Origin of the sequence: Pseudomonas sp. BIGb0164 (genome assembly GCF_024810135.1) — a bacterium.
Classification (GTDB): domain Bacteria; phylum Pseudomonadota; class Gammaproteobacteria; order Pseudomonadales; family Pseudomonadaceae; genus Aquipseudomonas.
The window spans coordinates 631,273-687,374 of sequence record NZ_JANUEA010000001.1 but is presented as its reverse complement, the minus strand read 5'-3'; the positions used below and the strand labels follow the sequence as shown (position 1 = coordinate 687,374).

The window sequence follows — 56,102 nt, the reverse complement described above, 5'->3', positions numbered from 1 at the left end:
GGCCGATCAGTACCGTGTCGGCCAGGTGTTTCTGGTCGGGGACGCCGCGCACATCCATCCGCCGACCGGTGGCCAGGGGCTCAACACCAGCGTGCAGGATGCCTACAACCTCGGCTGGAAACTGGCGGCGGTGGCCAACGGCGCACCTGAAGCGTTGCTCGACAGCTACGAAGAAGAACGCCGGCCGGTAGCGGCCTCGGTACTGGGTTTATCCACCCAACTGCTCGATAACCTGCAACGTGGCGACGTGCGCCGGGGCCGGGAAGTGCATCAACTGGACATTGGTTACCCCCATTCCTCGCTGGCGGCGGGTCGGGCGGACCGCGCCGGTGCGCGTGCGCCGGATGCACGGCTGCGCGGCGCGGCAGGCCAATCGCTACGCCTGTTTGACCTCTACGCTGGCCCGCATTGGACGCTGCTGTGTGTGGCCGGCACGTCGGCCGACGTGGCACCAAGGCCAGGGTTGCGAATCCACCACGTTGGCCTGCAAGGGGAAGTGATTGATGACCAAGGGCAGATGCAACACGCCTACGGGCTGGCCGCAGGGGATCGGGTGCTGGTGCGCCCGGATGGCTATATCGGCGCGATCTTTTCGTCCGATGAGGGGGCGCGGTTGGAAGGCTACTTGTTGCAAGTCGGCCTGCCGAGTGTGATCAGTCCTGAGTCGTCGCGTTGACGGCTTGAGCGGGTAGCGCCCCCGGCGTCTTGATGGTCTTGGTCACGATGTAGGTGAAGTAGCGCTCGATGGCCAGGTCTTCCAGCAGCAATTGGTCGATGAAACGCTGGTACGCGTCGATGTCGGCGGCGCGAATCATCGCGATGTAGTCCACGCCGCCGCCGGTGGCGTAGCAGAACTCCACCTCCGGCGCGTCGCCCATGCGGTGTTCGAAGCGGCGCATGTCCTGGGCGGTGTGGCGGGCCAGGGTGATTTCCACCAGCAACTGCTGGCTCTTGAACACCTGGTTCCAATCGATCACCGCGCGGTAGCCTTTGACCAGGCCCGCGTTCTCCAGCTTGCGCACCCGCTCCCAGGCCGGGGTGACCGACAGGTTGATCGCCTCGGCCAGGCTGGACTTGGTGATGCGCCCATCCTCGGAAAGGATGCGCAGAATGTTCAGGTCATAACGGTCAAGCTTGTGCATCAAGGAAAAACTCCACAGGCCATAGTAAGGCGGCGCCCTCACGGCCATCGCCGGCAAGCCGGCTCCTACACGGGTTCCGCGTTTCGCCAGCCCCCTGTAGGAGCTGGCTTGCCAGCGATGGTCGTCAACGATAACGCACATCCGTCGAGCGTACGCCGTGTTCAGCCGAGGATTTCCCCCGCCACCTGGTCAATCGCACCCTGGGTGATGTCGACGATCAGGTCCGCGTCTTCCCGTGTGAGGATCAACGGCGGAGCAAAGCCAAGGATGTCGCCATGGGGCATGGCCCGGGCGATCATGCCGCGCTCCAGGCAGGCCGCCGAGACTTTCGGGCCGACTTTCAACCCGGCATCGAACGGCGTGCGTTGCTCGCGATCGGCCATGAACTCCACGGCGGCGAGCATGCCGTCGCCACGCACTTCGCCCACCAGCGGGTGGCCTTCGAGGGTTTCGCGCAGGCGGCGGTTGAGGTACGCGCCCACCTGCTCGGCATTTTCGGTGAGGTTTTCGCGCTCCAGAATGTCGAGGTTCGCCAGCGCCGCCGCCGCGCAGATCGGGTGCCCCGAATACGTCCAGCCGTGTCCCATGGCGCCGTCGGTGGTGGAGGCTTTTTCGATCACGTCCCACACTTTCTCGCCAATGATCACCGCCGACAACGGTGCGTAGGCACTGGTCAGGCCCTTGGCCGTGGTGATCAGGTCCGGGCGCATGCCGTAACGCTGGCTGCCCATCTTCGACCCCAGGCGGCCAAATGCGCAGACCACTTCATCGGCAATCAACAGCACATCGTATTTGTGCAGCACCGCCTGGATCGCCGCCCAGTAACCGGCCGGTGGCACCACGATGCCGCCGGTGCCCATCACCGGTTCACCGATGAAGGCGGCCACGGTGTCCGGGCCTTCGGCAAGGATCATCTTTTCCAGCTCATCGGCGCAGTACCGCACGAACGTGGCTTCATCCATGCCCGCCGGGGCTTTGCGGTACCAGTGCGGGCACACGGTGTGCTGGATGCCTTGCTCCGGCAGGTCAAAGTGCTGATGAAATGCGGCAAGGCCCGTGAGGCTGCCGGTCATGATGCCCGAGCCGTGGTAGCCACGGTCGCGGGAGATGATTTTCTTCTTCTGCGGACGGCCCAGCACGTTGTTGTAGTAGCGCACCAGCTTGATCTGGGTCTCGTTGGCGTCGGAGCCCGACAGGCCGTAGTAGACCTTTTTCATGCCTTCCGGCGCCCAGTCCATGATGCGACTCGACAGCTCGATAATCGCCTCCGTCGAGTGGCCGACGTAGGTGTGGTAGTAGGCCAGCTCCTTGGCCTGCTTGTAGATCGCGTCCGCCACTTCGGTACGGCCATAGCCGATGTTCACGCAATACAGCCCGGCAAACGCGTCGATGAAGTCACGCCCTTCATGGTCACGGATGCGGATGCCCGACGCGCTCTGGATGATACGGCCCTTGAGCGCGCCGCTGGCATGGTCGTGGGCGTGGGTGGACGGGTGCATGAAGTGCGCGCGGTCCTGTGCGAACAGGTGGTCGAGTTCGTGGTTCATAGCGAGTCTCCTTTGAATTGTCCTTGGTGGTGCAAGCAAAAGTATTTGGTTTCGACAAAGGCCTCGAAGCCCTCGGTGCCGCCTTCGCGGCCCAGGCCCGAGGCTTTCATGCCGCCGAACGGAATCGGGTGGCCGGTGAACTTCACGCCGTTGACCGCGACCATGGCGTGGTCGAGGCGACGGATCAGCGGGTAGATCAGGTCCAGGCGGTTGGAGCAAATGTAGGCGGCCAGGCCGTACTCGGTGTCGTTGGCCAAGGCAATCGCCTGCTCCAGGTTGTCGAAGGGCATTACCCCGGCAATCGGCGCAAAGTTTTCTTCGCGGTAGATGCGCATCTCGGGCGTGACATCCGCCAACACCGTGGGCTGGTAGAACAAGCCGCCCAGCGCATGGGCTTCACCGCCCACCAGGCGTTGCGCGCCCAGCTGCAAGGCGTCTTCCACCCGCGCGACGGTTACATCGAACGCGGCCTGATGCATCAACGGGCCAACGTCCACGGCATGTTCTTCGCCGCCTATCAGCGCAGGGCCCACGCGCAGTTCGCGCACGGCGGCGGCAAAGCGCTTGAGGAAGGCGGGGTAGATCGCGCGGTCGACGAGGATGCGGTTGGCGGCGCAGCAGTCCTGGCCGGAGGTCTGGAATTTGGCCTCCACCGCGACCTTTACCGCCAGGCCCAGGTCGGCGTCGGCACACACAATGAACGGCGCATTGCCGCCCAGTTCCAAGGCGACCTTCTTCACGTCCTGGGCGGCCGCTTGCAGCACCAGCTTGCCCACGCGGGTCGAGCCGGTGAAGCTCACCGAACGCACGCGGCTGTCCTGCACCAGGGTTTGCATGGCCATCTGCGGCTCGCCCAGCACCACGTTGAACACCCCGGCCGGGAAGCCGGCTTCCTCGGCGAGTTGCGCCAGAGCAAAGGCCGAGTAGGGCGTTTCATGGGCCGGCTTGACCACCACCGTGCAACCGGCCGCCAGGGCAGCAGCGGCTTTGCGCGTGATCATTGCCGAAGGAAAGTTCCACGGCGTCAGCAGCGCGCAAACGCCCACCGGCTCCTTGAGCGTGCCCAGGTGCGCACCGGGAATATGGCTGGGGATGTTCTGCCCGTACAGCCGCCGGGCTTCGTCGGCAAACCAGGGAATGAAACTGGCGGCATAGGCGATTTCGCCCCGGGACTCGGCCAGGGATTTGCCTTGTTCCAGGCTCAGGATGCGCGCCAGGTCTTCCTGATGTTCCAGGATCAGACTGGCCCAACGCTTGAGGACGGTTGCGCGGGCGTCAAGGCTCTGTTCGCGCCAAGCCGGGAAGGCGCGATGCGCGGCCTCCACGGCGGCAGTTATCTGCGCTTGTTCGAGCATCGGCACATGGCCGATCACGTCCTGGGTCGCCGGGTTGTACACGGCGAGGGTGCTGGCGCTGTCACTGTGGACCCAATGGCCGTCGACATAGCACAGCGCCTTGAACAGCAGTGGGTGTTTGTAAGTCATGGTGGTGGCTCCCAATCGTCTGAGTGCAGTCATGCTAGGGCAGGGCAGCGCAAGAAAAGGCGGGTTTGGCGGGGGTGGGGCAGTGGGTTTTTTCTGATTGCAGGTGCCATTTCCGGTGATTTCTGTGGGAGCCGGGCTTGCCCGCGATGCAGGCGCCTCGGTGCAACTGCTATACCGAGGTGATGCCATCGCGGGCAAGCCCGGCTCCCACAGGAGAACGGGTTACATGCCGGGTTATTTGGCGGCTTTGGCGGTGGCGACCCAGCCGTCGAAGGTGGCTTTGTTTTCACTCATCCAGTCATCCGCCAGCTTGCGAATGTTGCGTTCGCTGGAGCCTTCCTGGCTGATGGTTTTTTCCCAGTAGCTCCAGGTCGACTGCGGGAATGTCATCTGTTCCACCAGCGCCTTCACCGCCGGGTTGGCTGCGATGAACTGCTTGTTGCCAATCGCGTACCAGTTCCACGCGGCCATCGCCATGCGGCACGGGTCGGCGCCGCCTGCACACCCTTCCACGCCTGGGGTGAGGGCGCTGGTGGTGCTCGGCACGTTGCCCGGCAAGGCATCAAACGGCGTCGGCAACCACACCACGTCCTTGCCGGGGACCATGGTGTTGGTCATCCACGACGGCGCCCAGGCATAGAAAAACACCGGCTCGCCGCGCTTGAGGCGCGCAACGTTTTCGAACATCAGCGCTTCATACTTGCCACGCACCGGGTTCACAGTGGCCTTGAGGCCGAACTTGTCGAGCTGGTAATCCACCACATCGCCACAGCCCCAACCCGGGTCGCAGCTGATCAGGTCAGCCTTGCCATTCTTGCCGAACAGCGCGGCGATCTTCGGGTCTTTCAACTGCTCAAGGCTGGTGATGTGGTACGCGTCGGCGGTTTTCTTGTCGATCATGTAGCCGTTGTAGCCGGCACCGGTGATGGAGCCGCCGCCGACCACTTCGGTGCGGTCCTTGACCTTGTCGAAGCTGGGTTGCAGCTGCGGCAGGGTCACGTCCATCGACAGGTCCAGGTCACCCTGGGCGGCGGCCGGGAAGAACAGCGTGGTGTTGACGGTACTCAGCTTGCTCCCGTAGCCGAGGCGCTTGGCGGCCTCGATGGCGATCTTGGTGATGACGTAGTTGCCACCGGTACTTTCCGACTGCACGAAACGGATGGTCTTGCCGTTGCCGGGCAGGTTTTCGGCCATGACCGAAGTGCTCCCCAGGTACAGCACGGCTGCAAATCCGAGCAAGGCGTTGAATGGACGCATCATGATTTCCTCTTTGTTTTTCTCGTTATGGTTAAGGGATGGCAGTCAAAAAACGACGTTCATGATTTCTTGTTATGCGCTGACCGCCCGCAGGGTGAACAGCCGCTTGAACAGCGATTTGCGCTTGCCCGGTGTGGGCTGCGCGAGGTTCTGGGTGATGCGGTCGAGCATCATCGCCAGCAACACAATGGCGATCCCGCCGACCGCAGCGCGGCCTACATCCATGCGTCCCAGGCCTTGCAGCACCACCAGGCCGAGGCCTTCGGCGCCGATCATGGCGACGACGACGGACATCACCATGGCGGTGAGCACCGTCTGGTTGAGGCCGCCAAGGATGGTCGGCACGGCCAGGGGCAACTGGATTTCCCAGAGCAACTGCTTGCGGTCGGCGCCGAACGCCAGGCCGGCTTCCACCAGCTCGGTTTCCACCATGCGGATGCCCAGGTAGGTAAAGCGAATCAGCGGCGGGCATGCCGAGATCACCACCGCCACTTCACCCGACACGGTGCCCACGCCAAACAGCATCACCACTGGCACCAGGTACACGAAGGTCGGCGTGGTTTGCATGATGTCGAGGATCGGTCGCATCACCGCCCACACCCGTTCACTGCGCGCGCACCAGATACCCACCGGGATGCCCACTACCATGCAGATCACAATCGCGGTAGTGATCAGCGACAGGGTGGTCATGGCTTCGTCCCACACGCCCAAGGCGGCAATCACCACCAGCGCAACGGCACTGAAAATAGCCACGCCCAGGGTGGCGGCGCGGTAGGCGATGAGGAACATCAGCACCACCATCACCGGGAACGGAATGGCGTGGATCAGCGTGTCGCTGAAGCCCAGCAAGTGTTCCACCGGCCAACGGATGGCCTGGAAGATCGGGCGCAGGTGGATGCCGATCCATTCAACGCCCCCGCTGATCCACTGGTCCACGGGAAAAACAGCGAGGTCTTCTGACTTAAGCATGGTGTGCAACCTCCGAAACGGCAGGGCGAGGGGGCGGGACGCTGGCGATGCAATCGAGGATATGGGCGCTGTTCAAGGTGCCGATAAACACCCCGTCGGCGTCGGCGACCGCCACCGGATGGCCCGGTTTGAGCAGGCGCGCCACTTCCACCAGCTTGGCACTGGCCGGCACGCTGACGAACTGCGGCGACAGGCGCTGCAAGGCATCACCGCCTGCGCCCACCGCCAGCAACGCGCCGGCATCCAGAACGCCCACGGCCTTGCCGGCCGCGTTGAGTACAAAGGCATTGGCGCTGTCATTGCCGACCACGCGAGTGTCGCCCTGTACCAGCAGGGTGCTGGCCGGCTGCATGATCGAGCGCGCATCGAACAGCCGCGAGCGGTCCACTTCCCGGGTAAACCCGGCCACATAATCGCTGCCCGGGTCGGCGACGATTTCCTGGGGCGTGCCTTCGCGCACCACTTGGCCGTCGGCCATGATCGCGATGCGCGTGCCCAGCTTCAGGGCTTCCTGGAAGTCGTGGGTGATGAACAGGATGGTTTTCTTCAGCGTGCGCTGCAGGCGCAGCAACTCGTCCTGCATCTCGGTGCGGATCAGCGGGTCGAGGGCGCTGAACGCCTCGTCCATGATCAATACGTCGGCGTCGGTGGTCAGCGCCCGCGCCAGCCCCACGCGCTGGCGCATGCCGCCCGACAGCTCATGAGGGTGGTGATCGGCCCACTTGGCCAGGCCGACCACCCCGAGCACCTCCAGGGCACGCTTGCGCCGTTCGGCAAGGGGCACGCCGCGCAGCTTGAGGCCGAACTCGGTGTTTTCGATCACGGTCTTGTTCGGCAGCAGCGCGAAGTGCTGGAACACCATGGAAATCCGCGTGCGGCGCACGTCGCGCAACTCGTTTTCGTTGAGGGTGACCAGGTCCCGGCCGTCCAGCAGGATCTTGCCCGCCGTCGGCTCGTTGAGGCGGTTGATGCACCGCGCCAGGGTGGATTTGCCCGAGCCGGACAAGCCCATGATCATGTAGATCGCGCCGCTGGGGATCGACAGCGATACGTTGTTGAGGCCGACCACCGTGGCGGTCTCCGCCAGGATCCGGTCTTTAGTGGCGCCAGCGGTCAAGAGCTGCATGGCTCGGTCGGGCGCCGAAGAGAACACCTTATACAGGTTCTCGATCTTTAGTCGTTCGCTCACCAATTGCCTCCAATTGTTGTTTTGCTATCTGCGGAAATTTCATCAAGAGAAATTTTTGGGCTACTGGCAGTCAAAGGTCCGTCGGTGGTGCAGTCGCAAGGGGCAACGCAAAAATTTCTTGTTGTTCGACAAAGCAGTTACAGCATGAGCGTGGGGCGGGTGCAAGGGGTGGGCGTCAGCCGGTAGGCGATTCCATCGGGGCCATGCCTTCCCGGGCCTTGCGCGCTACGCGGAAGGCTTCGACGCCCGCCGGAATGCCGCAATACACCGCGATTTGCACCAGGGCTGCGCGCAATTCCTCATCGGTCAAACCGTTGCGCAGGGCGCCGCAAAAATGCACCCCGAACTCCTCCATGCGCCCCAGCGCCGCGAGCATGCCCAGGTTGAGCAGGCTGCGTTGCTTGAGGTCCAGGGCGTCGTCGGTCCAGACCATGCCCCAGCAATATTCATTCAACACGTCCTGGAACGGCCGCGAGAAATCGTCGGCCCGGCCCAGGGCCTGCTCGACGTAGGCGTCTCCCAGCACGTGGCGGCGTACGCGCTCGCCACTGGCCTGCAATGACTTATCCATGGTGGGTCTCCGAATCGGTTAAAAAGTCGCGCATCAGCGCCGCCACTTGCTGCGGTGCCTCTATCAGGATGCAGTGGCGCAGCCCCGGCAGAATCCGCAGGGCCGAGCCTTGGATTTGCGCGTGCATGAACGCCGCCATGCGCGGGTTGGAGCCGAGGTCATCGGCGCCGGTGGCAATGAGTGTCGGGCAGTGGATCTGCCCCAGTTGCGCGCCGAAATCCGATTCGGCCAGCACTCGGTACGCCGCGGCGTAACACCCTGGGTCATTGGCGGCATTCAGTTGCCGCAAGCGCAGCACGGCATCCGGGTTCTGTGCCTGGAACGCCTCGGTCAACCAGCGCGCCAACGAGGCTTCGTAATGCGCCACAGGCTCACCGGCTTGCAGCGCGACCAGGCGTGCTTTGACCCGCTCACGTTCTTCGGCATTACGCCCGGCCACGGTCGACAACAGCACCAGCCGACGTACCCGCTCAGGATGGGTAAGCACCAGTTGCTGGGCGATCAGGCCCCCCAGCGAAAACCCCGCCAGGTCGAACTGCCCGAAACCCACGTGTTCGGCCAGCGCCAGGGTTTCACCGACCAGATGGTCGATCTCATAGCGCCCTGGCGTGCGCGACGACTGCCCGTGGCCGCGCAGGTCGAAGGTCAGCACCGTGAAGTCGTCCTTCAAGCCCTGCACCACCTCAGCCCAGGCGTCCAGGCTGGAACCCACGCCGTGGATGCACACCAATGGCCGAGGCCCATGCCCATCGAGGCGGTAGTTGAGCGTGACATTCGCCACGCTGAGTTGTTGTGCGTCGCCCATGGCTTACCCCGCCACCGTTTCGCGACGTTTGACGCGCTCGCGCTCGGCGAACACTGGCATCACCTCGTCGATGAACAGGCGCAGGGTCTGCTTCTGCAATTCGAACGGCAGGTTGAAGGTCAGGCCCAGGCAATATTGATCGACGCCGGCCGCTTCATAGTCGAGCAGCTTGGCGATGATTTCGTCCGGGGTGCCGAACATCAGGTTGCGGCGGATGTTGTCCGGGTTGTAGTTCTCCTTGCCGCGCACCGCCTCAAACGGCACCGGCTCGGGGAAACCGTTGTGCACGGTGCCGACGTTCTGCATCAGGTTCTCGAACGCACGGCCAAAGTCCATGCTGTGCTGCACCGGCACTTGCCAGTCTTGCGGGTTGGCGTAGACGCAGGTGCGCCGCTGCATCATGAAGCGCGGGCGCGGCACGTGGGGGTTGTCGGCCACGGCCTTGTTGAATTTCTCGCCCAGCACGGCAATTTCCGCAGCGGGCAAGGAGAGCGGGGTGGAGAGAATGTTGGCACCGATGCCCACCGCCCAGTCGAAGGTGCCCGGGTCACGCGCGGCCACCCAGATACGCGGGTGGTCCTTTTGCAAGGGTTTGGGCACCGCAGCGGTCAGCGGGAATTTCCAGTAGTGGCCGTCGTGGGCGTAGTCACCGGCCCAGAGTTTCTGCACCGCCGGCACCAGCTCCTTCATGTAGCCGACGCCTTCCTGCTGTTGCAGGCCGGGGGTCATGCGGTCGAATTCGTACTGGTAGGAACCCCGGGCGATACCGAATTCCAGGCGGCCTTTGGTCAAGTGATCGCACAGCGCCGCTTCACCGGCCAGGCGGATCGGGTGCCAGTAGGCGGCCGCGATGGTCGCGGTGCCCAGTCGGATGCGCTCGGTGTGCTGGCCGAGCCAGGTCAGGGTCTGGAACGGGTTGGGCGCGATGGTGCATTCCAGGGTGTGGTGCTCGGACGTCCACAGGGTTTCGAAGCCGCCTTCGTCGGCGATCTTCGCCAGCTCCAGCAGGTTGGCCATGACGGTCTGCATCGGCACGTCCGGGGAGAAACGTTCCATGCTCAGGGATACGGCAAATTTCATGTGAGGCTCCTTGAATAATCAGCGCAGGCGAATTACGAACGGGTCCTGCATCTCGCCGGAGTAGTCGATGATCACGTTCTTGGCGCGGGAGAACTCGCGCATCACATCAAAGCCGCCGCGTCGCCCGTAGCCGCTCTGTTTGAAGCCACCGTTGGCCGACATGTAGGCCGAACTGCGGTAGGTGTTGATCCACACCGTGCCCGCGTCGATGCGGTTGGCAAAGCGCAGGGCGCGATCGATGTTCTGGGTCCAGATGCCCGAGGCCAGGCCGTAGGAGGTGTCGTTGGCCAGGCTGATCATCTGTTCTTCGGAACTGAACGGCATCACGCCCACCACCGGCCCGAACAGCTCGTCGCGCATGAACGGCATGTCGTTGCGGGCGTTGGCCATCACCGTCGGTTCGAAGTACCAGCCTTCGCTCAGGTGTGCCGCGCTGGGGCGCTTACCACCGATCGCGGCCTGGGCGCCTTGCTGCAGGCCGCTGGCGATATAGCCCTCAATCTTTTGCAGTTGGGCTTGCAACGCCAAGGGGCCGATATCGGTATTGGCTTCCATCGGATGGCCCACGGTGATTTTTTGCGTGCGCGCCACCAGTGCTTCCACAAACTGGTCGTAGATCGACGCCTCGACAAAACAACGCGAACCGGCCACGCAGCTTTGCCCGGCTGCGGCGAAAATCCCCGAGACTACGCCGTTGACGGCTTTCTCGATGTCGACGTCGGCGAACACCACGTGAGGTGATTTGCCGCCCAACTCCATCTGGCACGGCACCAGGTTGTTCGCCGCGTTGCCAGCAATACGGCGGCCGGTGTCGGTGCTGCCGGTAAACACGTACTTGGCGATGTCCGGGTGGCGGGTCAAGGCATCGCCGGTGATCGCGCCGTTGCCGGTGACCACGTTGACCACGCCAGCCGGGAAGCCCGCCTGGATGATCAATTCGGCCAGGGCCAGGGTCGAGGCGCTGGCGTGTTCCGACGGCTTGATCACTACGGTATTGCCGATCGCCAGGCACGGCGCCAGGGTGCCGGTGAGCAGCATCAGTGGCGAGTTCCACGGGGTGATCATGCCGACCACGCCCAGAGGCTCGCGGCTGCTGTAGTTGAGCTGGTTGAGCTTGTTGACCGGGATCACCTCGCCTTGCAGCTTGTCGGCCATGCCGGCGAAGTAGGTGTAGGCGTCGGGCAGGGCGCTCATTTGCGCGCTCATCTCGCGCAGCAGCTTGCCGTTGTCACGGGTTTCCAGCAGGGCCAGTTCCTCGGCGTGTTCGGCCACCAGTTGCGCCAGGCGATAGAGCAGCTTGCCCCGTGCGGTGGGCGTGATGTCACGCCATTGCGGGTCGTGGAAGGCGCGCTTGGCCGATGCCACCGCGCGAGCGACATCGCTGGCGTCGCCCTGGGCGAACTGGTACCAGGCCTGGCCGGTGGTGGGGTCGAAGCTGTCGACATAGGTGCCGCTGGCCGGTTCGACGAAGCGGCCGTCGATAAACAGGTTGAGACGATTGCCCTCAAGGGCGCTGACCGTGGTTTTCATGCAAATGTCCTGTGTGTGCGGTTCAAAGCGGGGCGTTTTCGAGCATCGCGATGCGCCCGCTGGCGGCGGAGCCGGTGTAGATGCCGAATTGTTGGTTCTCGCGTTCGCGGGCGTAGCGCCGCACCACCGAGCGCAGTTCGTTGACCGGCATCAGGTCGATGGGCAGGTCGTCCAGCGGGAAGAAGCGCAGGGTGTCGGGCAGTTCGGCGGCCAACGCGCCAAGCTGGGCGCGGTAGATCAGGAAGCCCGGGTCGGTGTCATCCACGTCGAACACCGAATACAAGAAGGTCGATTCCAGTTCCACCGGCAAAGCGCTGCTGCCGGCATCGATAAAGCCCTTGCGCTTGCCCGCCACAGGCAGGGTCCAGCCGCCCTGGCCGTCGGCGCGGAACAGAATTGCGCCGTCGGTTTCGATCAGGTAGCCGATGATCATCTTGTGCGAGTCCAGCCAGCTGGCCGGCAGCGGGTCCTGGATATTCGCGTAGCGTCCCCGGCAGAAACACAGGGGCAACTTGGGGCTGGTGCCGAAGGCGCGCACCTGGCCGATCAGCACCAGGTGGTCGCCGGCGTCGATGCGCTGGTGCACGCTGCAGTCGAACCAGGTCAGGCTGTCGGTGAGGATGGGCGCACCGGTGTGCACGGTGTCGTGGTTGACGGTGTGGAACTTGTCCGGCGACTTGGAGGCGAAGGTGCCGGAGACATCCACTTGCCCTTCATGCAGCAGGTTGACGGCAAAGTGTTCGCTGGCCGCAAACGCGCCGTGGCTGGCGGCGGATTTCCCGACGCACACCAGCAGCAGCGGTGGGTCGAGGGAAACCGAGGTAAACGAATTGGCAGTCATGCCCCGAGGGTTGCCGTCGGCGTCATGGGTGGTGATCACGGTCACGCCAGTCACAAAGGTGCCGAAGGCCTGGCGCAAGGCACCTGGGTCGACGGCTGCAACGTTGTCGGTACTCGGCATCGGAGTGCTCCTGTTGTTGGGGTGTCAAGCAAGCCTACGGGCGGTTCCTACCCCAGGCTTGCGACGATCACGGGTAAAACGCTGGAAAGTTTTGCGCGGTTTCAGCGCAGGGCTCAGTCCTTGGGCTGTTCGGCTTCCATCTCCGCCATGTCCTGATAACGGTCGGCAATGCGCGGGTGAGCACGGGAGCCGTCGGACGCACCAATGGCGATCAGCACCTCATCCGGCCCCGGGGCATCAGCCACCTGGAAGTTGGCGGTGAGGAAGTGCGAGCGCTTGCCGGTTTCGCTCTTGTGCACCATCGGCAAGGCGAGCAGGGCGCCCGGGGCGTTGCGGGTGTTGGTGAAGCTCAGGTAGGCGGTGCCTTCCACGGCTTCGCGGAACAGGTTGCCAAAGCGCAGGGTGTGGATCAGGCCCGAGGCGTGCTCGATCTCACCGTTGACGCCCACGGCGGCGGCCTTGCCAAAGGCTTCGACTTTGCCTCCCGGCATCAGCGCAATCAGGCGGCGGGTCATTTCGTGGCCCAGGCCGGGGGCCAGGCGCAGGATCTCGGGGCGCAGGTTTTCGACGAAGCCCTGGCCGGCCCAGGGGTTTTTCAAGATGGCGGCCACCACGATCAGCGTGATGGGTTTGCCGGCGTCCTTGCCCCCTTCGATAAAGGTTTCTTCGATGAAGGTGCAGTATTTCCTGACGCCCAGATTGTCCAGATTCATGATGAGGTGTCGCCCTTGTGGCTGTTGGTTTGACCCAAGGCTATGGGCAAAGGCAAAACCCGTCTTCCGTCGTTTCGATGCATAAAAGCAGTAGACATTGCTACGAAGTGGAGCAAGTATCAGGCGGGCCGGGCAGGCATCTTGGCTGCCATGTTCCACCCGTTCAGGTGAGCGCCTTGAATCGAGAAATGCAGATACTGTCGCTGCGCGACGTGGCCAGCCAGATCAACTCCGGCGGCGACTTGCAGTCGATGCTGCACCAGCTGGTGTACGCCAGCTGCCGCCACACCCACTGGACCATGAGTTCGATCATGGCCATCGACATGGAGGCGGGGTTCGGCCATGTGATCGCCCGTCACGACCCCACCCTGGTACAGCGCCCGCTGGTGGACAGTTGGGAGCTGTCCTCCAGCCCGGTGATGACCGCGTTGCAGCGCAACGAACCGGTGTTTATCCGCGACGTGCGTGATTGCGAGTACCCGGGCTATCGCCGCGAATCGGTGGAGCGCGACTACCGCACGGTGATGGTGATGCCGATGAATTGCACCGACTTCGACGGCCGGCCCATGGTGCTCAGCGTGATTTCCCGCACCTTGATGGACGTGTCCGAAGAAGACCGGGTGTTCCTCGGCATGATCATCCACCTGGGCGCCATCGCCGTGGAACGCCAGCGCCAGCTGGAAGCCGAACGCCGCGCTGCCGAACGCATGCAGCAGGCGCTGCATGTGCACACCTCGATGCTGGAGCACGTGCTGGGTGGCGGTTCGGTGGGGTCGCTGTCGCTGATGGTGGGCAACCAGTTGCCCAACCCGGTGATCGCGGTGGACTTCACCGCCAACCAGGTGGTGGCGGGGCGCTCACCGGACACCGCGCTGTTCGACGACAGTAGCTGGCAGGCGGCTGCGGCCGGCGTGCTCAGTGTGCAGATCACCAAGACTGCCCAGGACAGCCTGCGCAGCGCCCTGCGGAACACTGTCAACCTGTTTCTCGACGACGGCCAGCGCCAGTTCACCCTGCGGGCGCAGATCGAACCGCTGATGGTCGACCATGAACTGGTGGGGGCGCTGGTGCTGTTCCCGGTGGCGGCGCCGGTCAATGAACTGGATTTGCTGATGCTCGAAAGCGCCAAGTTCGCCCTCAGCGTGCAGATGATGCGCAGCTTTATCCGCTTCCGTTTCGAGACCCGCACCCAGACCGAACTGCTGTTCGAAGTGCTCGAAGGCCGTTGGCGCGATGCCGATGACATCCAGCAACGCGCCCAGCGCCTGGGCATCCAGTTCAACCAGGCGCAACAGATGATCATCATCGACTACGGCGCCAAGGCCCGTGAAGCCAAGAACCTGCACCACAACGTTGCGCGCATCCTGGCCCGCGCAGCGATCCCGGCCACCGTCATCAGTGTCGATAACGGCCTGGTGTGCCTGGTGCCCGCCGAAGGCGAGAAGGGCCGCGAGCGCCGGGCCAAGGTCAAGCGCCAGATCGCCGAAGACCTGGCCCACTACCTGGGCGGCGAGCCGCTCTTGCTGGCCAGCGGCGTCTGCCACGCCCTGACCGATTACCCCGGCGCCTGGGAACGTTGCCGCCGCCTGATCGACATCGCCCGCTCGTTTGGCCGCAGCGGGCCGATCTCCGACCAGGACTTCGGGCCCATCCCGATCTTCGTGGCTGCGGTGGGCGGCGAAGACATCCGTACCTTCGTCAATGAGAGCGTCGGCGCCATGCTGGAACACGACCGCAAGCACCAGACGCCCTACCTGGAAACCCTCACCGCCTACCTGCGCGAAAGCTGCCGCAGCCAGGCCTGCGCCGATGCGATGGGCGTGCACGTGACCACGCTGCGCTATCGCCTGGCGCGGATCCAGGAGTTGTTCGGTATTGATGTGGAGACCCCGGAGCGCCGGTTTGCCACGGAGCTGGCGATCCACTTGCAGCGGGTGATCGACAGTTAAGGTCGTACCACCAACCCCACGCCACGGCCCCGTGGGTCCGAAGCGGTCTGCACGGTGCGGCCGTTGACCTGGATCGCCTGGATGTCGCCCATCAACCAGCCCTGGTCCTTGAGCACGTAGCCCATGCGTTGCAGTTGCTGGGCAACCTCGCCGGTCAGCGGCGCATACGCGTCATAGAAAAGCGTGTCCTTGGGCAGCAACTGGTGGTGCACGCGCTGCGCGGCCACGGCTTTGTCCAGCGGCAGGTGGAAGTCGTAGACGTTGTTCAGCACCTGGAAGATCGACGTGAAGATGCGCGAACCGCCTGGCGTGCCCAGCACCAGGCTGACCTTGCCGTCGCGGGTGACGATGCTCGGGCTCATGGAGGAGAGCATGCGCTTGCCCGGGGCGATGGCGTTGGCATCGTTGCCGACCACGCCAAAGGCATTGGCGACGCCCGGTTTGGCGCTGAAGTCGTCCATTTCGTCGTTGAGCAGGAAGCCCGCACCCTTGACCACCACGCCACTGCCGAAGTCCCAGTTCAGGGTGTAGGTGTTGCTGACGGCGTTACCCTCGGCATCGATGATCGAAAAGTGCGTGGTCTGGTGGGACTCAAGGCCGGGGCGCACCTGCTCGGTGGGCGAGAGGGCATCCGGGTTGATCTGGGCCGCGCGCTGCGCGATGTAGGCAGGGTCAGTCAGGCGCTGTGCGGGCACCTCGGAAAAGTCCGGGTCGCCGAGGTAATCGGCGCGGTCGGCAAACACGCGCTTTTCGATCTCTGCCAGCAGGTGCAGGTAACGCGCAGAGTTGAGTGGCACACCTGCAAAATCCGCTGTGCGCTGCTCCTTCATGCCCAGCAACTGGGCCAGCGCGATGCCGCCGGAACTGGGCAAAGGCGCGGTGTACAGGCGATTGCCTTGCCAGTCGATGTGCATGGGCTCGCGCCACAGGGCGTGGTAGTCCGCCAGGTCTTGATGGGTGATCAGCCCACCGTCACGCTGCATCTGTGCCACCAACAGGTTGGCGGTCTGGCCTTTATAAAATTCATCTGGGCCGTTGGCGGCGATGCGTTGCAGGGTGTTGGCCAGTTCCGGCTGCCGGAAGGTGGCCCCCGGTTTCATCGCGCCAAAATAGTCGCCAAAGTTGGTTTTGCCGCTGAACAGGGCAATCGCGTTCTGACGGTACTGGAACTGCTGGCCGGCCACCTTGAAGCCCTGGCTGGCATAGCCGATAGCCGGCGCTACGAGTTCGCGCCAGGGCAGCTTGCCGAAGCGTCGATGGGCTTCCCACAAGCCCATCACCGTGCCGGGTACGCCGGCGGCGCGGGTGCCGATCAGGCTGAGGTTTTCGATGACTTCGCCGTTGGCGTCCAGGTACAGGGTCTTGGTCGCGGCCTTGGGGGCCGTTTCCCGGTAGTCGAGGAAGTAGGGCTTGCCGTGCATGTAGAGGGTCATGAAACCGCCCCCGCCGATGTTGCCGGCCTCGGGGTAGGTGACGGCCAGGGTAAAGGCGGTGGCAATCGCGGCGTCCACCGCATTGCCTCCGGCCTTGAGCACCTGGGCTGCGACCTGTGCGCCATATTCGTCCGGTGCCGCGACGGCGCCGCCTTCCAGTGGCGCGGCCAGGGCGTGGTTGAGTGTGAGGGTCAGGGTAAAGGTGGTTGAGGCAAGAAGGCGCATGGCAGGGTCCATTTTCTTATTGTTGGAAAAGCCGGCTCCCGCACCCGGGAGCCCGGGCGGTCAAGCGAACAGGTGTTTGTTGGCGAGCAGGTAGTCACGCAAGGTCGTGGTGGCACGGCCGGTCAGTCGTTGCACGGTGTCGGTCACCGGTACGTCCTTGTAGGCCTCGACTTCGTGACGGTAATAGGTCATGACCGGCTCGAAATAATCACCGAGGATTTCGCGCAAGGTGCTGTCACTGTCGACGTAGGTCACGGGTTCGCCGATCACTTCGCTGAGCAAGGCGCTGATTTGGCGGTAGTCGAGGCGCTCGGTGCCGGTGATCAGGTAATCCTGGCCCACGTGCTCTGCGGCAGGGTCGGCGATGATGCGCGCAGCGACGGCGGCGATGTCCAGTTCCGACAGGTGCAGGCGTGGCGCGTCGCTCACGGACGGCATGATGAACTGGCGTTTGGTTTTTACGTCGTTGGCCACGAACCACGGCAGGTTGAACATGATCCAGCACGCCGCGTTGATGTAGGTCACCGGCAAGCGGCTGGCGTCGAGCAGTGGCTTGGCCAAGGTATGCAGGTTGGCGCCGCAGCGGGTCGCGAGAAACTCCGGCGCCAGGTCGTGCGCGGTGAGCCCGGGTGGAATCGCGATGAAGCGGATCACCTGGGACGTACCGCCCGCGCGCTTGATGGCGTTGATGATGTTGGGGGTGACTTGCAGTTCATCGGTGACAAAATCCGGGGTCACGATAAACACCTTGTCGGTGCCTTCGACGGCCTTGAGCAGGCTGGCCGGGTCATACCAGTCGGCCTGCACGGCCTGCGCCGCGGGGAAGGCCGCTTGCAGTTTGGCCACGCCTTCGGGGCGGCTGCTGGCCAGGCGCAAGCGCACGTCAGGGAAGTGGTCGGTGAGTGCGCGCGCCGTCGCGGTGCCCAGGTTGCCTGTGGCGCCGAGTATCAATACGTGGGTCATGTGCTGGCCTTTGCTCCGTGAGCGTTCTTCGAGGCGGGCCAATCTATCAGCGGCATTCACTCATGATTAGACGGTATGATGGGAATGGACCTATAACCCAGAGGTATCAATGGTGCTCGACGGCGTGAATGACCTGATAGCCTTCCTGACCGTCGCCCGCGAGCGCAGCTTTACCAAAGCGGCTGCGCAAATGGGCGTGTCGCAGCCAGCGCTCAGTCGCACCTTGCGCAAGCTGGAGGCGCGCCTGGGCGTGCAATTGCTCACCCGCAGCACCCGCAGTGTGGCGCCCACTGACGCGGGCGAACGCTTGCTCGAAAGCCTCGGCCCGCATTTCGACGGCATCGAAGCGGGCCTGGCCGAGCTGTCGGAACTGAGTGGGAAACCGGCCGGCAGCCTGCGCATCACCTCGCTGGAACATGCTTCTGCCACGCTGCTGACGCCCGCGGTGTGCGGCTTGATGCAGGACTACCCGCAGATCAGCGTGGAAATCAGCGACGACTACGCCATGGTGGACATCGTTGCCGAGCGCTTCGACGCCGGTGTTCGTTGGGGGGAATCAGTGGCCAAGGACATGATCAGCGTGCGTATTGGCCCGGACTTTCGTATGGCCGTGGTGGGCTCGCCGGCCTACTTCGAGCGCCGTCCCAAACCCCTGACGCCCCATGACCTGGTGGCGCATACCGGGATCAACCTGCGCCTGCCGACCTCGGGTGGGTTGTGGAGTTGGCCGTTCAGGAAAGGCAAACGTGAACTCAAGGTACGCCCGGAAGGGCAGGTGGTGGGCAACAGCGTGGCGCTGATCCTGGATTTTGCCTTGGGCGGTATCGGCTTGGCGCATCTGCCCGAAGACGTCGTCGCCGAATCCGTCGCCGAGGGCAAGTTGGTGCGGGTGCTGGAGGACTGGTGCACGACGGTCACCGGCTATCACTTGTATTACCCCAGTCGCCGACAGCCCAAGCCGGCGTTTCGTTTGCTGCTCGAACGCCTGCGTGCCCAGGCTGCGCAAACGGGGATCGCGCATACTGAGCACGTCAACGCCGCCCGGAAGCCTCGCCCATGAACACGCCCGCCGAACACCTGATCCTCGCGCCGTTCACCGATGAGTTGCCCGCACCGATCTACTTCCGTGCGGCGCGCATGCCCGCGTCGGCGGCGTACCCCTGGCATCGCCATCCGTGGGGGGAGTTCGTGTATTCGTTCAGTGGCGTCATGGAACTCAAGCTCGACGGCGTGCACTTCATCGCGCCGCCGCAATATGGCGTGTGGCTGCCGCCGAACGTGGAGCACAACGCAATGAACCACCAGGAGGCCTGCCACTGTTCGCTCTATATCGCGCCAGCCTTGTGCGAGCGCCTGCCCCGAGAGGCCTGCGCGCTGACTATCACCCCGCTGATCCGCGAATTGCTGGAGGAGTTGCACGCGGCGCCACCCGGGCCGGTGCAGACGGACGAGGAGGGCCGGTTGTTAACGGTGTTGCTCGACCGTTTGAACCGCACCTCGCGGGTGGGCAGCTACCTGCCGGGTTCCATCGACCCGGTGCTGGCGCCGATTCTTGAGGCTCTGGAGCAGAATCCGGCGGACAGCCGTTCGCTGGCGCAATGGGCGCAGTTGGTCAATGCCACCGAACGCACGCTGTTGCGGCGTTGCCAGCGGGATTTGGGCATGTCGTTGGCGCAGTGGAAGCAGCGGTTGAAGGTCACGGCGTCGCTGGTCAGGCTCAAGGCGGGCGACTCGGTAGAGGCGGTGGCTTTTGACCTGGGCTATAGCAGTTCATCGGCGTTTATCAGTATGTTCCGTAAGCTCACCGGGGAAACGCCGGATGAGTATCGGCGTAAGCGGTTGAGTTGAAGGCTCAGCCCCTTATCGCGTTCAACGCAGCCTTCAGGCCGGCCGATGCGCTGGCAAGCGCTGGCGGCCCGGAGCTGACAAGCCGCGCGGCGCCCCCCATGGAGGCCTGGCCCAGCGCGACGATGGAGGCCCCGTCCAGATAGGCGCGGTCGGCGGCCTTTGCGATCGAGCAAAGGTAGCCCTGCAGATCGCCTGCTTTGAACAGGTCCCAAGCCCCCGCGACCAGTTGCACGTCGACCGTCGCGCCCGTTCGTTGCGCGACCCTGTGAAACAGGGTCGAGGTCGGTTCCAGGGTAGTCGCGACGGCACACAGCACCACGACCCTCGCGCCGGCCCGGGCCGCTTCGACCGCCAATGCCTCATCTGCTCTGAGGATGGGCGCCGGGGTAGGGTGAGGGATGGTGTCTAGCGAAGGGCCGAGGGTGGAGCATGTGAGCACCACGGCATCGGCGTGTCGGGCCAGCGCAAGCAGTACCTCGGCCGTGGTGCCAGCAACGTCGTCACTCAAGTAACCGAGGTGTTCTGCGGCTGCCAACAGGTCCGGGCGTACTTCGTGGTGCAGCACTCCCGGCGCAATCCCCAGGGCGGTTGCGGCCGCTTCAAAGACATCGATGTTACTGGCAGCGGTATGAAGGCAAGTGATTCGCATGGGACGCTCGCGGCGTGGGCGGGTAAGATGCCGTCCACATTACTTCATCAGGGACGATGCATGCCGCTCATCATGGAACGCGTAGAACTGGCCCGCAACGGCGCCAACGATAAAGTCATCTGCCGCATGGCCTCCGGCTGGGCGGTGATGGGGGATGTGCAGTTCCTGCCGGGTTACTGCCTGCTGCTGCCCGACCCGGTGGTGGCCAGCCTGAATGACCTGGACCCTGAAGCCCGTGCCGTCTACCTGCTCGACATGGCCCGCCTGGGCGACGCGGTGCTGCAAGCCACCGGCGCGCTGCGCATGAACTACGAGATCCTGGGCAATTCCGAACCGGAGTTGCACTGCCACCTCTTTCCTCGCTACGCCGATGAGCCGGATGACAAGCGCAAGATGCCCGTGTGGTTCTACGACTGGAAAACCGCCACGCCCTATGCAGAAGACCACCACGGTGAGTTGCGCGAGAAGATCGCGCAGTTGTTGAGCTTCACGGGTGCGCCTGGAGCCCATGCATGATGCAAAGAAACAGATTGGTGCCCGAGCTGATGGTGACAGATCTGGGTAAAAGCCTGGAATTCTGGGCGTCATGCCTGGGCTTTACGGTGGCTTACCAGCGGCTGGAAGAGGGCTTTGCCTACCTCGACCTGGACGGTGCCCAGGTGATGCTGGAGCAGGTCGATCCCCTCGCCAATCAGTGGCAGACCGGTGAGTTGCAACGCCCCTTCGGGCGCGGCTTCAACCTGCAGATTGATGTGGCGGCGGTGCAACCGGTGTTACAACGGCTTGAACAAGCAGCGTACCCGCTGTTCAAGGCGTGCGCGGATGTCTGGTACCGCGCCGGTGAAGTCGAGGTGGGGCAACGCGAGTTCCTGGTGCAGGACCCGGACGGGTATCTGGTGCGGTTGGTGGAGCGGCTGGGTGAAAGAGGCTTTAGCGCTCCCTGACTCAGCAACTCCATAAGCCTATTCAACCGAGAATATTGGCTGTCGCGATCACCCTGGCGTAATCCATCGCCAGGTTGCTCAGCGACAGCGCATGCACATCTTCCGCAGGCCAGACCCGCCCGGACAGATCAGCCTGATCAAATGTATAGCAAGCATCCGCCGCCACGATCACATCAAAACCCAGGTTGCCGCCTGAGCGCGCAGTGGACTCCACCGAGTTGTTGGTGATGACGCCCACGATCACCAACTTCTGGATCGAGCGTGTGCGCAACCAGCGCTCCAGGCCTGTCGCCGCGAAGGCGTCCGGGACGTTTTTTTCAACGACGTGCTCGTGGGCGAGGGGCTGCAGCGCCGGCTGGAATTCGCAGCCAGGCTGGCCGGGCCAGAACACCGAGCCTGGAGTGCGGGAGATATGGCGGATGTGCACGATGGGGCGTTGAGCCTGGCGCCATGCCGTCAGCAAGGCGTGCATGTGCTGTTCGGCGTCGGGGTTGTTACGTCGACCGAGATCAGGACGGTTCATGCCCTGTTGCATGTCGATGATCAGCAATGCGGTGTTTGCGTCTAACGGTACCATGGCCTGTCCTTGTGCGTATGAGTTGCAAAACATAACAGCCATTGCGTGAGCCTACACAGTGATTTGTTCCAATCCCTGGCCCGTTTGCCTTTACACTGCGGCCCCGAATTTCAGCCTTGATTGACTGGATATCCCATGCCTGCACACCTTCGACCGGCTCAACCCGATGACGCGCCCTTCCTGCCGGGCGTGGAACATTCCGCTGCCCAGGTATTCCGCGAGATCGAAGGCCTGGCGTGGTTGGCAGATACCGTCACCTTGAGCGTAGAGCGCCATCAACAGCTGATCGCGTTGTCGACGTGCTGGGTGGTCGTCGATGCACAGGAAACGCCGCAAGGTTTCCTGAGTGCAGAACGCCAGGGTGACGCTTTGCATATCGTTGAAGTGTCGGTCGCACAGGCGGTGCAAGGCCAAGGATGGGGGCGCAAGCTGGTTGAAGTCGCGATGGAACATGCGCGATCAAACGGGCTGGAGTCGGTGACGCTGACGACATTCAAGCACGTACCGTGGAATGCGCCGTTCTACCGCCGCCTGGGGTTTGAGCCGGCAACGAGCCCGCACCTGGAAGAGATGCTGGCGGCCGAATATGCCCACGGTTTTGAGCAGGGCAGCCGCTGCGCCATGGTATGGCGGCTGCCCTGATGCCTGTCAGCGCAGCTTTTCAAGCATCTGGTAGTACCACATCCCCACTGCCAACATGGGGTTGCCGAACACATCCCCCAGCGGCACCTTGATGTGCTTGCACCCGGCAAAGGTGTCGAACTTGGCCAGCGTGCCGGTCAAGGCCTCGGCCATGATCTCGCCCATGATATGGCTGGTGGCGATGCCATGCCCCGAGTAGCCCTGGCAGTACCAGACGTTGTCCGACAGCTTGCCCAGTTGCGGGATGCGGTTCATCACGATGCCCATGGCGCAGCTCCACTGGAACGCGATGTCCACGCCTTTGAGGGCCGGGAAGGTGCGCTCGATGCAGGGCCGCAGTTCGGCGGCGATATCCCGTGAGTCGCGCCCGGAGTAGTTGGCGCCACCGCCGAAGAGCAATCGACCGTCGCCCGTGAGGCGGTAGTAATCGAGTACAAAGCGACAATCGTAGACCGCCAGGTCATAGGGGTTGAGGGTGCGTGCCAGCTCGCCCAACGGCGCGGTGGTGACGATGCCGCCCATGGCCGGGAAGATCTTGCCCTTGAGTTGGCCGGGTTCGAGCTTGTGGTAGACGTCGCCGGCCAGCAGCACCTGGCGCGCATCGATACGACCTCGAGCGGTGATCACCGCAGGGCGCTCGCCATGCACGATCTGCAGCACCTCGGAATTCTCGAAAATCAACGCCCCCAGGCTGTGAGCTGCACGGGCTTCACCGAGGCACAGGTTGAGCGGGTGCAGGTGCAGATTGCGGGTGTTTTTCAGCGCGCCCAGGTACAGCTCGCTGTCCAGGTGTTCGCGCACGCCGGCCCTGTCGAGCAGGCTGACCTGATCGCCCATGCCACGCCGCTGGGCTTCGTCATGAAACGCGCGCAGTTCGTGCAGGTGCGAGGGCTTCATGGCTGCGTGCAGGTGGCCGTGCTTGAGGTCACAGGCAATCGCGTACTTGTTGACGCGTTGCTCGATGATTTGATGGCCGCGCCAGCGCAGGTGCCAGATGAAGTCATCCACTTCATCGCCAAGGCGCTTGCGCATCTGTTGGCGCATGGCTTCGTCGCCCGACAGGCTGCCGGTGACTTGCCCGCCGTTGCGCCCGCTGGCGCCCCAGCCGATGCGATGGGTTTCGACAATCGCGACCTTGAGCCCGCGCTCGGCCAGTTCAACGGCGCTGGCCACGCCTGTGAAACCGCCGCCGATGATCACTACATCGACACTGACCTGGCCTTGCAAGGTCGGATACTGGGTGGGGTCGTTGAGGCTGGCGGTGTAATAGGAAGCGCTGCGCTCGGCAGTACGTAGGGCGGCGGGCATGGGGTGATCCTTCTGATAAATGAATGCCGGTGGGGCAGGTTCGACTTGATCAGAGGAGGGCGTCGGGCGGACGTGCATGGCGGCAATGCCACAGCGCCCAGAAGGCCAGGATGATATGGAACAACGGATTTTCGCAGGGACGCGCCTGCGCCTTCGGCAGCGAAGCGGGCAGGTGGCAACGGAGGGGGCGCAAGAGCGAAATCATGGTCGCCGATGCTCCCAAAGCGCGCAGGCACGTTCAATCAGGGTTTGTGAACCTTCAGGTATGGGTTTGTTAAACAATCCCCGCCGCTCAACTGAAACCCGTGACGGCATGGGGCGTGTAGTTGGCCTCCAGGCGCTCTATTTCGGCGGCGGTTAACTGAATGTCCAGCGCCGCGACGGCATCGTCCAACTGGGCCGCCCGGGACGCGCCCACAATGGGCGAGGTCACCCCGCGATGGGCCAGCACCCAGGCCAGTGCGATTTGCGCCATGGGCACGCCACGCTCTTTGGCCAGTTGTTCCACCGCGTTGATGACCGGGCCGTCAATGGCGTCGGTGGCATCCAATACGTGCTTGCCGAATTCGTCGGTTTTACTGCGCTCGGTCTGCTGCCCGTGGGGGCGGGTCAGGCGCCCGCGCGCCATGGGGCTCCAGGGCATCAAGGCGACGCCCTGGTCGATGCACAGCGGGATCATCTCGCGCTCTTCTTCACGGTAAATCAGGTTGAGGTAATTCTGCATCGAGACGAAGGGCGACCAGCGATTGGCCTTGGCCACTTCCTGGGCCTTGGCGAACTGCCAGGCGAACATCGACGAGGCGCCGAGGTAGCGCGCCTTGCCGGCCTTGACCACGTCATGCAGCGCTTCCATGGTTTCTTCAATGGGCGTGGTGTAATCCCAGCGATGCACCTGATAGAGGTCTACGTAGTCCAGGCCCAGTCGGGTGAGGCTGGCGTCGATGTTGGCCAGGATAGCCTTGCGCGAGAGGCCTTTTTCGTTCGGCCGGGCCGTACCCTGGCCCATGCCGGCGGGGTAGAACACTTTGGTGGCGACGACCGTCTCATCGCGACGCGTGAACGCTTTGAGCATTTTGCCAAGGATGATTTCCGAGGTGCCCGCCGAGTAGCTGTTTGCCGTGTCAAAAAAGTTGATGCCGTGTTCGACGGCCTGTTTGAAGATAGGGCGGCTGGCGTGCTCGTCGAGTGTCCATGGGTGAGTGCCGGCTTCGGGTTGGCCGAAGGTCATGCCGCCCAGGCAAAGGCGCGACACCTCCAAACCGGTTTGACCTAACTTGACGTAGTGCATGGAGGTTCTCCTGTTTGAGGGGTTATTCGGTTCGAGGACCAAAACCGGCATAGGGTTTCAATGGCACGATGGCGGTCACTTCGAGCATGCCGTTGTTCACCAGCGGCAGCGTCGCGAGTTGTTCGCGCACGCCGGCCTCACTGTCGGCTTCGACCAGCAGGCAAGCGCCGCCCATGTCGCCACGGTGCCAGAGGGTGCGGATGAAACCTTCCAGGTAAAGCGCTCTGGCGCGTTGGGCCTCGGCGTCGAGAAACGGTGCAAAATCCGCATCGGAAAATCGTTCCGAAACGCGGCGTGATAACGTGATGAACTGCATGGGCTTCCTCGCTTGAGCGCGTGTTTTTAAACTGCTCAGTGATGATTTCAAACAATACGGTGTGGGTCCAAGACGGGTTCTGCACCACCTGAGACCGGATTTGCATGACCCTCGATCTTCGTTTACTGGTTGCCTTTATCGCCGTCGCTGAAACCGAAAATGTAGGACAGGCGGCGCTGCGCCTGCACATCTCGCAGTCGCCGCTGAGCCGGCAAATCATTCAGTTGGAAGACCAGTTGGGGTTGCAGCTGTTTGAGCGTACGCGCCAACGCATGCGCCTGACGGATGAAGGGCGGTTGTTCCTGAGCGAGGCACGCAGCCTGGTGGAGCACGCGTCGAGCGTGGCAGCGGCAGCGCGCACGATTGCCCAGGGGCAAACCGGCCATATCGCTGTGGGCTATGTGGAGGGGGCGATGCATTCCAATTTGCTGCCCAACGCTTTGGCCGACCTGCAGGCGAGGCATCCCTCGGCGACCTTCGATATTCATCCGATGAACTCGGCCCGACAGGTCGAGGCGTTACGCGGCAGGGCCATCGACCTTGGGCTGGTTTACACCGTTGCCGAAAGTCCCGATATCGCGAGCATGCCGGTCAGCAGCGAAGCGTTGTTGCTGGTACTCGCCAAGGACCATCCGTTAGCGACCCAAGCTCATATTTCTGCTGAAGCACTCAACGGCCAGCGCTGGGTCTCGCTGGCTCAACCGCTCAATCCGGCGGCCCGCCGGCATTTTCTGGAGCACTGTGCGGCGAGCGGTTTTGCTCCTGATATTCAGGCAGAGGCAAATGATTTGTTGGGGGTGATGCGGCTGGTGGCGGCGGGCCTGGGCATCACAGTGATCCAGGCCAGCCTTCGCGATTGCATGTCGGGCAAGGTGGTGTTTCGCGAACTGCCCTGGTTCCCGGTGCGCATCGATATCCATGCGATATGGCGCAAGGACGATCCCAAGCCGTTGATTAACCATTTCCGGGAGGCGCTGGCGCGTTTCACCTTGTGTTGAGCGCGGTCAGGTAGGCGCTGAACATGTCGGCCATGCCGCCGGCGTAAACCGCGATGGCCTCGGGTGTGCGCGGGGTTGAGGAGAAGTCCTTGCCCGCGCAGCTGAGGGTCGACTGGATCAGATCGTGGGCCAGCTGGCGGGTCGCGTCGGATGCATCGGGGAGCAGTTCCCGCATGAAGTCGCGGAATATCTGACGTCCCGCCTCGCGAACTTCCAACGCTTCGGGGGCGTTGCGATACAGCGGCGCTGCGTCATCCAGCGCGCCGCGCATCAGCGCTTCCTCGCACTCCGAATGAATGAACGCCTGCACCAGGGTGCGCAAGCGCTGCAACGGCGCGAACTGCCGGTTTTCCAGAATCTGGCGCAGCATGCGGGTGGTCTGTTGCCATTCATCGCTCTGCAAGCGGAACAGGATCGCGGCCTTGTTGGGGAAGTACTGATACACCGAACCCACACTCACACCGGCCTTCTCGGCGACCCGCGCCGTGGTGAAACGGGTGGCGCCTTCCTTGGCCAAAACCTGAATAGCCGCCTCCAGAATCGCCGCCACCAACTCGGTGGAGCGGGCCTGTTGTGGCTGTTTGCGCGAGGCAATACGCGGGGTCTGGCGGGTGGACATGGGTGGCTCCAGCGGGTCGGGGGAACGCGAATAGCGAATGCGACGAATCACTCGCATACTTTCAATGCGACGAATTAGTCGCATCTTAGTCCAGACCTCACGGAAATCAATGATGAATACCCTGACGACTGCGCCACTGGCGCCCCTGATCGAACGTCTCTACGCCCAGGCAGAGGCCGCCACCAGCCCGGACTTGGCCAACGTGCCCGATGCAGAACGCAACCGCCTGATGCACAGCAAAACCGAATACCTGGCGCTTTACACCCTGCTCAAGGACCTGTGGCTGCCGGTCTCGCGGGACACCGGCACGCTGCTCTACATGCTTGCGCGCAGCACCCAGGCGCGGGCCATCGTCGAGTTCGGCACCTCGTTCGGCTTGTCTACGCTGTTCCTGGCCGCCGCCCTGCGTGACAACGGTGGCGGTGTGTTGATCGGCAGCGAATTCGAGCCGTCGAAGATCGCCCTGGCGCGTGAGCATTTCACCGAAGGCGGTGTGAGCGACCTGATCGAAATCCGCGAAGGCGACGCACTGGTGACCCTGGCCTCAGGCCTGCCGCCATCGGTTGACCTGCTGCTGCTCGACGGCGCCAAGGCACTGTATGGCGACGTGCTTGGTCTGGTGGAAAGACACCTGCGCCCGGGCGCCCTGGTGGTGGCCGACAACACCAACTATTGCCCGGAATACCTGGCACACGTGCGCTCGCCGCACAACGGTTACCTGTCGGTGCCGTTTGCCGATGACATCGAGCTGTCCATTCGTTTGGGTTAATTGAGGAGTCACCCTATGCACGTATTTGTCACAGGCGCCACCGGCTGGGTCGGCTCCGAAGTGGTCAAGGACCTGATCGGTGCCGGCCACCTGGTTACCGGGCTGGCCCGTAGCGATGACAAGGCCAAAACCCTTGCAGCAACGGGCGCGAAGGTACTGCGCGCGTCCCTGGATGACCTGGATGCAATTCGCCGCGCGGCCTGGACCGCCGACGCGGTGATCCATACCGCGTTCAATCATGACTTTTCGCGGTTTGTCGAAAACTGCGAGCAGGACCGGCGCGTGATCGAAGCGCTGGACAGTGTCTTGAGAGGCTCCGACACGCCGCTGCTGGTCACCTCGGGGTTGTCCGGGCTGGCCCGTGGCGCCACCGAGGCGGACCTGCCCAACGGTGCGTCGCCGCGCAAATCCGAATTCGCCGCCAGGGCCTTGGCCGAGCGTGGTGTGCGTGCCGCCACGGTACGCTTGGCGCCGTCGGTGCATGGGCTGGGCGACCATGGTTTCTTGCCGATCCTGATTCGCCTGGCGCGAGAGACCGGCGTGTCGGCCTACCTTGATGAGGGGCTCAACTGCTGGTCGGGCGTGTATCGCACCGATGCAGCGCGGGTCTATCGCCTGGCGCTGGAGGAGGGCGTTACCCAGGCCGTGTATCACGCCGTGGCGGACGAGGCCGTGCCGTTCAAAGCCATCGCCGAGGTCATCGGGCGTCGCCTGGGTGTGCCGGTGGAATCGCGGCCGCGTGAACATTTTGGCTGGTTCGCCAACATGGCCGGCGCCGAGATGGCGGTGTCCAGCGCGCAGACCCGGGATCGCCTGGGGTGGGTGCCGACAGGTCCGGACCTGCTGAGCGACTTGGATCAAGCGGGCTATTTCAGTCTCTGACAGGAGCGTTCCCATGACACAACACGGTACGTCTTCGGTGCTGTTGAAACTGCTGCCGATCACCCTGGCAGTGTTCGTCGCATTCCTGATTATCGGCCTGCAACTGCCGGTCCTGCCGCTGCACCTGAACCACACCCTGGGCATGAGCACCTTGGTGGTGGGCGTGGTGGTCGGTGCGCAGTTTGCCGCCGCGCTGCTGTCGCGGGCTTGGGCCGGCAACTTTGCCGATATGCGTGGGCCCAAGCGCGCAATGCTGATCGGCATGCTGGTGGCGGCCGGTTCCGGGCTGTTGTACCTGGCGTCGCTCGGGTTTGTGGAAACCCCGGCGCTGTCGGTGTGGGTCTTGCTGGCAGGGCGTGTGGTGCTGGCCCTGGGTGAAAGCCTGATCATCACCGGCTCCATGGGCTGGGGCATGGGCCTGGTGGGGCCGCAGAACGCCGGCAAGGTTATGGCCTGGATCGGCATCGCCATCTACGCAGCGTTTGCGCTCGGGGCGCCTTTGGGCGTGGCGCTCAACGCCCAATGGGGCTTCAGTGGCGTGTGTGTGGCCACGCTGATCTTGCCGCTGTTTGCGCTGGCCATCGTCGTGGGGGCCAAGGGCGTTGCGCCCACCAGCCAGCGGCGCACGTCGTTCTACACGGTGCTGGGCGCTGTCTGGTTGCCCGGGTTGGGGCTGGCGTTTTCGAGCATCGGGTTTGGTGTGATTACCGCTTTTATCGCGCTGTTGTTTGCCGCCAAGGACTGGGGCAATGCCTCGTTCGCCTTCACCGCCTTTGGCTTGGCGTTCATCGGTGCGCGGCTGTTCTTCGGGCACCTGCCGGACAAGCTGGGCGGCGCCAAGGTGGCGCTGGTCTGCGTGCTGATCGAGGCGCTGGGGCAATTGCTGATCTGGGGTGCGGGCTCGCCGGTGATGGCGTACGTGGGGGCAGCCTTGACCGGCTTCGGCTATTCGTTGGCCTTCCCCGGGTTTGGTGTAGAAGCGATCAAGCGGGCGCCACCGCAAACCCGTGGTCTGGCCATGGGCGCCTACGTGGCGTTCCTGGATATCGCGCTGGGCATCAGCAGCCCATTGGCCGGCGCCCTGGCGGGGTCGGCGGGGGTGGCGTCGGTGTACCTCGCCGGCGCCGTGGCGGTGATGCTGGCGGTGGCGGTGGCAGGGTCGCTGCTGGTCAGGAAACCCGCGCTCAGCGCTTGCTGAACGCCAGGCGCGCCGCGAACAGCACAAAGATCATTCCCGTGGTGCGGTCCATCCAGCGAATGACGCTTTCGCGGCGCAGGAAGCCGGACAGTGGCCGCGTGGCGCCAATCAACACCAGCGACCACACCAGGCCGAGCACCACATGGATGCTGACCAGGCCGAAGGTCCAGGCGATCAGCGAATGGCCCTGGGGGATGAACTGCGGCAGGAACGACACGTAGAAGATCCCGACCTTGGGGTTCAGCACGTTGCCCAGCATGCCCTTGAGGAACCAGTTGCTGCCGGGCTTGCCGTCGGCTTCGGCCGGCGACAATGAACGGCGCGGGCGCAACAGCATGTTCAAGCCCAGCCAGGCCAGGTAGGCCGCGCCGCAGTATTTCAGTACGTTGAAGGCCACCTCCGACACGGCGATCAACGCGCCCAGGCCAAAGGCAACCGCCGCGCCCCAGAGCAGGCAGCCGGCATTGATCCCCAGGGTGGCCTGCAGCGCCTGGCGCTTGCCTTCCACCGTGGCGGTGCGCAGCACCAATGCCGTGTCGAGCCCCGGGGTGAGGGTCAGCAAGGTGGCGGCGAAGGTGAAGGCGAGGAGGTTATCGGCAATGGACATGGAGCACTGGCCTCAAGGTGGATAGGGCACACGTTAACCGATCGGCAGCCAACGCGGAAAACCCCGGGACTTCCCGGCAAAAAACTTCATAATAGCGGCCATTTTGTTTAGCCCGTTATTCTGGTGTGCCCGCATGGAAATTAAGGTCAACTTTCTCGACAACCTACGACTTGAAGCCAAGTTCGACGATTTCACGGTGATTGCCGACCAGCCGATCCGCTACAAAGGCGACGGTTCGGCCCCGGGTCCGTTCGACTATTTCCTGGCGTCGTCGGCGTTGTGTGCGGCGTACTTTGTGAAGTTGTACTGCCAGACGCGCAACATCCCCACCGAGAACATCCGCCTGTCGCAGAACAACATCGTCGACCCGGAAAACCGCTACAACCAGATCTTCAAGATCCAGGTCGAGCTGCCGGCCGACATCTCCGACAAGGACCGCCAGGGCATCCTGCGTTCCATCGACCGCTGCACCGTGAAGAAAGTCGTGCAGGCCGGCCCCGAGTTCGTGATCGAGGAAGTGGAAAACCTCGACGCCGATGCCCAGGCTTTGCTGATGCCCAACTCGACCTCCGACGGCGGGACCTACATTGCGGGCAAGGACCTGCCGCTGGAGCAGACCATCGCCAACATGTCCGGCATTTTGGCGGGCCTGGGCATGAAGATCGAAATCGCCTCGTGGCGCAATATCGTGCCCAACGTGTGGTCGCTGCACATTCGCGACGCACACTCGCCGATGTGTTTCACCAACGGCAAGGGCGCCACCAAGGAAGGCGCACTGGCGTCGGCCCTGGGCGAGTTCATCGAGCGGCTCAACTGCAACTTCTTCTACAACGACCAATTCTGGGGCGAGGAACTGGCCAACGCGCCGTTCGTGCATTACCCGGATGAGCGCTGGTTCCAGCCGGGCCCCAACGACGAGCTGCCAAGCGAAATTCTCGATGCCTACTGCCGCAAGGTCTACGACCGCGAGGGCGAATTGCGCGGTTCGCATCTGTTCGACACCAACTCGGGCAATGAGGCACGCGGCATTGTCTCGCTGCCGTTCGTGCGCCAGTCGGACGGTGAAGTGGTGTATTTCCCGTCCAACCTGATCGAAAACCTCTACCTCAGCAACGGCATGAGCGCCGGCAACACCCTGGCTGAAGCCCAGGTGCAGTGCCTGTCGGAGATCTTCGAACGGGCGGTGAAACGCGAAATCATCGAAGGTGAATTTGCCTTGCCGGACGTGCCTGCCGAGGTGTTGGCCAAGTACCCGGGCATCCTGGCCGGCATCCAGGGCCTGGAAGCGCAAGGGTTCCCGGTGCTGGTCAAGGATGCGTCCCTGGGCGGTGAGTTCCCGGTGATGTGCGTGACCCTGATGAACCCGCGTACCGGTGGCGTGTTTGCCTCGTTTGGCGCGCACCCGAGCCTGGAAGTGGCGCTGGAGCGCAGCCTCACTGAGTTGCTGCAAGGCCGCAGCTTCGAAGGCCTGAACGACTTGCCGGCGCCGACCTTCGAAGCCCAGGCAGTGACCGAGCCGAACAACTTTGTCGAGCACTTCATCGACTCCAGCGGTGTGGTGTCGTGGCGCTTCTTCAGTGCTCAGTCGGATTACGAGTTTGTCGAGTGGGACTTCACCGGCCAGGGCGAAGACTCCAACGTCCAGGAAGCCGCAACCTTGTTCGGCATTCTCGAAGGCATGGGCAAGGAGTCGTACATGGCCGTGTACGAACACCTCGGCGCCACCGCCTGCCGCATCCTCGTGCCGGACTACTCGGAAATCTACCCGGTGGACGACCTGATCTGGGACAACACCAACAAGGCGCTGTTCTTCCGGGCCGACATCCTCAACCTGCACAGCCTCGACGACGATGAGTTGCAAGCGTTGCTTGAGCGCCTGATCGAAAGTGAGCTGGACGACTACACCGACATCACCACGCTGATCGGCATCGAATTCGACGACAACACCGCGTGGGGGCAGTTGACCATCCTGGAGTTGAAGCTGCTGATCTTCCTGGCCTTGAAACAATATGAAGAGGCCAAGGAGTGCGTGGAGATGTTCCTGCAGTACAACGACAACACCGTCGAACGCGGCCTGTTTTACCAGGCGATGAATGCGGTGCTGGAGATGGAACTGGACGACGATCTTGAGTTGGACGACTACGAAGCCAACTTCCGCCGCATGTTTGGCAATGAGCGTATGGACGCGGTGATTGGCTCGGTCACTGGTGACGTGCGCTTCTATGGCCTGACGCCGACCAGCCTGAAGCTCGAAGGTTTGGACCGCCATCAGCGCCTGATCGAGAGCTACAAGAAGCTGCACGCCGCGCGGGCCAACATCACCTCGGCCTGACACAAGGTCACCTGTGGGAGTTGTCGAGCTTTAGCGAGGCTGCGAAGGCGGTGGTTCAGGTGAAATCACTGTTGACTGTGCCGCCGCCATCGCAGGCAAGCCAGCTCCCACAGTTGACCGAGTACACCCGCTGACCTGTAGGAGCAGGCTTGCCGGCGATAGCGATCCATCAGCCGGCAGAGTTGCAGCTGACCCACCGCCATCGCTGGCAAGCCAGCTCCTACAGTGGATCTTCGTCGTTGCACAGACCCCTGTGGGAGCTGTCGAGCTTCAGCGAGGCTGCGAAGGCGGTGGTTCAGGCGACATCTCTATTGGCTGTGCCTCCGCCATCGCTGGCAAGCCAGCGCCTACAGTAGATCTTCGTGGTTGCACAGACCCCTGTGGGAGTTGTCGAGCTTCAGCGAGGCTGCGAAGGCGGTGGTTCAGGCGACATCTCTATTGGCTGTGCCGCCGCTTTCGCAGGCAAGCCAGCTCCCACAGTTGACCGAGTACACGGGCTGACCTGTAGGCGCCGGCTTGCCGGCGATAGCGATCTATCAGCCGGCAGAGTTGCAGCTGGGCCACGGCCATCGCTGGCAAGCCAGCGCCTACAGGGGGGCTGTCAGATGCGGGCCAACGCCTGGGCCAGGTCTGCCCGCAGGTCTTCCACATCTTCAACCCCCACCGACAACCGCACCAACCCGTCACCAATGCCCAACTGCGCGCGCGTGGCGGCCGGGATGCTGGCGTGGGTCATGATGGCGGGGTGTTCGATCAGGCTTTCCACACCACCGAGGCTTTCGGCCAGGGCGAAGATCTTCACGTTTTCCAGGAAACGCGTGGCGCCCGCCAGGTCGCTGTTGAGGTCCACCGAAATCATCCCGCCGAACCCACGCATCTGCCGGCGCGCCAGCTCATGCTGCGGGTGTGAGGCCAGGCCGGGGTAGTAGACGCGCGACACCTGCGGTTGTTTCTCCAGCCAGGTCGCCAGGTCGAGGGCATTGCTGCAATGACGCTCCATGCGCAATGCCAGGGTTTTTACCCCACGCAGCGTGAGGAAGGCGTCGAACGGCCCGGCAATGGCGCCCACCGAGTTCTGCAGAAAGCCCAGGCGCTCAGCCAACTCCGCGTTGTGGCCGACAATGGCAATCCCGCCGATGACATCCGAGTGGCCATTGAGGTACTTGGTGGTGGAATGCACGACGATGTCGAAGCCCAACTCCAGCGGGCGCTGGATCCACGGGCTGGCGAAGGTATTGTCGGCCACGCAGATGATGCCGCGCGCCTTGCAGATGCGCGCGATGGCGCTCAGGTCGGTGAGGCTCAACAGCGGGTTGCTCGGGGTCTCGACCCAGACCATGCGCGTGTCGTCCTGTAAGCTCGCCTCGAATGCCGACAAGTCGCTCAAGTCGACAAAGCTGAAACGGTGCCCGGCACTGCGCTGGCGCACCTTGTCGAACAGGCGGAAGGTGCCGCCGTACAAGTCGTTGCCGGAGACGATATGTGCACCGGCGTCCAACAATTCCAGCACCGTTGAGATCGCCGCCAGCCCGGACGCAAAGGCAAACGCCTGGCTGCCGCCCTCCAGGTCGGCCACGCAGCGTTCCAGGGCAAAGCGTGTCGGGTTGTGGGAGCGGCCGTAGTCAAAGCCTTTGTGCACGCCGGGGCTGTCTTGCAGGTAGGTGGAGTTGGCGTAGATCGGCGGCATCAGCGCGCCCGTGGTCGGGTCGGGGGATTGCCCGGCATGGATCACACGGGTGGCAAACGCGCTTTTATCGGACTGACTCATGCAAGGGATCTCCGTAGGTGGTTGAGCAGGTCGACGCGGGTGATCAGGCCATGAAAGCCCGACGCGTCGGCAATGATGGCGACCAGGCCGCGGTCCAGTTCCGCCTGCAGTTCCGCCAGGCTGGCGCTGGGGGCCAGGGTTTGCAAGGTGTCGGTCATGGCGCTGTCGACGGTCATGGAGAAATGCGCCGCGTCGTGGTGCAGGCCCAGCAGGATGTCGGACTCGTCGATCACGCCTACCAGCTTCTGGCCGTCCACCAGTACCGGCAACTGTGAGACGTCGGCCAGGCGCATACGCTGGAAGGCCGTGAGCAGGGTGTCGTCGGGGCGCACGCTGATCACGCGGCCGTCTTCGAAACGGCGGGCGATCAGGTCGCGCAGGTCGCCGTAATGCTTGTATTGCAGCAGGCCCGCGTCTTTCATCCATTGGTCGTTGTAGACCTTCGACAGGTAGCGCGTACCGGTGTCGCACACGAACGTGACCACGCGCTTGGGCTCGGTCTGTTCGCGGCAATAACGCAAGGCGGCGGCGAGCAGGGTGCCAGTGGACGAACCGCCGAGGATGCCTTCGGCGCGCAGCAGTTGGCGGGCATGGTCGAAGCTTTCTTCATCGCTGATGGAGTAGGCGTGGCGCACGCTGGAGAGGTCGGCGATCGACGGAATGAAATCCTCGCCGATGCCTTCCACGGCCCAGGAACCGGGGGTTTCCATCTTGCCGCTGCGGCTGTATTCGGCCATCACCGAGCCAACCGGGTCGGCCAGTACCATTTCCAGCTCAGGCTGCACGCGCTTGAAAAAACGGGTCAGGCCGGTGAGGGTGCCGGCCGAGCCGACGCCCACCACAATGGCGTCCACGTCATGCTGGGTCTGGGCCCAGATCTCCGGTGCGGTGCTGGTTTCGTGGGCCAGCGGGTTGGCCGGGTTGTTGAACTGGTCGGCGAAGAATGAACCGGGAATGTCCTTGGCCAAGCGTGCTGCGACATCCTGGTAATACTCGGGATGGCCCTTGCCCACGTCGGAGCGGGTGATATGCACCTCGGCGCCCATGGCCTTGAGGTGCAGCACCTTTTCGGTGGACATCTTGTCGGGCACCACCAGCACTACCCGGTAGCCTTTGGCCCGGCCCACCAGTGCCAGGCCCAGGCCGGTGTTGCCGGCGGTGGCCTCGATGATGGTGCCACCTGGGCGCAGGCGGCCATCGCGCTCGGCGGCGTCGATCATGGCCAGGCCGATGCGGTCCTTGATGGAGCCTCCAGGGTTCTGGGATTCGAGCTTGAGAAACAGCGTGCACGGGCCGGTATCGAAACGGCTGACCCGAACCAGCGGCGTATTGCCGATCAGTTCGAGGACGGCGGGGCGGGAAAGCGTGGGCATGTCGTCACCTGGGTACGGGAAGGGCGTAGGGAGGGGGACAGCAAATTAAAACGCATGGCTTGGAACATAGGCCGCTATCGGGCGGGTCGCAACCGGGCGGTCCGATGAATGTCTTTTTTTGGCGCATGGGCGATGCCCGTGTGCGCCATCAGTGGGCAGGGTTGAACCAGGGTAAAGCGGGCGCAAGCCCGTAAACAGTGGCTTTTGGTGGATGGCCCGGGGTTTGCTAAAGGAAATCCAAACTTGGATACAAGATGGGATTCCCTATGCAAACCGTTTTTGGCTGGACCCTTGGCGAATGGCAGTCGGCTTACCGCAACGGCGCAATCACGCCAGATATCGTGCTGGACCTGATCGATGCCTACCCGGCCGATGACAACGCCTGGATCGCCCGCGCCGGTTCGTCGCAACTGCAGGCGCAATTGGACGAACTCGGCGAACGCTTGGCGGCCGTGGGCGGCGACATGGCTCAGTTGCCACTGTATGGCGTGCCGTTTGCGATCAAGGACAACATCGATGCGGCAGGGTGGGACACCACGGCGGCTTGTCCTGAATTTGCCTACGCACCTGAGTCAGATGCGTCTGTCGTCTCCAAGCTACGCGCGGCGGGCGCGATCCTGGTGGGCAAGACCAATCTCGATCAGTTCGCCACCGGCCTGGTGGGCACACGTTCGCCTTATGGTGCGGTGGGCAACAGCTTCGACCCGGCCTTCGTCAGCGGCGGTTCCAGCTCCGGCTCGGCCTCGGTGGTGGCCCGAGGGCTGGTGCCGTTCGCCTTGGGCACCGACACCGCAGGCTCGGGCCGCGTGCCGGCAGGCTTCAACAATATTGTGGGTTTGAAGCCGACCAAGGGGCGGCTGTCCAACACCGGCCTGGTGCCGGCGTGTCGCACAGTGGATTGCATCTCGGTGTTCGCCCTGACCGTGGCCGATGCCGAACGCGTGGCGCAGGTGGCTGCTGGCTACGACGCCAGCGACGCGTATTCCCGGGCAAATCCCAACACAGCGCCGGTGGCGGTGGGGGCGCAGATCAAGTTGGCGATCCCGGCTGAGCTGGAGTTCTTCGGCGATAGCCAGAATCAAGCGGTGTTCGAGCAGGCCGTCGAGCGATTTGAGGCCATGGGCGCGGTGATCAGCCCGGTGGATTTCACGCCGTTCAAGGCCCTGGCTGATCAGCTGTATTTCGGGCCGTGGGTGGCCGAACGCACGGTAGCGTTGGAAGGCATGCTTGAGCATCAGCCCCAGGCGATCAACCCCGTGGTGCGCGGTATCGTTGAAAACGGTCGCCAGTACACGGCGTGTGATGCGTACAAAGCCGAATATTTGCGTGCCGAGTTGAGCCGGCGTATCAACGACAGCCTGGCAGGTTTTGATGCCTTGCTGGTGCCTACGTCACCGACCCTTCGCACCCTGGCTGAAATGGCCGAGGAGCCGGTGCGCTACAACTCGCAATTTGGCTATTACACCAACTTCACCAACCTGGCGGACCTCTCGGCCCTCGCGCTCCCCGCCGGGTTGCGTGCCGATGGTTTGCCCAGTGGCATTACCTTATTGGCACCGGCCTGGCACGACACGGTGCTGGCTGATCTGGGCAAGCGTTGGCAGGCCAATCTCGGCCTTAATCTGGGCGCGACCGGGCGTTCTCTGCCCGCATCCGGCGTACCCGTGCAGGCGCCGGGGTCTGTGCGTGTGGCCGTGGTGGGCGCGCACCTGACGGGCATGCCGCTGAACTTCCAGCTGACCAAGCGCAATGCGGTGCTGGTGGAGCAAACCCACACCGCTGACAGCTACCGCCTGTACGCATTGCCGGGCACCGTGCCGCCCAAGCCGGGGCTGGCCAAGGCCGAGAGTGGGCGCTCGATCATCGTTGAACTGTGGGACATGCCCCTTGCACGCTTTGGCGAGTTCGTCGCAGAAATCCCCGCGCCCCTGGGGATTGGCAACGTGGTGCTGGCGGACGGGCGTAGCGTCAAAGGCTTTATCTGTGAACCCTGGGCATTGGCCGACGCGCTGGACATCACCGAGTTCGGCGGCTGGCGCGCGTTTATTGCGAGCCGAGGGTGAACATGCCGCGCCCTGACAACCTCGCCGAGCAGGTGTACACGCAACTCAAGGCGGATATTTTCGACTTCCGCCTGCTGCCGGGGGATCGCTTCAGCGAAGGCGATGTGGCAGGGCGCATGGACGTCAGCCGAACGCCGGTGCGCCAGGCGCTGTATCGCCTGGAGAAGGAAGGCTATGTGGAGGTGTATTTCCGCAGCGGCTGGCAGGTTAAAGCGTTCGATTTTGCCTATTTTGAAGAACTGTATGACGTGCGCATCGTGCTGGAGCTGGCGGCGGTCAGCCGGCTATGCCGGATGGAGGCATCCGACAATTCGGTGTTGAACGCTCTGAAGGGTATCTGGCTGGTGGCGGAAGATGAGCGGTTGCAAGACCCTCATGAGGTGTCCGCGCTGGATGAGCGCTTTCATTGCGCGCTGGTGGAAGCCACCGGCAACCGTGAAATGGCGCGCATGCACTACGCGATTACCGAGCAGATCCGCATCATTCGCCGGCTCGACTTTACCCAGGCCGAGCGCATTGCGGCGACCTATCAGGAGCATGCACATATCCTCGAGGCCATCTTGCAACGGCGCAGTGACGTGGCCCAGCAACTGCTCACGCGACATATCGAGTTGAGCAAACAAGCCGTGCGCGAGATCACGTTGCACCGGTTGCAGATGGCACGGCAAGCGGGCCCCAGGCCCGCGTAGGAACCGGCTTGCCGGCGATGCAGGCGCCTCGGTGTGCTCAGGTACACCGCGTGGATGCCATCGCAGGCAAGCCAGCTCCCACAGTGGATCTTCGTCGTTGCACAAATCCCTGTGGGAGCTGTCGAGCTTCAGCGATGCTGCGAAGGCGGCGGTTCAGGCGACATCACTGTTGACTGTGCCGCCGCTATCGCCGGCAAGCCAGCTCCCACAGTGGATCTTCGTCGTTGCACCGACCCCTGTGGAAGCTGTCGAGCTTCAGCGAGGCTGCGAAGGCGGTGGGTCAGGTGACATCTCTATTGGCTGTGCCGCCGCTATCGCAGGCAAGCCAGCTCCCACAGTGGATCTTCGTCGTTGCAAAAATCCCTGTGGGAGCTGTCGAGCTTCAGCGAGGCTGCGAAGGCGGCGGTTCAGGCGACATCACTGTTGACTGTGCCGCCGCCATCGCCGGCAAGCCAGCTCCCACAGTGGATCTTCGTCGTTGCACCGACCCCTGTGGAAGCTATCGAGCTTCAGCGAGGCTGCGAAGGCGGGGGGTCAGGTGACATCTCTATTAGCTGTGCCGCCGCTATCGCAGGCAAGCCAGCTCCCACAGTGGATCTTCGTCGTTGCAAAAAACCCTGTGGGAGCTGTCGAGCTTCAGCGAGGCTGCGAAGGCGGCGGTTCAGGCGACATCACTGTTGATTGTGCCGCCGCCATCGCCGGCAAGCCAGCTCCTACAGGTTATGTGCTTGGGTTGAGGACCGTGTGCAACCGGGCTTTCACCGCGTCGCTGGCGGGCTGCATCGGGGCGCGCAACTCGCAGTTGATCAACCCTTCCATGGCCAGCGCGGCCTTGACCGGTGCGGGGTTGGGCTCCATGAACATTGTGTTTATCAACGGCAATAACTGAAAAAACGTCGCCCGGGCTTCGGCCAGTTGGTTGTCCCGGACCTGCTGCCACAGCGCCACAAACTGCTCGGTGTGCACATGGGCGGAGGCGGCAATCGCGCCGCTGGCGCCGAGGCACAGGGCGTTCAAGAGCTGGATGTCCTCCCCGCACAGCACATCCACCTCGCCACTGGCCAACAGCGCCAGGGTGTTGCCCAGGTTGCCGCCACAATCCTTGATCGCGACGATGCGTTGATGGGCGACGATGTTCAGCAGTGTCGCCTGCTCGAAGGTCGCGCCGGTACGGTAGGGGATGTCATACAGGATGATTGGCACGCTGGACGCATCGGCCACGGTGCGAAAGAACGCTTCCAGGCCCGCCTGGGACGGGCGGATGTAGCTGGGCGCCGGCACCAGCAAACCGGCCACCGGGCGTTTGAGGATCTGTGCCTGGAACTGCAGCAGTTCAATCTGGTTGTAGCCCGCCAGGCCCATGACCACGCGGTGTGCCGGCACCAGTTGCAGCACGGCATCGAGCACGGCCAGTTGTTCCTGGCGGCTCAGCGCAGCCGCTTCGCCGGTGGTGGTGCAGACCATGATCCCGGCCACGTGTTTTTCCAGCAGGTGGCTGACCAGCCGGCGCAGGCCGATAAAGTCGATGGCACCGTCATGGAACGGCGTGACCACGGGAACCCAGATACCTTGAAACGCTGACATGCACTTTCTCCTGATGATTGACCGCTTGAGTCACCGTCAGAAGGGCAGAGGGAATTGTGCAAAGGGGAGGGAGTCCGTCGCGCTCAATGTCCTGTCAGCTCATCTGACGGGACAGCGCGCCCCGGTCACATGAGCGACTGTTTCTTCGATTTGAGGGCGTGCGCTACGCAACCTTGCGCCTTGGCAATCAAGCCAATAGCAGAAAGGTTAGCGAACGACGTAGCAGACATAAATTGTCACACCCTGAGTAAGGCCCCCATCTTCAGGGGAGGCTGGCGAATGTGTCAAGCCCGCCGCAGCTGTTCTCGCACAAATTGCGCGACCTGCGCGGCCAGCTCCAAGTCCTCCGGCGCGCCCATGAAACCACCATGGGGCATCGCTTCGAACACATGCAATTGCGCAGGCACCTGGGCCTTGAGCAGGGCACGGTGCATGCGCACGGTGTTGGACAGGAACAGGTCCCGTGTGCCGCTTTGCAGGAAGGTGGGCGGGAAGCCTTTCGTAAAGTCACCAAACAACGGTGACAGGTACGGGTGGGTCAATTCCGCGCCATTGGCGTACAGCAGGTTGGCGCTCATCAATGGGTTGGGCAGCACCACATCGACGGTGCGGTTGACCTGGAAACTGTCACCCGACTCGGTCAGGTCCACCTCCGGCGACAACAGCACCAGCGCGGCCGGCAGGGGCAAGCCTTCGTCCCGGGCCCGCAGTACCATCGCTGCCGCGAGGTTGCCGCCGGCGGAGCGGCCACCCATCACGATGTGCTGCGGCGCGTGCCGGGTGAGCACATGGCGATAGGTGGCCAGGCAATCATCCAGCGCGGCCGGGTAGGGATGATCGGGTGGCATGCGGTAGTCCACGCCGTAGCAGACCAGGTCGTGCAGGTCGGCCTGCCGGGCGGCGGCCAGGCGGCAGTTCTCACCGCCGCCGAACACCAGCGCACCGCCGTGCAGATCGATGTAGGCAAAGTCAGCCACGCCGCTGGCCGGCGTCGCGACGTGGACGGTGGCGTCGCCCAGGGTGATCGTCGCCAGGCTGGCCCGTAGCGATGCTTCCTGGCCTGCGTTGGCGGCGGCGTAATGCTGGGCCACGGCACCTTGCAGGCGGCGCCAGCCGTCGTGGTCGTCGGATGAGGGCATGGCGTGCAGCGCGTTCAGCGGCACCCCGTCCGCACCCACCAGGCGCTTGAGCAGCGCCTGGGCCTCGGGGCTGATCGAGTGTGGGACGGGTAAGGTCCGTGGGTCGATCTTGACGCCGTCATTCATGGTCACTTACTCGAAGGTGTCGATACGCGAATCGGAGTAGTAGAACGGGTTCTTGTCGGTGCTCGACTCAAAGAAGTAGGCGTAGTCGGTCAGGAAGTACCAATGGCTGACGCGCTTGTACTCGTCTTTGTCGTAGGTGCATGACAAGGCCTTGGCCGTGCCCAGCAGCTTCGGGTTGAGCTCGCTGGCTTGCAGCTCGCGTTCCACCACGCAGCGGGTGAGGTTGGGCTTGCCGTAGCTGCCGACGATATTGTTGAGGGTGGCGCGGGTGAACTGGTAAATCACGGTTTCGCCCACCGGCAGGGTTTTCCAGTTACCGGTGAAGCTCAGTTGGGTCACCGTCGAGCTTTCGGCCATGCTGCCGCCGCCGTAGCTGGATTTGGTCACCAGCTCAATCAGGTTGCGCCAGCTCACCGATTGCGACTCATAGCCCTTGCCGCGGTTGGCCACGCTCAGTTGACCGCTGGGCCCGTCCTGGCTGATGAAGTATTGGCTCGACAACTCACTGGTGGTGCCTTTGTAGGTCGAGGTGCCGACCATGTGCACGTATTTGAAACTGCGGGTGGGCTTGTCCAGGTTCAACTGGGTGATCGCCGCCAGTACCTGCGGTTGTACCGACGTGAGGGCGATGGTCACTGGGGCTTTCAATCGCGGCTTGAAGGCCGGCAACGCCGCGATTTTTTCCGGGCGGATGCAGACGTTATTGAACAGCAATTCATAGTCGGCGTTGCTGCCGGCGATCTTCTGGGGCGTCGGGAAACTGTCGACACGGCCATCGCTGACGCGGTTGTCGGCATCCATGTCGTAGCCGGCCAGTTCCTTGTAGGTGCCGGCGGCGCACGACACGGCGAAGTGCTCGCGCTTTTGCGCGTAAGGCGCGTTGTACGGCAAGTCGTTCAGCACGGACGGGTTGTCGAAGGCGGCCCAGAAACGGGTTTCGCCATTGACGTTCTTGATGCTGTTGGCGTCGATCAACACCCAGTTCTCGCGTTCGTTGGTCTGCACCAGGCGCCAGTCGGGTTTCGGCGTGTCGGCACAGGCGCGCACGAACGTCGGGTTGGTCTCCAGGGTGGCGCGCAGGTCGGCAGACAGCTTGCGTGCACCGCTGTAGCGGCCGGCGGCGGTCGGGTAGACGCGCTGGGCGCCGTCGAGGTAAAGCAGGTACAACTGCGGTGAGGAACACGCTGCCTCGAACTGCATGGTGCGGCGTACACCGGCCGTGGACTCCGGCATCAGCAATTCAAAGCTGAGGTTGTCGCCTTCGCGCACAATGCTGTTTTCCACCAGGGGCTGGGTCAGCGTGCTGGCGAACATACGGTCAACCGTGGATTTTTGGGTGGCACAACCGGCCAGTGTGGCGATGCCACCGAGCAACAACAGGGAAGAAATAACGCGCACAGAAGCCTCTTTGAGTCCATTCAGGGATGTAAGGATGACGGCAGGCAGCCCGTAATCTTTAGGCGGCAAGCCTAACGGCCACGGGTTTATCTGTATAGCCGGTTCGAAGCCGCAACCAGCTATGCCCGAGTCGCAATGGCGGCGGCGTGCGTTTGCCGAGCGGGTAGTCTTTGCAGACACTCTGGGAGAACCTCGATGATTCGACGCGCGTGTTTGGCAACGGCCCTGGCTTTTTGTGCATCGAGCGCCTTTGGCGCGTCGACCTACGACCACCTCTATGCTTTTGGCGACAGTTATTCGGACAACGGCGCGGGCGCTGCCTTCACGGCGCACTTGGTGCAGCAGAAGGTCAAGGACGCCCAGGCACTGCCGGGCGAGTTGTATTGGCAGGGCCGCTGGAGCAATGGCCCGACAGCGGTGGAAGGCTTGGCGACGGCCTTGAAAGTACCACTGACCGACTATGCCGTCGGCGGCGCCAAGAGCGGCCATGGCAACTACTACGCCTGGATGATGCCGGCGCGTGACACCGGCGTGCTGGGACAAGTCGCCGATTACCTGAAGACTGCGCCGGACCACAAGGCCGACCCCAAGGCGCTGTATTTCATTTTCATCTCGGCCAACGACTTTTTCGAATGGGCCGACTTCACCCATCCCGAGTCGGTCGAGGCGCTGAGTGAGGTCAGCCTGGCCAATATCCGCAAGGCCACCGAGCAATTGATTGCTGCCGGCGCCGGGCATGTGATGGTGGTGGGCACCACGGATCTGAGCCATGTCCCGGCGGTGGTGCAGGGCAATCAGGTCGAGCATGCGAAACGATACCAGCAGTTGCTCGAGCAAAAGCTGCCTGTAGCCCTGGCTGCGTTAGAGGCAAAGGTCACTTACTTTGATCATGTGGCGTTCAGCAATGCGCTGCGCGCCAACCCTGCAGCCAACGGCTTCAAGGACCTGGATACGCCCTGCCAGGCCACTTACCCGCAGGTGAAACCGGCCTGTGCCGACCCCGATGCGCATTACTACTGGGATGAATGGCATCCCACGCGCAAGGTGCACGCCCTGGCGGCCCAGGCGATGTTCCAAACGCTGGGCGCCAAACCCTAACGGCCGGCGACGGCGGCTTCGATGGCGGCAATGTCGATCTTGGTCATGGTCATCATCGCGTCGAAGGCACGCTTGGCGATCGCCGGGTCGGCGTGAGTGACCGCAGCGACTAATGCGCGCGGACTGATCTGCCAAGACAGGCCCCACTTGTCCTTGCACCAGCCGCAAGCGCTTGCCTGGCCGCCGTTGTCGATGATGGCATTCCACAGGCGGTCGGTCTCGGCTTGATCATCGGTGGCCACCTGGAACGAAAAAGCCTCGCTATGGGAGAACGCCGGACCGCCGTTGAGGCCCAGGCAGGGAATGCCCATCACGCTGAATTCGACGGTCAGCACGTCGCCCTGTTTGCCCGACGGAAAGTCACCGGGGGCATGGTGCACGGCGTGCACCGCGCTGTCCGGGAAGGTCTTGGCGTAGAAGGTGGCGGCGTCCAGGGCGGTGCCGTTGTACCAGAGGCACAGGGTATTTTTGTGGTTCATCGTCTGGCTCCATGGGGGGATGGGTCCATGGAGTCTAGACAATGGCTGTGCCTGCGAGCGCTACATGATGGTGTAGTCCCTGACCACGCCATTGTTGAGGTGGATGTTGAGGCGGCGGTTCTGTTGTTCGGGTGCGATGTTGTCAATGGCGGTGCGCCGCGTGTCGATGGCGTTGTCGTAGGTGTTGCCGGGGATATGGTTGGACACCAGCCCGAGCAAGTGCCGCATGGAGGCGTTGGCGGTGGTGGAAGGGGAGTAGTCCCAGGTTTCGGTGCCGTCGGATGCAATCGACTGGTTCTGCGGCTCGCCGTACATCGCCTTGAGCTGTTGGGCAGTGGTCTTGCCCGACACGATATGGGTGCGCACGTAGGTGGTGTCGAACAACGAAATATCGGGTCCTGACTTGCCCTGGATACCGGGTATGGACAGGCCGTTGAGGCTGCTGAGACCGTTGTTGCCACCGGCGCAGCCCGACAGCAAAACAGCAGCGACCAGTGGGGTGATGGCGTTACGAATAAGTGCACGACGGGCCATGATTTCCTCCGTTGATTCAGGGCTCTGAAACTGAGGCCAATCATAAAACGGCGAAAAAAACGCGGAAAAAATCTTCCTGTCCCAGCGTCTCAATTACTTGCCTGGCTGTCTCACGCGGGTGTCATTTGGCCCAGGATGGACCGCAGCGAAAAGCCATCATGCCGGTTCACCTGGCCCTGTTTGGCGTGTACGCCCGCCACGTCCCGGGCCTCTCGGGGGGAGTAGCCGAAAGCCTGCTTGAACGCGCGGCTGAAGTGCGCATCGCTCTTGAACCCGAACTGGAACGCTAGGCCGGAGACCCGATGCCGTGTGCCGCTGTCGCTTTGGATCATCACCCGTGCCCGGTTCAACCGGCGCTTCTGGATATACGCTGCCACGCCGGTTTCCTGGCTGAACAACCGGTACAGGTGCGCCCGCGAAATGCCTAACTGCTTGCACAGGAAAGTGGGGGACAACTCGGGGCTGCGCAGGTGCTGTTCAATCAGGCGACGGGCACGGTTGAGCAGGGTGTGGTCGATCTCCTGCGCGGCCATGTGCAGGTTCGCCAGCGACGGCGCGATGGCGGCCGAGACCATGCCCAGGGTGGCTTGTTGCGCGTGGGGGATTTCCCCGGGCAGCAGGCGTGGCAAGCGATGTTGCAAGGCGCGCATGTGGTCGGCCAGCAACTCGCTCAAGCCGCCTTGCAGCACCTGCCCGTGCAGGTCTTTGTGGCCCAGGCCAGGCGCCAGCAGGTCGCGGGGGATGGTGAGGATCACCGTGTCGCCGGCGGTGATCAGGCAATCCAGTTCACGGGCCAGGTCGAGGATGTAGATCTGTGAATTGCCAGCCGTCAAGGTGGCGCGGCCTGCGGTGCCGTTGATCGAATGGGACAGGCCCAGGCACAGGTAGTAATGGTCGAGGTGGTCACGGCGGATCATCTGGGCCGAGCGCTTGACCCGGTAAGGCACCGGGGCGCCGGTGCCATCCCAGGCGCCGCAACCCATCAGCAGCGCGCCCAGGTAACCGGTGGCCAGGCGGTAATTGAAGGCGGCGGCGTCCGGCTCGTTGATGGTGATATCGAAGATCGCGTTCACTTCCTCCCGCCACACGTCGAAGCGTTGGCGTGGCGGGTAGGGTTGGGTGGTAAAGGTGAACAGCGGGTTCTCCATGGCTGGCGCCCTCCATCAAAGCTGTTGTGCTATCGCCGCCTTATCGATGACTGACCAGACGTGCGCGAATTTCCCATCGATGACTTCGTAGAATACGTTTTCATCGAAGGTCACTGTCTTGCCGTTGATCGGCAGGTCGAAAAATTCACCCCTGGGGCTGACCTTGAAATTCAACCGACTGGCCACCGTGGGCGGGTCGGCCACCAGCAACTGAATGTGAAACACCAGATCGGGGATCTCGCGAAAGTCCCGTTCGAGCATGGCGCGGTAGCCGTCAAGGCCGACGGTGATGCCGTTGTAGCTCACCTGCGGGTGCACGAAGTCGCCAAGGTGCGCCCAGTCCTGGCGGTTGAGGCAATCGATGTAGCCTTGGTAAAGGACGGCGAGTTGATCGCGGGTCATGGGGCGCTCCTCTGTGGTTTAAAAGCGTTCGTCCAGGATGGCGGGCAAGGTCAGTTCTACATGGAGGTAAGCCTGCGATCTGTCTGCTTACTGTTCGCCGGTTATTTCACCAGACAATTGCCCAATTCCCTCGGGCGTTGAATAGAGGGTTTCCAGCGCCGCAACTTGCTCAAGTTGTTGCGGCGACAAGCTCTTTTCCTCGTGTTCCAGTTGACTGCGCATGTCTTCTTCCTGGCTCGGCGGACGCTGTTTCAGCGCAACGCGCAGGAGCGCGCACGCCTTGACCTTGCTGCGCTGAAAACCGCGGCCGGTGTCCATATTCATCGCGAGGGTCGCGGTTGAGAAGGCGTGGCTTTGTGCGGCCGCTTTCAAAAACCAACGGTTTGCCAGCGGATAGTCGACCGGCAATTTACCGCTGTCGCTATAGAGTCTGCCGAGGATGTACTGTGCATTGGCCCGGCCCTGCTCGGCAGAGCGCGTGAACCACTGCACGGCGGCGAGTGCATCAACAGGCATGCCGGTTCCGTCGAGGCTGGAGGTTCCGAGCATTTCGTAGGCGTCGGTGTTGCCAGCGTTGGCTGCCAGCGTGAGTAGATTCACGTACTGCTGAAGGTCGACCGGCGTACCCCGTCCCAATAAATAAAGGCTTGCCAGCAGCAAATGAGCGTCGACGATACCGGCGGCGCTCGCCTTGCTCGCCCAGAAAAAAGCGCGCTGGTCGTTGGTCTTTACACCCCTACCTGACGCATACAGTTTTGCGAGATGGTATTGGGCCTTGGCATGGCCTTGTTTGGCGGCTTTGCGAAACCACTTTGCGGCTTGAGCCGGATCAGCCGGTGTGTCCAGGCCATTCAGATTGGCAAATCCCAGGTAAAACTCGGCGCTCGGGAATCCCTGCTGGGCGGATTTGGTCATCCACTCAAAGCCCTTGGCGTTATCAGCCGGCACACCTTTGCCCTCAAAGAAAAAGATACCGGTCTTGTACTCGGCGAGCGCCTCGCCATTTTCGGCTGCGCGCAAGTACCAGGTTGCCGCTTTGACCGGGTCTTTAGGAAATATCACGCCTTCGTCATAGAAGCCGCCGATCAACAGGGTGAGGCTGTGCGGGTTACGCCATAGGGTGATAGAGAAGGTGATGACCAGGTAGGCCAGCAGGCCAAGAACCAGAACCCCGAGGGCAGTTGAGTAGCGGCGCACAGTCGAATCCGTTCGTGAGGTGGAGGGGCAGTGTAACGAGGTTGGCGCACGATGGCATGGGCGATGGCGAACACAAACGGTCATTGTTGGCTCGTAAGGTGTGCGGCCGAGTTTTCTTGTAGCATCCAACGCCGTTTTACATTCATGGAGAGCACATGCGGATCTACATCACAGGCGCTTCCTGCGCGGGCGTGACGACGCTGGGACGCGCCCTCACAACGTTGCTCGGCTTGCGACAAGTCGATGTCGACGACTTTTACTGGATGCCCACGGACCCGCCGTACACCACTAAGCGTGCGCCTGAAGATCGCGTGAGTTTGATTCAACAAACGCGCGGGGACGATGACTGGGTGCTGACGGGCTCGTGCAACGTGTGGGGTGATGTGTTGATCGCCGAGGCCGACCTCATCGTGTTTGTGGACACACCAACGCCGGTGCGCCTCAAGCGGCTGGCAGCACGTGAGCAGGCACGTTTTGGGGCGCGCATCGCACCCGGTGGCGACATGCACGAGATACACGTAGCCTTTCGCGAATGGGCTTCGCAGTATGACGATCCCCACTTTTCCGGGCGCAATAGAGCGCGGCACGAAGTGTGGATTACGAAACAGACGGTGCCTGTTCTGCGGATTGACGGGGAGGGCACTGTTGAAGGAATGGCGGCGCAAGTGGTGGATGCTGTGGAGTCGTATAAGTAGCAATCGGTTTAATCACGCTAGACGTGAAGCATGGGATGCTACGAACTACCGCTGTTAGCTATTTACCCAGGTTTTGATTCATCAAATTGTCCAGTACCGGTAACTCATTGGCTGCCTGCCATTCGTGTAAATGCTTGCATCCTTCCTCACTAACGTCTGCAAGGTTGCTGCGGGAGTCGCATACCGTGAACCAGTGCTGTCGTAGAGAGGGGTATTTTACAAAATCTTCCCGGGTAGGGGGTTGGTGAGTGGACAGGCGCAGCGCTGACAACACTAAAAGGGCAGACGCGCCGAGACCCATGGAATACTTTTTATACGTCATATCAACTTTCCGTCAATGAACTAACGAACACTGTTAAATGTTTAGGGCGCTGGGCGACTATAGAGGATAAATGGATCAGTAAAAGATCCACTTTTGACGCATTTCGTAGAACCATTGGTTTGCGATGTGTGCTAACCCCAAGCCTCAGTCACGTTGAAGGAACATCATGTGACAGCCCTATCCAAAGCGAGGCGCGGCGTTCATATCTCCTACGGCCAAGAATCGGCAGTCGGCGTCGGTTCTACCAATCGAAGCGCCTAGGCCAGGGACACTTTTTATATAGTCGCAGTGTTGAAGCATTAGGCTCGTACTGCCTGAAACACCCGACTGATCAACTCAGGGTGACTGACTTGCTGTTTCTTGGAACTCGCGCTACAACCCAAGGCACGGAAAGCACTTTGGAGGCAAGGATGAGTTATCAACGCGATCAGCTTATCGGCGACGTCACCCGGCACGGTACCCTGGAAGACATTCTTCCGATTCTGGGCCCTGACTATGACTTTGCAGAAGACGTAGACCGTATCGTCATCAGGGCGGCCCATTACGGGAACGAGGTGTTGGTTCGTCAAGCACTGGACCTCGGGGCGAATGCTGCAACAGGCGATGAGCATGGTTTCCCCCTGATCAGCGCATGCGGCTGCGGACGGCTTTCATTGGTCAAGCTGCTGTTGGAACGTGGCGCGCAGGTCAACGCTATCGGCCGGTACGGTGACACCGCCATACAATCGGCAGCCCGTAATGGCCAGATCAATGAATTGAAACTGCTGATCCAGGCCGGAGCCACCCTCGATGATGCGATGTATGCCGCCGTGGACCATCTGCGGATTCCGATGGTGAAGTTCTTGATTGAACTGGGGGCGCCCTTGGATAAGCCTGGAAACTTAGCGCTTACCCCGTTGTTGGTTGCGTGCTCCCGGGGGAAAAAGAAGGGCAGTGAAATAGCATTGTTGTTGCTTCGTGCTGGCGCCGATGCGACCTACGTGCGGGAGGAGGATGGCATGTCGGCGACAAAGTTCGCGCTGTGGGGCCAGTGTACGCAGGAGGTATTTACAGCGCTGCACCTCAACGGCGCGCCAGGCGTGGAAGACGGATTTCCCATCATCCGACTCGTATAACTGTAGTGAGCAGACTTGCCCTGCGCCGGGCGCGCCGCAATCCAAAATTGAGCGGTGCCAATCTGCCTGAAGAATCGCGGTATCTGTGTTGGCTGGCGCGAGCAAGCTCGCTCACTACAAGGAGGATCCTCCTGCGAAACCGGGTGTCTATGTGTCGGAGCGCGAACAAGGCCAGTTTACGTGGGCAAGAGCAACCCGTACCTCACTTCCGCAAGGCTAACACCGCCCCTTATCAGGTTACGCTCGCTACCAGGTTCCTCAATGCATCCTGCGCTGTGATAGAACCGAATGGCCCGTTCATTCAACGCCAACACCCACAGCGTCACTCGCGTAAAACCTTGCTGCCGTAAATGCTGCACGCCGACGTTCCATAGCGCCCGCCCGGCACCCGTTCTCCAGTATCCAGCCAAGACATAGATGGCCATGACTTCACCCGTATTGACCTCGGCGTCATCATCGCGGCTGTCTCCCACAGATACCCAGCCAACCACCTGCTGGTCCCGCTCCGCCACCCAAACGCCGGATTCGCCCGATTCAATCGAGCGAACCCAGAGCGATTCACGCCGAGCCAGGGTGGTATCCAGCGCGCTCAAGTAGTCGGCCGGCATCAGGTCACGGTAAGCCTCTTGCCAGCTGCGGATATGCACCTGGGCTATGGCGTTTGCGTCAGAAGCTAGTGCTTTGCGAATCATTGAAGTGTTCCTTGCCTGGCTGCTGTGAGTCCGTGCTGTTGCCCTCCAAGCATGGGCGCAAATCATGACAGTTGAAGGCTTGAGCGCAATCGAACACACCATGAGGAGCGCTAAAGATTCAGTGAAATCAATTCATTATCTATCAAGCAAAGGCTCGACCTAAAATAGCCTTAATGATTGAGACTATTAATATTGCTGAGCAAGACCAGAAGCTATCAGTCGATAAGTTCAGGTGTTGTTTCGGGTGTACGGGTGTGAAATTAAAATGAGTACAGACTTTACATTTGCTATCAAGCGCATTCAATTTGACGAACATTATCACCCCTCCGAAAACACGCGCATTACCACCAATTTCGCCAACTTGGCACGCGGGAAGAGCCGCCAGGAAAACCTGCGTAATACCCTGCGGATGATTGATAACCGCTTCAATGCCCTGGCGCATTGGGATAACCCAAAAGGCGATCGTTATTCGGTTGAACTCGAAATCATCTCCGTCGAAATGGACGTCAATACCGACAGCACCGGTAAGCCCATTCCGCTGATTGAACTATTGAAAACCAATATTATCGATCGCAAAACGGACGAGCGTATTGAAGGGATTGTAGGAAACAACTTCTCCTCCTATGTGCGCGATTATGACTTCAGCGTGCTGTTGCTGGGGCATAACAAGGACCGCGCAGGCTTCAGCACCCCCGACAATTTCGGCGACCTGCACGCCAAGCTGTTCAAGCATTTCGTGAACTCAAGCGCCTACAAGGCCAACTTCAACAAGCTGCCGGTGATCTGCCTGAGTGTTTCCAGCAGCAAGACCTACCACCGGACAGAAAACCAGCACCCTGTGCTGGGGGTGGAATACCAGCAGGACGAATACTCGCTGACAGACGAGTACTTCCAGAAAATGGGCTTGAAGGTTCGCTATTTCATGCCGCCCAACAGTGTTGCGCCGCTGGCGTTCTATTTCTCGGGTGACTTGCTGGGGGATTACACGAACCTCGAACTGATCAGCACCATCAGCACAATGGACACCTTCCAGAAGATTTACCGTCCTGAGATCTACAACGCGAATTCGGCCGCCGGTAAATCCTACCAGCCCAGTTTGAGTCACCAGGATTACTCGCTGACACTGATTGTCTATGACCGAGAAGAACGCAGTCGCCTGGCCATCGAGCAGGGGAAGTTTGTTGAAGAGAACTTCATCAAGCCTTACCAGGCTGTGCTTGAACACTGGTCCGCTCATTGCGCGCTTTGATTAATTAAACGTACAAGGTTGTTCATGATGAAAAAGTTGTTACCTACTTCAACCGCTGGCAGCTTGCCTAAACCGTCCTGGCTGGCAGAACCTGAAAAACTCTGGTCGCCTTGGAAGTTGCAAGATGATGAGTTGGTTGAAGGCAAACAAGACGCCCTGCGTTTGGCGCTGCAAGAGCAACAGCAGGCGGGCATTGATATCGTCAGTGACGGCGAGCAAACACGCCAGCACTTTGTGACGACGTTTATTGAACACCTCAGTGGCGTGGATTTCGAGAAGCGCGAGGTCGTCAGGATTCGTGATCGTTACGACGCGAGCGTTCCGACCGTGGTGGGCGCCGTTGCGCGTCAAAAGCCGGTGTTTGTTGACGATGCCAAGTTCTTGCGCCAGCAAACAGACCAGCCGATCAAATGGGCACTGCCTGGCCCGATGACCATGATCGATACGCTGTACGACAACCACTACAAGAGCCGTGAAAAACTGGCGTGGGAATTTGCCAAGATCCTCAACCAGGAAGCCCTGGAGCTGGAAGCGGCCGGTGTCGACATCATCCAGTTTGATGAGCCCGCGTTTAACGTGTTCTTTGATGAGGTAAACGACTGGGGCGTTGCCACGTTGGAGCGTGCAATCGAAGGCCTTAAATGCGAAACCGCCGTGCATATCTGCTACGGCTACGGCATCAAGGCCAATACCGATTGGAAAAAGACCCTGGGGTCGGAATGGCGTCAATATGAAGAGGCGTTCCCCAAGCTGCAAAAATCCAGCATTGATATCATCTCGCTGGAATGCCACAACTCCCATGTGCCCATGGAGTTGATTGAGCTGATTCGCGGCAAGAAAGTGATGGTCGGCGCGATTGACGTGGCCAACCATGCCATCGAAACACCCGAGGAAGTTGCCAATACCCTGCGCAAAGCCTTGCAGTTTGTGGATGCCGACAAACTTTACCCGTGCACGAACTGCGGCATGGCCCCTCTGCCTCGTCATGTGGCAAGAGGCAAGCTGAACGCCTTGAGCGCCGGTGCAGACATCGTTCGCAGAGAGCTGTTGAACAGAGGCTGAGCGAACACCGGGGGAGGGCGGTGGAGTTAACCCTCGCCGGCCTTCTTCCGTGCTCACTTTGCCCGTTCGAACGCCACCGACTATTCAAGGCTTTCTATGTCACGTCTCCCTACCGCTATCGAGCCACTGCACTTTCGCGAAGCGCTTGGGCACTACGCCTCCGGTATCACGGTGATTACCTCCCACCTTGATGACGAGCCGATAGGCTTTACCTGCCAGTCGTTCTACAGCGTGTCGATGAGCCCGCCGCTGGTGTCGTTCAGCGTCATGTCCAGTTCGGCGAGCTATCCCAGGATCCGCCAGGCCGGTCGTTTCGCAGTCAACATCCTGTCAGGCGAACAGGTGGGTATTTCCAATCAGTTCGCTCGGCGAGGCACGGACAAATGGCACAACGTGGACTGGCATGCGTCGCCGTTGGGCAACCCGATCATTGCCGGTAGCCTGCACTGGCTGGATTGCGAAATTCATGCTGAACATGCTGCAGGTGATCACCTGATCGTGATTGGTGAGGTTAAAGCGTTGAACCTTCAAAAGCCTGGGGCGCAGCCGTTGCTGTATTTCAAAGGGCAGTATCGGAATATCGCTGCGCATAACGCTGTTTGAGCGCGGACCACACCTTTATCCATCACCCCATTGCAGTACCATTGGCCGACACACGGACGATGGGAAGGTCGCCTGATGGCAAGAAGTGCAAGGCTTCTAAAGAAACTTCATGCTCGACACCTGATTGAAGTCGCCACAGAGGTGGTGGGTAACGACCCTCTGGTCGAAAAACTGTGGGCGCTTGACCCCGCAGACACGGTTGCGTTGAATTCGAACACCTTCAGGTCAGATGCTGTTCGGCGTTACCGTCTGGAATACCTGATAACGCGAGGCCCTGTTCCTGGGCATTGGTTGCACAAGCCCTTCGACCCCGAAGAGTTAACACTGTTTTTCTCGGCAAAAGACTTCGCCGGTATTTGCCATGGCTGGACTTTGTTCAACGATTGACGGCGACAGAACTGGCGCTTAGAACCGTTACGTGTTTAGGGGGCGGTGTTCATCGTGGTGTGGCGGTCTGCTTTGGTGAAGGGGTGGGTAGTGTTTGCAGGCATTGTAAGGCCCAGTATTTCACGGCAGGTAGTACACCTTCGTCGTTAATCACGGTGTGCAACAGCTCAATCATCCTGAGCCGGTGCTGTTTGCTTTTCTTAATGGCCAGCTCCCACACCTGGTCTGGATATCTCAGCGTGGGCCGCTCCGGAATATTGCATTCGATGGTTTTTCCGGACTGTGTCCAGAGCAAGTTTGCGACATAGGCGGGAACGTAGCAGCTGTTGTTGTTCACGGTCTCGATCTTTGAGAAGACCTGCACCAGCCACGGCGCGGCCATGCGCAGCCGGTTGCGAGGCTTGATAGAGGGCTCGAATAGGTCGCTTTCTGCAAGTTCTGGCGGATCGGCTCGCATCGTTACGCCAACATGAGCCGACCACATGCTTTGGGCTTCACGTAGCACATCCTGCGAAATGGTCAGGCTTTTCTCAAAGAGCGCTTCAAACCAGCGCTCCGCCTCGGCAAAGCCCCTCTCGTGGTCGTCCAACTCGTATGCAGCTTCTTCCCAGCCGCCACTGGGCTCTGCTTCAAACCAGAGCCCATTTCGAGAAAAGTTTGCCGACGAGACCAGCGCTGCATGCTCAAACAGGGAAACCTTTGCATGAAGGTTGGGGAGGTGGCGAATCTCTGTGTTCGGCCGCTCAAGAAGCGCCTGGATAACCGTTGGATTGGTGCCGCCAGTCGAGAGGTTGCATAGGATCCTGTACTGCCTGTCGTTTCGAATCAGGCCTTCGGCGCCGTCGCCCCAAAAGGCAACTGCCAGTTTGATAGGGCGCTCGGGGCTCTGTGCCTCGCTCAAGCGCGTGAGTGCGTGGTGTATGGCGCTGGCATTTGCGATGAACATACTCACTCCATGAGTCGGTCAATTGCGGTCGCTTAGAGGCGGACGGGTTTAGCCGCAAGCCTAGACGATCCAGAGCGATTGGGCGTGCCGTGGATTTTAATATAAGCCTGCAGTGACGGAGTTCTACGGCACGGTCACTTGAACGGGCATAATTGCGGTCTGCCTGCCCACTGGGAATCCTGCACCCCATGCAACCGCTCGAATTCACCGTCCCCTTCGAAAACCACACGCTGCACGCTGATACCCTGACAGGCGAACGCAACCCTCATCTGTTTTGCTTTCACGGCGGCGGTACGCGCTGCCGCTCGGTGTTCGCCGACGTGCGACACACTCTGCATGGACAGGGCATTGGCTCCACGGCCCTGGACTGCATCGGTCATGGGCAAACTGGTGGTGTGTTCGCCGACTCTTCCCTTCACCGGCGCGAGCAGCAGGCGCTATCCGTGATTCGGCACAGCGGGGTGCGGCCCAGCGCCTTGATCGGCATCAGCATGGGGGCCTATAACGCGGTGCGGTTGAGTGAAACCCTGGAAGCCCAGACGTTGGTTCTGGTGGTGCCGGGCATCTACACCCCAGAGGCTTACAAGGTGCCGTTTGGCCCTTTGTTTTCGGCGATCATCCGCCAGCACCGCAGCTGGGCCGATAGCGATGCGTGGGATATTCTCAGCCGGTTCAAAGGCCGGCTGCTGGTGATCGCCGGGGAGCAGGACGACGTCATCCCGCTGGAAATCCCCGAGCGGCTGTTGGATGCAGCGACCCACGCCCAAGACAAGGCGTTGCTGGTCATTCCCGACGCGGGCCATAACGGGCTGATGCCGCTCATTCAGCAACAGCCGCAATGGCTCGCAGCAATCACCACGCGTGTGGCATCAAGCGCTTGAGTGCCTTCGGGTTCAAGCCCGGCGCGCCATCAGCAGCACCGTCGCCGCCGCCGACAACAGCCCCGCGCAGCAACGGTTGAAAATCCGCTTGCCACGGGGCTCGGCAAACCAGCGACGCATGTGCAGGCCCATGTAGGCGTAGGCGCTGATGGCGATCCATTCCAGCGCCAGGAACATCGCACCCAACAGGGCGAATTGCGGTGTGATCGGTTGGCCCGGCACCACGAACTGGGGAAGGAACGCGGTGAAGATCAGGATGGCCTTGGGGTTGCCCGCCGCCACCAGAAACTCCTGACGCGCCAACGCCCACAATCCCACCTTGGCCGTAGCCGATTCCGCCTCTGCCTGGGGATTGGC

General features: G+C 62.0%; 56 protein-coding genes (2 of these 56 only partly in view). 22 read left to right on the top strand and 34 right to left on the bottom strand.

The genetic code is table 11. The annotated features are described in order from the left end of the window. A protein-coding gene (locus M2394_RS03005) for an FAD-dependent oxidoreductase (RefSeq protein WP_259171581.1) crosses the window boundary here: on the top strand, positions 1-676 show its 3' end. It extends 830 nt beyond the left edge of the window; the window shows 676 of its 1,506 coding nt (coding positions 831-1,506); the start codon falls outside the window, past its left edge; its stop codon occupies positions 674-676. Here the strand turns inward: M2394_RS03005 and M2394_RS03000 are convergent. The 12 genes from M2394_RS03000 to M2394_RS02945 form a co-directional block, all read right to left on the bottom strand. Next, the gene (locus M2394_RS03000; RefSeq protein WP_178924843.1) at positions 654-1,142 is read right to left on the bottom strand and encodes an Lrp/AsnC family transcriptional regulator; all 489 of its coding nucleotides are present in this window, start codon (positions 1,140-1,142) and stop codon (positions 654-656) included. The genes M2394_RS03005 and M2394_RS03000 overlap by 23 nt on opposite strands. Positions 1,143-1,303: 161 nt before the next feature. Then, positions 1,304-2,689, bottom strand: coding sequence for an aspartate aminotransferase family protein (locus M2394_RS02995; protein ID WP_178924845.1), 1,386 nt, complete (start codon positions 2,687-2,689; stop codon positions 1,304-1,306). Beyond that, positions 2,686-4,173, bottom strand: coding sequence for an NAD-dependent succinate-semialdehyde dehydrogenase (locus M2394_RS02990; protein WP_259171580.1), 1,488 nt, complete (start codon positions 4,171-4,173; stop codon positions 2,686-2,688). The genes M2394_RS02995 and M2394_RS02990 overlap by 4 nt, the downstream gene beginning before the upstream one ends. Positions 4,174-4,407: 234 nt before the next feature. Next, positions 4,408-5,433, bottom strand: coding sequence for a glycine betaine/L-proline ABC transporter substrate-binding protein ProX (gene proX, locus M2394_RS02985; RefSeq protein ID WP_259171578.1), 1,026 nt, complete (start codon positions 5,431-5,433; stop codon positions 4,408-4,410). 69 nt (positions 5,434-5,502) lie between these two features. After that, entirely contained in the window at positions 5,503-6,399 is an 897-nt protein-coding gene (locus M2394_RS02980; protein WP_259171577.1) for a proline/glycine betaine ABC transporter permease, read from the bottom strand. Next, on the bottom strand, positions 6,392-7,588 hold the full coding sequence (locus tag M2394_RS02975; RefSeq protein WP_259171576.1) for a glycine betaine/L-proline ABC transporter ATP-binding protein: 1,197 nt from the start codon (positions 7,586-7,588) through the stop codon (positions 6,392-6,394). Before M2394_RS02975 ends, M2394_RS02980 begins: the two co-directional genes overlap by 8 nt. A gap of 175 nt (positions 7,589-7,763) precedes the next feature. Then, on the bottom strand, positions 7,764-8,159 hold the full coding sequence (locus M2394_RS02970; protein ID WP_178926123.1) for a carboxymuconolactone decarboxylase family protein: 396 nt from the start codon (positions 8,157-8,159) through the stop codon (positions 7,764-7,766). Beyond that, positions 8,152-8,964 carry an alpha/beta fold hydrolase gene (locus M2394_RS02965; protein ID WP_259171575.1) on the bottom strand — a complete coding sequence of 271 codons (813 nt, stop codon included), beginning with the start codon at positions 8,962-8,964 and terminating at the stop codon, positions 8,152-8,154. Before M2394_RS02965 ends, M2394_RS02970 begins: the two co-directional genes overlap by 8 nt. Positions 8,965-8,967: 3 nt before the next feature. Continuing rightward, on the bottom strand, positions 8,968-10,044 hold the full coding sequence (locus M2394_RS02960; protein ID WP_259171574.1) for an LLM class flavin-dependent oxidoreductase: 1,077 nt from the start codon (positions 10,042-10,044) through the stop codon (positions 8,968-8,970). A gap of 18 nt (positions 10,045-10,062) precedes the next feature. After that, a complete protein-coding gene (locus tag M2394_RS02955; protein WP_259171573.1) occupies positions 10,063-11,574 on the bottom strand; it encodes an aldehyde dehydrogenase in 1,512 nt (503 codons plus the stop codon). A gap of 22 nt (positions 11,575-11,596) precedes the next feature. Further along, the gene (locus M2394_RS02950) at positions 11,597-12,535 is read right to left on the bottom strand and encodes a flavin reductase family protein (RefSeq protein ID WP_259171572.1); all 939 of its coding nucleotides are present in this window, start codon (positions 12,533-12,535) and stop codon (positions 11,597-11,599) included. A 113-nt stretch (positions 12,536-12,648) separates the two neighbouring features. Continuing rightward, positions 12,649-13,248: an amino acid synthesis family protein gene (locus M2394_RS02945; RefSeq protein ID WP_259171571.1), complete on the bottom strand. Its 600-nt coding sequence runs from the start codon at positions 13,246-13,248 to the stop codon at positions 12,649-12,651. A 176-nt stretch (positions 13,249-13,424) separates the two neighbouring features. On the opposite strand from M2394_RS02945, the gene M2394_RS02940 reads away from it, so the two are divergent. Beyond that, entirely contained in the window at positions 13,425-15,197 is a 1,773-nt protein-coding gene (locus tag M2394_RS02940) for a helix-turn-helix domain-containing protein (RefSeq protein ID WP_405046543.1), read from the top strand. On the opposite strand, the gene ggt is transcribed toward M2394_RS02940, so the two are convergent. Then, positions 15,194-16,855: a gamma-glutamyltransferase gene (gene ggt / locus M2394_RS02935; protein WP_259171569.1), complete on the bottom strand. Its 1,662-nt coding sequence runs from the start codon at positions 16,853-16,855 to the stop codon at positions 15,194-15,196. The genes M2394_RS02940 and ggt overlap by 4 nt on opposite strands. 60 nt (positions 16,856-16,915) lie before the next feature. Further along, on the bottom strand, positions 16,916-17,818 hold the full coding sequence (locus M2394_RS02930) for an NmrA family NAD(P)-binding protein (protein WP_259171568.1): 903 nt from the start codon (positions 17,816-17,818) through the stop codon (positions 16,916-16,918). Between the two features lie 109 nt (positions 17,819-17,927). On the opposite strand from M2394_RS02930, the gene M2394_RS02925 reads away from it, so the two are divergent. Together M2394_RS02925 and M2394_RS02920 are read left to right on the top strand one after the other, a co-directional pair. Beyond that, positions 17,928-18,878, top strand: coding sequence for a LysR family transcriptional regulator (locus M2394_RS02925; protein WP_259171567.1), 951 nt, complete (start codon positions 17,928-17,930; stop codon positions 18,876-18,878). Beyond that, positions 18,875-19,666, top strand: a complete 792-nt coding sequence (locus M2394_RS02920; protein ID WP_259171566.1) for a helix-turn-helix domain-containing protein — start codon at positions 18,875-18,877, stop codon at positions 19,664-19,666. Before M2394_RS02925 ends, M2394_RS02920 begins: the two co-directional genes overlap by 4 nt. A gap of 4 nt (positions 19,667-19,670) precedes the next feature. On the opposite strand, the gene M2394_RS02915 is transcribed toward M2394_RS02920, so the two are convergent. Next, positions 19,671-20,315 carry an aspartate/glutamate racemase family protein gene (locus tag M2394_RS02915; RefSeq protein ID WP_259171565.1) on the bottom strand — a complete coding sequence of 215 codons (645 nt, stop codon included), beginning with the start codon at positions 20,313-20,315 and terminating at the stop codon, positions 19,671-19,673. Positions 20,316-20,375: 60 nt separating this feature from the next. Here M2394_RS02915 and M2394_RS02910 point away from each other — a divergent pair, with 60 nt between their 5' ends. Both M2394_RS02910 and M2394_RS02905 read left to right on the top strand, forming a co-directional pair. Then, positions 20,376-20,831, top strand: a complete 456-nt coding sequence (locus M2394_RS02910; RefSeq protein ID WP_259171564.1) for an HIT family protein — start codon at positions 20,376-20,378, stop codon at positions 20,829-20,831. Next, positions 20,828-21,259, top strand: coding sequence for a VOC family protein (locus tag M2394_RS02905; protein WP_259171563.1), 432 nt, complete (start codon positions 20,828-20,830; stop codon positions 21,257-21,259). The genes M2394_RS02910 and M2394_RS02905 overlap by 4 nt, the downstream gene beginning before the upstream one ends. 22 nt (positions 21,260-21,281) lie before the next feature. Here M2394_RS02905 and M2394_RS02900 read toward each other — a convergent pair whose 3' ends face one another. Next, a complete protein-coding gene (locus M2394_RS02900; protein ID WP_259171562.1) occupies positions 21,282-21,836 on the bottom strand; it encodes a cysteine hydrolase family protein in 555 nt (184 codons plus the stop codon). Positions 21,837-21,971: 135 nt separating this feature from the next. Between M2394_RS02900 and M2394_RS02895 the strand changes: the two genes are divergently transcribed. Next, positions 21,972-22,478, top strand: a complete 507-nt coding sequence (locus tag M2394_RS02895; protein WP_259171561.1) for a GNAT family N-acetyltransferase — start codon at positions 21,972-21,974, stop codon at positions 22,476-22,478. A gap of 6 nt (positions 22,479-22,484) precedes the next feature. On the opposite strand, the gene M2394_RS02890 is transcribed toward M2394_RS02895, so the two are convergent. The 3 genes from M2394_RS02890 to M2394_RS02880 form a co-directional block, all read right to left on the bottom strand. Further along, positions 22,485-23,786 carry an FAD-binding oxidoreductase gene (locus M2394_RS02890; RefSeq protein WP_259171560.1) on the bottom strand — a complete coding sequence of 434 codons (1,302 nt, stop codon included), beginning with the start codon at positions 23,784-23,786 and terminating at the stop codon, positions 22,485-22,487. Positions 23,787-24,078: 292 nt separating this feature from the next. Further along, a complete protein-coding gene (locus tag M2394_RS02885; RefSeq protein ID WP_259171559.1) occupies positions 24,079-25,074 on the bottom strand; it encodes an aldo/keto reductase in 996 nt (331 codons plus the stop codon). A 22-nt stretch (positions 25,075-25,096) separates the two neighbouring features. Continuing rightward, positions 25,097-25,390, bottom strand: a complete 294-nt coding sequence (locus M2394_RS02880) for a muconolactone Delta-isomerase family protein (RefSeq protein ID WP_259171558.1) — start codon at positions 25,388-25,390, stop codon at positions 25,097-25,099. Positions 25,391-25,494: 104 nt separating this feature from the next. Between M2394_RS02880 and M2394_RS02875 the strand changes: the two genes are divergently transcribed. Next, complete coding sequence (locus tag M2394_RS02875) at positions 25,495-26,388, top strand: LysR family transcriptional regulator (protein WP_259171557.1); 894 nt, start codon at positions 25,495-25,497, stop codon at positions 26,386-26,388. Here the strand turns inward: M2394_RS02875 and M2394_RS02870 are convergent. Continuing rightward, positions 26,375-27,007, bottom strand: a complete 633-nt coding sequence (locus M2394_RS02870; protein WP_259171556.1) for a TetR family transcriptional regulator — start codon at positions 27,005-27,007, stop codon at positions 26,375-26,377. The two genes, M2394_RS02875 and M2394_RS02870, sit on opposite strands and share 14 nt — an antisense overlap. Positions 27,008-27,119: 112 nt before the next feature. On the opposite strand from M2394_RS02870, the gene M2394_RS02865 reads away from it, so the two are divergent. The 3 genes from M2394_RS02865 to M2394_RS02855 are packed head-to-tail and all read left to right on the top strand — an operon-like array spanning position 27,120 to position 29,856. Continuing rightward, a complete protein-coding gene (locus M2394_RS02865; protein WP_259171555.1) occupies positions 27,120-27,776 on the top strand; it encodes an O-methyltransferase in 657 nt (218 codons plus the stop codon). Positions 27,777-27,791: 15 nt separating this feature from the next. Further along, a complete protein-coding gene (locus tag M2394_RS02860; protein ID WP_259171554.1) occupies positions 27,792-28,658 on the top strand; it encodes an SDR family oxidoreductase in 867 nt (288 codons plus the stop codon). 13 nt (positions 28,659-28,671) lie between these two features. Beyond that, complete coding sequence (locus tag M2394_RS02855) at positions 28,672-29,856, top strand: arabinose transporter (protein ID WP_259171553.1); 1,185 nt, start codon at positions 28,672-28,674, stop codon at positions 29,854-29,856. Here the strand turns inward: M2394_RS02855 and M2394_RS02850 are convergent. Continuing rightward, entirely contained in the window at positions 29,843-30,463 is a 621-nt protein-coding gene (locus M2394_RS02850; protein ID WP_259171552.1) for a LysE family translocator, read from the bottom strand. The two genes, M2394_RS02855 and M2394_RS02850, sit on opposite strands and share 14 nt — an antisense overlap. A gap of 133 nt (positions 30,464-30,596) precedes the next feature. On the opposite strand from M2394_RS02850, the gene M2394_RS02845 reads away from it, so the two are divergent. Beyond that, positions 30,597-32,795: an OsmC domain/YcaO domain-containing protein gene (locus tag M2394_RS02845; RefSeq protein WP_259171551.1), complete on the top strand. Its 2,199-nt coding sequence runs from the start codon at positions 30,597-30,599 to the stop codon at positions 32,793-32,795. Positions 32,796-33,396: 601 nt separating this feature from the next. On the opposite strand, the gene M2394_RS02840 is transcribed toward M2394_RS02845, so the two are convergent. Then, complete coding sequence (locus M2394_RS02840) at positions 33,397-34,563, bottom strand: cystathionine gamma-synthase (protein ID WP_178926103.1); 1,167 nt, start codon at positions 34,561-34,563, stop codon at positions 33,397-33,399. Beyond that, positions 34,560-35,936 (bottom strand): cystathionine beta-synthase, encoded by a 1,377-nt coding sequence (locus tag M2394_RS02835; RefSeq protein ID WP_259171550.1) that lies wholly within the window; start codon positions 35,934-35,936, stop codon positions 34,560-34,562. Before M2394_RS02835 ends, M2394_RS02840 begins: the two co-directional genes overlap by 4 nt. A 266-nt stretch (positions 35,937-36,202) precedes the next feature. Here M2394_RS02835 and atzF point away from each other — a divergent pair, with 266 nt between their 5' ends. Together atzF and M2394_RS02825 are read left to right on the top strand one after the other, a co-directional pair. Further along, on the top strand, positions 36,203-37,999 hold the full coding sequence (gene atzF / locus M2394_RS02830; protein WP_259171549.1) for an allophanate hydrolase: 1,797 nt from the start codon (positions 36,203-36,205) through the stop codon (positions 37,997-37,999). 2 nt (positions 38,000-38,001) lie between these two features. After that, positions 38,002-38,688, top strand: a complete 687-nt coding sequence (locus tag M2394_RS02825; RefSeq protein WP_259171548.1) for a GntR family transcriptional regulator — start codon at positions 38,002-38,004, stop codon at positions 38,686-38,688. Between the two features lie 720 nt (positions 38,689-39,408). Here M2394_RS02825 and dapA read toward each other — a convergent pair. From dapA to M2394_RS02810, 3 genes are all read right to left on the bottom strand, one after another. Continuing rightward, positions 39,409-40,272, bottom strand: a complete 864-nt coding sequence (dapA, locus tag M2394_RS02820; protein WP_259171547.1) for a 4-hydroxy-tetrahydrodipicolinate synthase — start codon at positions 40,270-40,272, stop codon at positions 39,409-39,411. Between the two features lie 284 nt (positions 40,273-40,556). Further along, entirely contained in the window at positions 40,557-41,537 is a 981-nt protein-coding gene (locus tag M2394_RS02815) for an alpha/beta hydrolase (protein ID WP_259171546.1), read from the bottom strand. 6 nt (positions 41,538-41,543) lie between these two features. Then, entirely contained in the window at positions 41,544-42,935 is a 1,392-nt protein-coding gene (locus M2394_RS02810) for a hypothetical protein (RefSeq protein WP_259171545.1), read from the bottom strand. 195 nt (positions 42,936-43,130) lie between these two features. On the opposite strand from M2394_RS02810, the gene M2394_RS02805 reads away from it, so the two are divergent. Then, positions 43,131-44,033 (top strand): SGNH/GDSL hydrolase family protein, encoded by a 903-nt coding sequence (locus M2394_RS02805; RefSeq protein WP_259171544.1) that lies wholly within the window; start codon positions 43,131-43,133, stop codon positions 44,031-44,033. Here the strand turns inward: M2394_RS02805 and M2394_RS02800 are convergent. The 5 genes from M2394_RS02800 to M2394_RS02780 form a co-directional block, all read right to left on the bottom strand. Next, positions 44,030-44,512, bottom strand: a complete 483-nt coding sequence (locus M2394_RS02800) for a VOC family protein (RefSeq protein ID WP_259171543.1) — start codon at positions 44,510-44,512, stop codon at positions 44,030-44,032. The genes M2394_RS02805 and M2394_RS02800 overlap by 4 nt on opposite strands. A 60-nt stretch (positions 44,513-44,572) precedes the next feature. Then, a complete protein-coding gene (locus M2394_RS02795; RefSeq protein WP_176995906.1) occupies positions 44,573-45,046 on the bottom strand; it encodes a hypothetical protein in 474 nt (157 codons plus the stop codon). A gap of 110 nt (positions 45,047-45,156) precedes the next feature. Further along, on the bottom strand, positions 45,157-46,194 hold the full coding sequence (locus M2394_RS02790; protein WP_178920518.1) for a helix-turn-helix domain-containing protein: 1,038 nt from the start codon (positions 46,192-46,194) through the stop codon (positions 45,157-45,159). Between the two features lie 15 nt (positions 46,195-46,209). After that, a complete protein-coding gene (locus M2394_RS02785) occupies positions 46,210-46,596 on the bottom strand; it encodes an ester cyclase (RefSeq protein ID WP_259171542.1) in 387 nt (128 codons plus the stop codon). Between the two features lie 87 nt (positions 46,597-46,683). Next, a complete protein-coding gene (locus M2394_RS02780) occupies positions 46,684-47,793 on the bottom strand; it encodes a tetratricopeptide repeat protein (RefSeq protein ID WP_259171541.1) in 1,110 nt (369 codons plus the stop codon). Positions 47,794-47,948: 155 nt separating this feature from the next. Here M2394_RS02780 and M2394_RS02775 point away from each other — a divergent pair, with 155 nt between their 5' ends. Both M2394_RS02775 and M2394_RS02770 read left to right on the top strand, forming a co-directional pair. Next, complete coding sequence (locus M2394_RS02775; RefSeq protein WP_259171540.1) at positions 47,949-48,488, top strand: AAA family ATPase; 540 nt, start codon at positions 47,949-47,951, stop codon at positions 48,486-48,488. A 732-nt stretch (positions 48,489-49,220) separates the two neighbouring features. Then, positions 49,221-49,925 carry an ankyrin repeat domain-containing protein gene (locus tag M2394_RS02770; protein ID WP_259171539.1) on the top strand — a complete coding sequence of 235 codons (705 nt, stop codon included), beginning with the start codon at positions 49,221-49,223 and terminating at the stop codon, positions 49,923-49,925. 176 nt (positions 49,926-50,101) lie between these two features. Here the strand turns inward: M2394_RS02770 and M2394_RS02765 are convergent, their stop codons facing one another. Continuing rightward, positions 50,102-50,617: a GNAT family N-acetyltransferase gene (locus M2394_RS02765; RefSeq protein WP_259171538.1), complete on the bottom strand. Its 516-nt coding sequence runs from the start codon at positions 50,615-50,617 to the stop codon at positions 50,102-50,104. Positions 50,618-50,882: 265 nt separating this feature from the next. On the opposite strand from M2394_RS02765, the gene M2394_RS02760 reads away from it, so the two are divergent. From M2394_RS02760 to M2394_RS02745, 4 genes are all read left to right on the top strand, one after another. Continuing rightward, positions 50,883-51,866 (top strand): DUF1852 domain-containing protein, encoded by a 984-nt coding sequence (locus M2394_RS02760; RefSeq protein WP_178920511.1) that lies wholly within the window; start codon positions 50,883-50,885, stop codon positions 51,864-51,866. A gap of 27 nt (positions 51,867-51,893) precedes the next feature. After that, complete coding sequence (locus M2394_RS02755) at positions 51,894-52,928, top strand: methionine synthase (RefSeq protein WP_178920510.1); 1,035 nt, start codon at positions 51,894-51,896, stop codon at positions 52,926-52,928. A 96-nt stretch (positions 52,929-53,024) separates the two neighbouring features. Then, the gene (locus M2394_RS02750) at positions 53,025-53,531 is read left to right on the top strand and encodes a flavin reductase family protein (RefSeq protein WP_259171537.1); all 507 of its coding nucleotides are present in this window, start codon (positions 53,025-53,027) and stop codon (positions 53,529-53,531) included. 75 nt (positions 53,532-53,606) lie between these two features. Continuing rightward, on the top strand, positions 53,607-53,918 hold the full coding sequence (locus M2394_RS02745; RefSeq protein ID WP_178920508.1) for a hypothetical protein: 312 nt from the start codon (positions 53,607-53,609) through the stop codon (positions 53,916-53,918). A 49-nt stretch (positions 53,919-53,967) separates the two neighbouring features. Here the strand turns inward: M2394_RS02745 and M2394_RS02740 are convergent, their stop codons facing one another. After that, complete coding sequence (locus tag M2394_RS02740) at positions 53,968-54,864, bottom strand: phospholipase D family protein (RefSeq protein ID WP_259171536.1); 897 nt, start codon at positions 54,862-54,864, stop codon at positions 53,968-53,970. A 188-nt stretch (positions 54,865-55,052) separates the two neighbouring features. On the opposite strand from M2394_RS02740, the gene M2394_RS02735 reads away from it, so the two are divergent. After that, on the top strand, positions 55,053-55,745 hold the full coding sequence (locus M2394_RS02735; RefSeq protein ID WP_259171535.1) for an alpha/beta fold hydrolase: 693 nt from the start codon (positions 55,053-55,055) through the stop codon (positions 55,743-55,745). Positions 55,746-55,757: 12 nt separating this feature from the next. Here M2394_RS02735 and M2394_RS02730 read toward each other — a convergent pair whose 3' ends face one another. Further along, a protein-coding gene (locus M2394_RS02730; RefSeq protein ID WP_259171534.1) for a LysE family translocator crosses the window boundary here: on the bottom strand, positions 55,758-56,102 show its 3' portion. The gene runs 276 nt beyond the window's last position; the window shows 345 of its 621 coding nt (coding positions 277-621); its start codon lies beyond the right edge, outside the window — the gene reads right to left on this strand; it ends in the stop codon at positions 55,758-55,760.

Coding starts and splice junctions, on each gene's coding strand:
- ggt (WP_259171569.1), bottom strand. CDS start 16,855: ATGCGCCTTCTTGCCTCAACCACCTTTACCCTGACCCTCACACTCAAC.
- M2394_RS02910 (WP_259171564.1), top strand. CDS start 20,376: ATGCCGCTCATCATGGAACGCGTAGAACTGGCCCGCAACGGCGCCAAC.
- M2394_RS02945 (WP_259171571.1), bottom strand. CDS start 13,248: ATGAATCTGGACAATCTGGGCGTCAGGAAATACTGCACCTTCATCGAA.
- M2394_RS02785 (WP_259171542.1), bottom strand. CDS start 46,596: ATGACCCGCGATCAACTCGCCGTCCTTTACCAAGGCTACATCGATTGC.
- M2394_RS02970 (WP_178926123.1), bottom strand. CDS start 8,159: ATGGATAAGTCATTGCAGGCCAGTGGCGAGCGCGTACGCCGCCACGTG.
- M2394_RS02740 (WP_259171536.1), bottom strand. CDS start 54,864: ATGTTCATCGCAAATGCCAGCGCCATACACCACGCACTCACGCGCTTG.
- M2394_RS02895 (WP_259171561.1), top strand. CDS start 21,972: ATGCCTGCACACCTTCGACCGGCTCAACCCGATGACGCGCCCTTCCTG.
- M2394_RS02805 (WP_259171544.1), top strand. CDS start 43,131: ATGATTCGACGCGCGTGTTTGGCAACGGCCCTGGCTTTTTGTGCATCG.
- M2394_RS02980 (WP_259171577.1), bottom strand. CDS start 6,399: ATGCTTAAGTCAGAAGACCTCGCTGTTTTTCCCGTGGACCAGTGGATC.
- M2394_RS02840 (WP_178926103.1), bottom strand. CDS start 34,563: ATGAGTCAGTCCGATAAAAGCGCGTTTGCCACCCGTGTGATCCATGCC.
- M2394_RS02775 (WP_259171540.1), top strand. CDS start 47,949: ATGCGGATCTACATCACAGGCGCTTCCTGCGCGGGCGTGACGACGCTG.
- M2394_RS02800 (WP_259171543.1), bottom strand. CDS start 44,512: ATGAACCACAAAAATACCCTGTGCCTCTGGTACAACGGCACCGCCCTG.
- M2394_RS02885 (WP_259171559.1), bottom strand. CDS start 25,074: ATGCACTACGTCAAGTTAGGTCAAACCGGTTTGGAGGTGTCGCGCCTT.
- M2394_RS02865 (WP_259171555.1), top strand. CDS start 27,120: ATGAATACCCTGACGACTGCGCCACTGGCGCCCCTGATCGAACGTCTC.
- M2394_RS02965 (WP_259171575.1), bottom strand. CDS start 8,964: ATGGGCGACGCACAACAACTCAGCGTGGCGAATGTCACGCTCAACTAC.
- M2394_RS02755 (WP_178920510.1), top strand. CDS start 51,894: ATGAAAAAGTTGTTACCTACTTCAACCGCTGGCAGCTTGCCTAAACCG.
- M2394_RS02880 (WP_259171558.1), bottom strand. CDS start 25,390: ATGCAGTTCATCACGTTATCACGCCGCGTTTCGGAACGATTTTCCGAT.
- M2394_RS02790 (WP_178920518.1), bottom strand. CDS start 46,194: ATGGAGAACCCGCTGTTCACCTTTACCACCCAACCCTACCCGCCACGC.
- M2394_RS02795 (WP_176995906.1), bottom strand. CDS start 45,046: ATGGCCCGTCGTGCACTTATTCGTAACGCCATCACCCCACTGGTCGCT.
- M2394_RS02845 (WP_259171551.1), top strand. CDS start 30,597: ATGGAAATTAAGGTCAACTTTCTCGACAACCTACGACTTGAAGCCAAG.
- M2394_RS02905 (WP_259171563.1), top strand. CDS start 20,828: ATGATGCAAAGAAACAGATTGGTGCCCGAGCTGATGGTGACAGATCTG.
- M2394_RS02925 (WP_259171567.1), top strand. CDS start 17,928: ATGGTGCTCGACGGCGTGAATGACCTGATAGCCTTCCTGACCGTCGCC.
- M2394_RS02960 (WP_259171574.1), bottom strand. CDS start 10,044: ATGAAATTTGCCGTATCCCTGAGCATGGAACGTTTCTCCCCGGACGTG.
- M2394_RS02990 (WP_259171580.1), bottom strand. CDS start 4,173: ATGACTTACAAACACCCACTGCTGTTCAAGGCGCTGTGCTATGTCGAC.
- proX (WP_259171578.1), bottom strand. CDS start 5,433: ATGATGCGTCCATTCAACGCCTTGCTCGGATTTGCAGCCGTGCTGTAC.
- M2394_RS02900 (WP_259171562.1), bottom strand. CDS start 21,836: ATGGTACCGTTAGACGCAAACACCGCATTGCTGATCATCGACATGCAA.
- M2394_RS02750 (WP_259171537.1), top strand. CDS start 53,025: ATGTCACGTCTCCCTACCGCTATCGAGCCACTGCACTTTCGCGAAGCG.
- M2394_RS02870 (WP_259171556.1), bottom strand. CDS start 27,007: ATGTCCACCCGCCAGACCCCGCGTATTGCCTCGCGCAAACAGCCACAA.
- atzF (WP_259171549.1), top strand. CDS start 36,203: ATGCAAACCGTTTTTGGCTGGACCCTTGGCGAATGGCAGTCGGCTTAC.
- M2394_RS02875 (WP_259171557.1), top strand. CDS start 25,495: ATGACCCTCGATCTTCGTTTACTGGTTGCCTTTATCGCCGTCGCTGAA.
- dapA (WP_259171547.1), bottom strand. CDS start 40,272: ATGTCAGCGTTTCAAGGTATCTGGGTTCCCGTGGTCACGCCGTTCCAT.
- M2394_RS02950 (WP_259171572.1), bottom strand. CDS start 12,535: ATGCCGAGTACCGACAACGTTGCAGCCGTCGACCCAGGTGCCTTGCGC.
- M2394_RS02815 (WP_259171546.1), bottom strand. CDS start 41,537: ATGAATGACGGCGTCAAGATCGACCCACGGACCTTACCCGTCCCACAC.
- M2394_RS02915 (WP_259171565.1), bottom strand. CDS start 20,315: ATGCGAATCACTTGCCTTCATACCGCTGCCAGTAACATCGATGTCTTT.
- M2394_RS02890 (WP_259171560.1), bottom strand. CDS start 23,786: ATGCCCGCCGCCCTACGTACTGCCGAGCGCAGCGCTTCCTATTACACC.
- M2394_RS02955 (WP_259171573.1), bottom strand. CDS start 11,574: ATGAAAACCACGGTCAGCGCCCTTGAGGGCAATCGTCTCAACCTGTTT.
- M2394_RS02745 (WP_178920508.1), top strand. CDS start 53,607: ATGGCAAGAAGTGCAAGGCTTCTAAAGAAACTTCATGCTCGACACCTG.
- M2394_RS02930 (WP_259171568.1), bottom strand. CDS start 17,818: ATGACCCACGTATTGATACTCGGCGCCACAGGCAACCTGGGCACCGCG.
- M2394_RS02765 (WP_259171538.1), bottom strand. CDS start 50,617: ATGATTCGCAAAGCACTAGCTTCTGACGCAAACGCCATAGCCCAGGTG.
- M2394_RS02825 (WP_259171548.1), top strand. CDS start 38,002: ATGCCGCGCCCTGACAACCTCGCCGAGCAGGTGTACACGCAACTCAAG.
- M2394_RS02920 (WP_259171566.1), top strand. CDS start 18,875: ATGAACACGCCCGCCGAACACCTGATCCTCGCGCCGTTCACCGATGAG.
- M2394_RS03000 (WP_178924843.1), bottom strand. CDS start 1,142: ATGCACAAGCTTGACCGTTATGACCTGAACATTCTGCGCATCCTTTCC.
- M2394_RS02995 (WP_178924845.1), bottom strand. CDS start 2,689: ATGAACCACGAACTCGACCACCTGTTCGCACAGGACCGCGCGCACTTC.
- M2394_RS02855 (WP_259171553.1), top strand. CDS start 28,672: ATGACACAACACGGTACGTCTTCGGTGCTGTTGAAACTGCTGCCGATC.
- M2394_RS02770 (WP_259171539.1), top strand. CDS start 49,221: ATGAGTTATCAACGCGATCAGCTTATCGGCGACGTCACCCGGCACGGT.
- M2394_RS02835 (WP_259171550.1), bottom strand. CDS start 35,936: ATGCCCACGCTTTCCCGCCCCGCCGTCCTCGAACTGATCGGCAATACG.
- M2394_RS02735 (WP_259171535.1), top strand. CDS start 55,053: ATGCAACCGCTCGAATTCACCGTCCCCTTCGAAAACCACACGCTGCAC.
- M2394_RS02860 (WP_259171554.1), top strand. CDS start 27,792: ATGCACGTATTTGTCACAGGCGCCACCGGCTGGGTCGGCTCCGAAGTG.
- M2394_RS02850 (WP_259171552.1), bottom strand. CDS start 30,463: ATGTCCATTGCCGATAACCTCCTCGCCTTCACCTTCGCCGCCACCTTG.
- M2394_RS02760 (WP_178920511.1), top strand. CDS start 50,883: ATGAGTACAGACTTTACATTTGCTATCAAGCGCATTCAATTTGACGAA.